The sequence below is a fragment of the Ruegeria sp. AI2 genome, from assembly GCF_056541275.1.
The window spans coordinates 1-56,803 of record NZ_JBQFYB010000008.1; the positions used below are offsets into that span (position 1 = coordinate 1).

The window sequence follows — 56,803 nt, forward strand, 5'->3', positions numbered from 1 at the left end:
CAATCTCTTCGGGCTTCGGTCGCTTGTTTGCCATTCTTGGTCCTCCGTTTCCTAAACATAGCGGTGGACCAGTTCAGTTGGGGAGGCTCACTCAGCCATACGCACGGCCTTCGCCACAATTCTTCTGTCAATTTCGCATGCTTCTGTCGGCATGTTGTTTGCCTCAAATTTTGTACCATTTCTGTACCATCCTCAAAAATGTTGACGCAGTCCCAGAAGGTCGTTTGTTTCTGCGGCGAACATCACAGAAAAGCGGAGCTCTGTTGTTAAAAACTCTTTAAAGAGCAGTGCGATAGCGGTTTGGGCGCCATATATCCAAGCGCCCAACAGGTTTCCCTGAAAGAAGTAGAGGAAAGCATGAAGCGGAATCATAATCCGCGTGTCGGGGGTTCAAGTCCCTCCTCCGCTACCAATATCCCCAAAGCATCAAACCGAAACACCACTTTTGGTTTTCCTTATGATTTCAGCGCTCATCGATCCGGCGGAAGATCGAGATATGGTGCCGCGCGTGTGATGTCGAACGCGCCCTGTGCCCCGCCCGTTTTCAACTGGATGTTCAGCTGGTCGGTCCCACTGAACTGCGTGAAATAGGTGAACTCGATTATGTTCAGCGCACTCATATCGTGACACTGAATGACATAGTCCGCCTGAAACTCCGAGTGACTCTCCGCCGTCGTGGAGCCTGTGACTGCGTTCGCCTCACCACTCTGCTGTGTGATGCCATATGTCAGAACCACATGGGCGGCCACCGTAGAGCACCCAGCTCCGGGCGGGGTTACGAACAGGTTTAGCGGGTCGGAAAGTTTTGACATTGCTATGGCCACACGTGTGCGGCTGTCATCGTTTTCAACCGGGGTTTCAAACCCGACGATGTCCATGCTTGGCACCCTCAGCGCCAAGGCGAACCCGGTGTCAGAAAACACGATATCGATCTGGGCCGAACCATGGTGATGAGGCGTGGAAACCTGCGTTGCTTGCGCCGCAAGTGCCGCAGGAAACAGGAACAAGGCCAGAACCACGCGCTTCATGAACAACAAACCACCTACAAAGAATCACTTGGCTGATTTTAGCCCGAAACATGTACCGCACAATGTGATCCGCCGGGCCGAACCCCCGCCAGATATGGGGATAGTGGCAACCGAGTCAGTGGTTTCATTATCCGACAAAAAAACTCAGATTGACAATGTTGACTTTTTAACTCAGTTATTTCAACGAAAGCCGCCGCAGGAACAAACCCGCCTGATCTGACAGTTCTGAAAAGAGAGTATCGACCCCTATGACCAAGTTGTTTGCAACAGCCAGCGCTTTGACATTTGCGACAGCCACTTTTGCTTTTGCCGGTGATGTGCCGACAAAAGCGGATATTCTGGAAACCTATGCCGATATTGCCGAAGCCAAGTATGACGACAGCCTGACTGCGGCAAAGGTTTTGCGGGACGCAGTCGGTGCGCTGATTGCCGAACCCTCGGACGCGACCCTGACTGCGGCACGGGCAGCATGGGTTGCAGCGCGTGTGCCTTATCAACAGACCGAAGTTTATCGTTTTGGCAACGCAATCGTTGATGACTGGGAGGGCAAAGTAAACGGTTGGCCACTGGATGAAGGTCTGATTGATTATGTCGACGCGGCCTATGGTGGCGCGACGGATGAGAACGAATTTGCGGTTCTGAATGTCATCGCCAACCCCAGCTTCGAACTGTCGGGCGAAACCATTGACGCCAGCGAGATTACTCCGGAACTGCTGAGTGAAACCCTGCACGAAGCTGATGGTATCGAAGCCAATGTCGCGACCGGCTACCACGCTATCGAGTTCCTGCTGTGGGGTCAGGACGTGAATGGCCACGGGGCCGGTGCAGGCAACCGTCCAGCCACTGATTATGCAAACGGCGATACCTGCACTGGTGGATATTGTGACCGTCGTGCCCAGTATCTGAGCGCCGCAACCGACCTGCTGGTCAGCGATCTGACCTGGATGGCCGATCAGTGGAAACAAGGCGGCGCGGCGCGCACGGCGCTGATGGAAAATGAAACGGCGGGTGTCAGTGCGATCCTGACCGGTATGGGTTCACTGTCTTACGGTGAACAAGCGGGTGAGCGGATGCGTCTGGGCCTGATGCTGAACGACCCGGAAGAAGAACATGATTGCTTTTCGGACAACACCCACAACAGCCATTACTACGATGGACTGGGCGTTCTGAACGTCTATCTGGGCAGCTATACCCGCATCGATGGCACACCTGTATCAGGCGCATCGCTGGCCGATCTGGTAATCGCAACTGATCCGGCACTGGACGCCGAGATGAAGGCGAAACTGGCCGTCACGATGCAAGCCCTTGGCAGGATCAAATCGACCGCGGAAGCAGGGTTTGCCTATGACCAAATGCTGGAACGCGGCAACGAAGGCGGTGAAACCCTAATCATGGCCGGCGTCAACGGCCTGATCGACCAGACCAAAACAATCGAGCGCATCGTGACCACACTGGAACTGGACCAGATTGAATTTGAAGGATCAGACAGTCTGGATAACCCCGACGCGGTATTCCACTAAACAAGAACGCGTGCCGGGGGCTTGCCTGCCCCCGGTACACTCAGCACGCTAACCCGCCAGCCCTTTGAACCACACAAACCCAAGCCAACATTCATGATTGTCTGCCACTGCACCAACATCTCGGACCACGACATCCGCGCCGCCATCGACTGGATGCGGACAGCCGATCCCCAAACCATCATCACCCCCGGCAAGGTTTACCGTGCTCTTGGAAAATCGGCGGATTGCGGCGGATGCATGCCTCTGTTTCTGGACACGATGCGGTCAAGCGATAATCTCGAAGTACCCATGCAACTCCGCGCCCTGCGCGCGGCAGTATCACAGGAGAGTGCAGATGAAGGGCGATCCAAAAGTCATCGAATATCTCAACAAATCTCTGCGGCATGAACTGACTGCAGTCAGCCAATACTGGCTGCACTACCGGTTGCAGGAAGACTGGGGGCTTGGCCACATGGCCAAGAAAAGCCGCGAGGAAAGCATCGAAGAGATGGGCCACGCGGACAAGCTGATCGAACGGATCATCTTTCTGGAAGGCCACCCCAACCTTCAGAAGCTGGACCCGCTTCGGATCGGTCAAACACCAAAGGAAACGCTGGAATGTGACCTTGCGGCCGAGATCGATGCACGGGCCTTGTACAAGGAAGCGCGCGAATATTGTCGGGATGCCGGCGACTATGTCTCGATGTCGCTGTTCGAGCAGTTGATGTCCGATGAAGAGGGCCATATCGACTTTCTCGAAACGCAGCTCGACCTCTATGAAAGGATCGGCGAAGCCAATTATGCGCAACTCAACGCATCGAAAATGGACGAAGGCGAATAGCCTTGTCGCCCTGTCGGTGGTCGCCTTTGCGGCCACCCCTTCCCTGTCAGCCGAGCTACAGGACCTGCATCTGAACTTCACCCCCCGCACTGACGATGAACGCGCCCGAATTGCCGTTGTCACAGCACCGCCCCAGGATTTCAGCGCACCGCAGCAGTTTGAAGAACTGCCCGCCGGGGCTGCGACTGTTCGGGTCCGTACTGACGCGGATGCGTTCTCGCAACCGTCAGACAACCTGAGCTTTGAACAGGAGCTGAATTTCAAAGTCGGAAACGGGCTGTTCAAGAAGGTCTGGGTTTCGTCGCCCTCATCGACGCTCGCCTCTGACGGGTTGGGGCCGCTCTATAACGCGCGGTCGTGCCAGCGCTGCCACATCAAGGATGGGCGCGGACACACGCCAAACGGGCCCGATGACAACGCGGTTTCGATGTTCCTGCGGGTCTCGATCCCCGGCACGTCGGAAGATGGCTATGCAGCGATAGAAGATTACATCGCCACTCTGCCCGAGCCTACCTATGGTGGGCAGATGCAGGATTTCGCACTGGCAGGTCATCCAGCGGAATACCGGCTGGACATCTCGTACGAAGAGATCCCGGTGGAGCTTTCTGACGGTGAAACCGCCTCACTGCGCCGCCCGACTTATCAGGCAGCCGATCTGGGTTATGGCCCGCTGCACCCCGACGCGATGCTAAGCCCCCGGGTCGCGCCGCAGATGATCGGGCTTGGCCTGTTGGAAGCGATCCCGGTCGAAGACCTGCTTGCCAAGGCCGACCCTAACGATTTGGATGGGGACGGCATATCAGGTCGCCCGAATGTCGTCTGGTCGGTCGAGTTTGACACGCCGATGATGGGCCGGTTCGGTCACAAGGCGGGGATGCCGACAGTTATGGAACAATCGGCAGCTGCTTTTGCCGGGGATATCGGCATTTCGAACCCACTCTACCCTGCTCCGCACGGGGATTGCACCAATGTGCAGGTGAACTGCATCAAAGCCCCGCACGGCGACAATGATGAGCGCGGCTTTGAGATCGATCATCAGGGTATGGACCTGGTCGCTTTCTACAGCCGCAATCTGGGCGTGCCGGGTCGCCGCGACATGGACAACCCCAGGGTCCTTCGCGGGAAAGAGGTGTTCCATGCAACCGGCTGCGCGTCATGCCACACACCGTCACATGTCACTCATCGGATGGAAGACCGGCCCGAGCACAGTTTTCAGCTGATATGGCCCTACACCGACCTGTTGCTTCATGACCTGGGCGAAGGTCTGGCCGACAATCGCCCCGAGGCCCGCGCAACGGTCCGGGAATGGCGCACGCCGCCTTTGTGGGGCATTGGCCTGACCGAACGCGTCTCGGGCCACACAGAGTTTCTGCATGACGGGCGGGCGCGCACCTTGCTAGAGGCGATCCTGTGGCATGGAGGTGAAGCGCAGGCTGCCCGTGATACCGTAGTCTCGATACCCAAAGCCGACCGTGACGCCCTGATCCAATTTCTGGAGAGCCTCTGACCCATGCGAGTTCTTACCCTTGTTGCAGCGTTGATCATGCCACTTGCCGCGCAGGCACAGGATCGCGGGCCGATCCTGATGGATGTAACAGAAACCCATATCCTGCCCCGGTTCGACACGCTCCCGGAAACGACGGGCGCGCTAGTCAGCGCATCACTGGTTGAGTGCGATCCGACCTCACCGGCGCTGCGCGCGGCCTACGATGCGGCTTTCGATAGCTGGATATCCGCCAGCCACCTGCGGTTTGGTCCGACCGAGGTCGATGACCGCGCTTTCGCCATGGCGTTCTGGCCGGACACGAAAGGGTTCACCACCAAAGCCCTGTCCCAGCATATCGCAACCGAGGATGACGCCGTGCAAAGCCCGGAGGCCTATGCCGAAACGTCCATAGCAGGGCGCGGGTTCTTCGCGCTCGAACGGATGTTGTTCGATCCCAATTACGCGGAACAGGGTAGTGCCGAATATCGCTGCGCGCTGATCAGGGCGATCACGGCGGATATCGATGCCAATGCCCGGGCGATGGCGCAGGACTGGCACAGCTATGCCCCTAGCCTTACCCAACCCCAAGAGAACAGACGCTACCGGACGCAGGACGAAGCAATGCAGGAGCTGTTCAAGGCCTTGGCTACCGGTCTTGAGTTCACGGCTGACACTCGGCTGGGTCGCCCCATGGGGACATTTGACCGCCCCCGTCCGAACCGGGCCGAAGCGTGGCGGTCCGGGCGGTCTTTACGCCATGTAGAACTGTCGCTGATATCCTTGCGAGATTTAGCCGCACGGCTGTCTTTTGATCACCCCGAAATCGCGTCGGAACTGGACGCTGCGTTTGCACGTGCCATCCAGAACGCTCAATCCATTGACGATCCCTCGCTTGCCGGGGTTTCATATCCCCAGGCCCGATTCCGGATCGAGGCGCTTCAACAGTCGATCCACGATATCCGCACCATCGCCGTGACCGAGCTGGGTCCGACATTGGGGATCAGCACAGGATTCAACTCGCTGGACGGAGACTAACCCATGACGTCACGCCGTCATTTTCTTGCCGGTCTTGCCGCAGCCGCGATTTCCCCGGTCCGCGGGTGGGCCTCGGCCGGTTCGCCTGATTTTCTGGCCGCAGGGCTGTTTCCCGACGGGTCCTTTCGACTTGCCGGGTTGAGCACATTGGGGAAAATCGTGTTCTCCGTGCCTCTTCCCGGACGCGGACATGCGGCCGCAGCCCATCCGCACAAGGCCTTTGCGGTCGCGTTTGCCAGACGTCCGGGCACCTTTGCCATCGTCATCGATTGCGCAACCGGCGCGCAGATTGCGCAGCTAAAGGCCCCTGAAAGCCGACACTTCTATGGCCACGGCACATTCTCGGCGGATGGCGCGTATTTTTATGCCACCGAGAACGACTACGAAGCCGGGACAGGTATTATCAGTGTCTGGGACGCTGAAAGCTTTTCGCGTCTGGGTGAGTTGTCATCTGGCGGAATAGGCCCGCATGACATGCGCCTGATGCCCGACGGGGAAACGCTGGTGATTGCCAATGGCGGGATCGAAACCCACCCCGAAACCGGGCGCACAAAGCTGAACCTGCCGACGATGGCACCCAACCTGAGCTATCTCACCCTGTCGGGTAGGATCCAAGAGCAGGTGTCGTTACCTGACGAGCTTCACAAGAACTCGATCCGCCATCTGGCGGTGCGGAGCGACGGTCTTGTTGGCTTTGCCATGCAATGGCAGGGCAGCAAGTCCGAACACCCGCCCCTGTTGGGCCTGCATCGTCAGGGTGAAGCCCCACGCCTGCTGGCGGCACCGGATCACGAACAAAGCATGTTGCAAGGATACGCTGGCAGCGTCGCGTTTTCAGCCGACGCCGATATGATCGCAATAACCTGTCCGCGCGGCAATGCGCTGCACCAGTTCGACACAACCAGCGGCACATTCAACGGCGCCTTCGCGCTTGAGGATGTCTGCGGGCTTGGGGCCGGGGCGACCGGGTTGGTCTTTACTACGGGAACAGGCGCCTTCGGGACATTGATGGGCGCGCGCCCAACTGTTCGAACCCGCGCCGAATGCCAATGGGACAATCATCTGATCCCGATCCACCCGTCCGCGTAACATTCGGAATCCCCAATCAGATAGTTTACACTTGGAAGAATCAAACTGCTGCCGTATTGGCGGGCGCGAAACTGGCACCCTACGTTAAGGACCGACTTGATTGAAACAGACGCCCGACGCACCGCATTCCATCTACGGAGTTGAGAAATGGGGCAAAGGCCTCATCGAGGTGACCGAACAGGGCGAGATCGGTCTGCGCAATCCCATGGCCCCCGAGGCAGCGGCGATCAGCCTGCCCGGTATCCTCAGCGATCTGGACGACCGTGGCATCAAAGCACCGATGGTCCTGCGCGTCGCGTCTTATCTGGAACACGAAATTGCCCATCTGAACGAGAGCTTTCGTGATGCGATAGCGCGCGTGGGCTACACAGGCAGCTATCGCGGCGTATTCCCGATCAAGGTGAACCAGCAGGCGCAGGTTGTTGACCGGATCGTCGAGTTTGGAAAGAAATACAACTATGGGCTCGAGGCCGGCTCCAAACCCGAACTGGTGATTGCGCTGGCGCATCGCCTGGCCCCCGAAGCGCTGATCGTGTGTAACGGTGTCAAAGATGCCGAATTCATCCAACTGGCTATTCTAAGCCGCAAGATCGGGTTCAACACGGTCATCGTTTTGGAAAGCCCGAAAGAGGCCGACACGGTAATCGAAGTTTACAACGAACTGGGCATCGAGCCCCTGATCGGTGTTCGGGTGAAACTGACCAACCAGATCAGCGGCAAATGGGAAGAAAGCTCGGGCGACCGCTCGGCCTTTGGGATGAACACCGATCAGCTTATCGCCACCGTAGACAAGCTGAAAGACGCAGGGTTGCTGCACTGCCTCAAGCTGCAGCATTCACATCTGGGCAGCCAGGTTCAGGATGTCAACGATGTGCGCCGTGCTGTGGGCGAAGCCTGTCGCTATTACACCGAGCTTACGCGCGAAGGCGTGCCATTGACCCACCTGGATCTGGGTGGCGGCATGGGGGTCGATTACACCGGCGAAAAGAAAGCCGCCGAAAACTCGATCAACTACACGGTCGAAGAATACTGTGCCAATGTCGTCGAAACCGTGGCCTACGCCATGGACGAAGCAGAGGTGGACCACCCGACACTGGTCACGGAAAGTGGGCGTGCCGTGGTGGCGACGTCCTCGATGCTGGTCTTCAACGTGCTCGAAAGCACGCTTTACGATGCGCCCAATGGCCCCGAGGTTGATCCAGATGACCACCACTTGGTCTCGGACCTCGCCGCGGTGCACGGATACCTCTCTCGCGACCGCCTGCAGGAATGCTGGAACGACGCCACCTTCTATCGTAACGAGCTGCGCGCCCTGTTTCGTCGCGGCTATGTCGACCTGCGTCAGATGGCCCGGGCCGAACGGATATACCTGTCGCTGATGGCGCGGCTCAAGGCATTGGCCGCGTCAGAGGATCTGGAAACGGACCTGAATGACCAGCTTGAAAAAGTTGCGGATATCTACCACTGCAACTTCTCGCTGTTCCAATCGCTGCCAGATGTCTGGGCCATCGACCAGCTGCACCCGATCGTGCCGCTGCAAAATCTGAACCAGACCCCCGACCGTCGCGCAGTACTGTCCGACATCACCTGCGACAGCGACGGCAAGATCGACCGGTTCATTCTGGCCGACGGTGTGTCCCCCAGCCTGCCGGTGCATTCCCTGCCCGAAGAAGACGAATATTTCATGGGCGTCTTCTTCGTTGGCGCCTATCAGGAAACGCTGGGAGATCTACACAATCTCTTTGGTGACACCAACGTGGTCACCATCGACCTGCGCCCGGATGGCGGCTTTGACCTGCTGCACGAACAAGAGGGCGACACGATCAGCCAGGTTCTGTCATATGTCGAGTTCGACCCGCAGGATTGCGTCGCCGCCTTCCGCAAAATGGTGGATGAGGCGATTTCGACCGGCACCCTGAAAGCCAAGGACCGCAAAACCCTGATGAGCGCTTACCGCGACTCGATCAACGGTTACACCTATTACGAATAACCCCTGAGAGGAGATCACCCCCATGGGCACTTTGAGTGGCAAAACACTGGTTGTCGGCGCGGGCGGCGTATCCCACGCTGCCGTGCACAAGATGGCAATGAATTCGGATATCTTCACCGAAATCACACTGGCCAGCCGCACGAAATCGAAATGCGACGCGATCGCCAAGTCGGTGAAAGACCGTGTGGGCGTTGATATCGCGACCGCCGAACTGGACGCCTACAAGGTCGAAGACACCGTAAAGCTGATCAAGGAAACTGGTGCTGAAATCCTCGTGAACCTTGCCCTGCCCTATCAGGATCTGGTGCTGATGGACGCATGCCTTGAGGCCGGTATTCATTATGTGGATACGGCAAACTATGAACCCGAGGATGAGGCCAAGTTCGAATACCACTGGCAATGGGCCTATCAGGAACGGTTCAAAGCGGCCGGTTTGACCGCCATCCTTGGTTCGGGCTTCGATCCCGGTGTTACGTCCGTCTTCGCCAAATGGCTCAAGAAACACAAGCTGGACACCATCCGCCAGATCGACGTGCTTGATGCCAATGGTGGTTCGAACGATCAGGAATTTGCCACCAACTTCAACCCCGAAATCAACCTGCGCGAAGTGCTAGCCGAAGTGCGACATTGGGAAAACGGCGAATGGAAGCATTCTCCCGCCATGACCCACAAGGTCGAGTTCGATTTCCCCGCCATCGGCCCCAAAAACATGTACCTGATGTATCACGAGGAACTGGAATCGCTCTCGACCCACTTCCCCGAGATCGAGCGCGCCCGTTTCTGGATGACCTTCGGTGACGCCTATATCATGCATGCCAAGGTCTTGGAAAACGTGGGCATGACCCGCATCGACCCTGTGATGCATGACGGCAAGGAAATCATTCCGATCCAGTTCCTGAAAACCCTTTTGCCCAATCCCGGTGATCTGGGCGCGGAAACCAAGGGCAAAGCCTGCATTGGCGACATCGCCACAGGTCAGGCCAAGGATGGCTCGGGAGAGAAAACCTATTACATCTACAACATCTGCGATCATCAGGAATGCTATGCGGAAGTCGGCAGTCAGGCCGTCAGCTACACCACCGGTGTCCCCGCCATGATCGGCGCGGCGCAGGTGCTGAAAGGCAACTGGTCTAATCCCGGCGTATGGAACATGGAACAGCTTGACCCGGACGACTTCATGGACATGCTGAACGAACATGGCCTGCCATGGCAGGTCCATGAACTCGACGGCCCGGTCACCTTCTGATCCGCTTTAGCTTCATCTGGCCCTAAATATCCCGGGGGTCCGGGGGCAGCGCCCCCGGCCTCTCCACCAAACGGAGACGCCGGTTATGTCCGACATGATGACCACACAGGCCGGTGACGCCGGCGCCTTCCGCAATTTCGACCTCTCCCGTGTACCCAGCCCCTGCTTTGTGGTCGACGAAAAGGCGGTTGAACGGAACCTGAAGATCCTCGCTGATGTCGGAACCCGCTCCGGCGCGCATGTTCTCAGCGCGCTCAAGGCGTTTTCGATGTTTTCGCTGGCCCCGTTGGTGCGCCGGCACCTTGTCGGAACCTGCGCCTCGGGTATCTATGAAGCCCGGTTGGGACGCGAGAAATATGGCGGTGAGGTCGCAACCTTCTGCGCCGGGTACAAAGACGCGGATATCGACGAAATCCTGTCGCTGTCCGATCACGTCATCTTCAACTCCGCTGCCCAAAAGGACCGGTTTCTCGCCAAAGCCCAAACCGCCAAAGTGCAGGTTGGCCTGCGCATCAATCCGGAACATTCCGAAGGCGAGGTTCCGAAATACGATCCCTGCGCCCCGTGCTCGCGCCTTGGCACACCAGTCAGCCAACTGACCGCCGACACGTTGCGCGGCGTTGACGGCTTGCATATGCACACTCTCTGCGAACAGGGGTTCGAACCGCTGCAACGCACGTGGACCGCCATCGAACCGAAGATCAAACCCTACCTTGATCAGCTCAAGTGGCTGAACTTCGGCGGTGGCCACCACATCACCCGCGACGATTATGACCGCGACGGGCTGGTGGCCTTCCTCAAGGACATTCGCGAAACCTATGGCATTGATGTTTACCTCGAACCCGGCGAAGCAGTGGCACTAGACGCAGGTATTCTGATCGGTGAAATCCTCGACCTGCCGACCAACGGCATGAACCTCGCGATCACTGATATCTCGGCCACATGTCACATGCCCGACGTGATCGAGGCCCCCTATCGCCCTGCCCTGATGGATGAGGTCGAAACAGGCCATACCTATCGCCTTGGCGGCCCGTCCTGTCTGGCGGGTGACGTTATTGGCGACTACACTTGGGACAAGCCGCTGGAGATCGGACAGCGTTTTGCCTTCCTCGATCAGGCACATTACTCGATGGTCAAGACAAACACCTTCAATGGCGTCCCCCTGCCCACAATCGCCCTGTGGAACAGCGAAACGGACGAGCTGAAGATCATCCGGCAGTTCGGATATGACGACTTCAAGGACAGACTCTCATGAGCATTTTTCTCGACAGCGAATTGACCGCATCCGAACGCACCGAAGATGCCCGCTTTCGCGTGATCCCGGTGCCTTTGGAGCGCACGGTCTCTTACGGGTCCGGCACGGCCAAAGGCCCCGAAGCAATTATCGCGGCCAGTAATGAACTGGAACGCATCACCGGTCACGCGGAGCCCTGTGTCGAAGGGATTTTCACCGAAGAACCGCTAAATTGTGACGGCCCGTTGCCCGAGGTAATGGAACGCCTTGCGCAACGCACCGAGGCTGCAATTCGGGCCGGAAAGGTACCGGTCACTTTGGGCGGCGAGCATTCCCTCAGCTACGGCGCAGTGATGGGTGTGGCCCGTGCGCTAAACCAACCCATCGGCATCGTCCAGATCGACGCCCATGCCGACCTGCGCAACGCTTATCAGGGCGAAAAACACTCTCACGCCTCAGTGATGCACCTGCTTGCCGAAGAAGGCGTTCGGCTCGCCCAGTTCGGTGTTCGCGCTTTTTCAACTGAAGAGGCCCAAAGCCGACTGAGAAACCACGTCTTTCACGTGGATGCCGAGGAACTGGTGACAGGTAACATCCATTCGGTCGACCTGCCTGCAGACTTCCCCGAGCTGGTCTATGTCAGTTTCGACGTCGACGGGCTGGATCCATCGCTGATGCCCGCCACCGGAACACCGGTGCCCGGAGGGTTGGGCTATTACCAGGCACTGCGGCTGGTCGAGCACGCGCTCAAGGGGCGCAGATGCGTGGGCTTCGATGTGGTTGAGCTGGCCCCAGACGGCAATTCCGCCTGGGACTTCACCACAGCTCAGATTGTCTATCGCCTGATGGCCGCCTGTTAATCCTCGGCTGTTTCGTTCAGCTCCATATGGCCTTCGACCTTGCTCAGGATGCGGCGCAGCATGGGTTCAAAAAACTCCAGCGGTTTCGTCGGATAGTCTGGGTCAAACGCCTTCTGATCGTATTCATGGCAGAAATAGCGGCAGTCCTCCCAATGGGGGCTGTCGCGATACTTGTCGCGAGCGTTGCGGTCTCCTCCAAGGTGGTGGTTGTAGTAGTAACCCTGAAACACGCAATGGTGTTTGAGTATCCAATAGGTTTTCTCGCTGACATAGGGCTTCATCATCGCCGCTGACAGCTCTCCATGGTTGTAGGGTGACAGAATATCGCCGGTATCGTGGATCAGGGCAGCGACCACCAACTCCTCTTCCGCGCCATCCTCATAAGCCCGGGTCGCGGCCTGAAGGCTGTGCTGATACCGGTTGACCGGATAGGGTGTCCATTCCTCGTCCAGTGACCGAATGGCGTCCAGAATGCGATCCGGCAAGGCAGCATTATACGCCTCTTCATAATCCATAACGGCGTCCCAGTCGGCCTTGGTGGCATTCTCAAAACTGGTCCAGGTCGGTTTGTGGCTTTTGTCCAGCATGGCTGATCCTTTGGCGTGTTTCCCGAAGCCGACAATATTACGAGTCGCAACTTCAAAAAAATGAATTGATTTTATCACAATGATCAAAAAATACTCTCAACATGCGGACCAAAGCCTTGGAAACTTTTCTATGTGTGGCTGAAACAGGTGGTTTTCATGCCGCTGCCCGTAAGCTGAATGTGACTCAAACGGCCGTCAGCGCGCGCATTCATCTGATCGAAGAAGAAACCGGCAGACCACTATTCACCCGCGGAGCCGGTGGCACTTCGCTGACCGAGTTTGGCCAACAATTCAAACCGTATGCAGAACAAATACTATCCCTTTGGGCCTTCGCGTCGCGCGATTTACCGTTGCAGACACAAAACCGCCCGGCACTTCGGTTGGGTGGTCAGCTTAGTATCTGGGACCCTCTGCTTGTGGATCTGGCTGTTCGGTTCGAACAGCGCTTTGACAAACTGCTGCTGACACTGAATTACGACCACGATCTGAACATGGTTGAAGCTGTGGCGACCCATGTGCTGGACGTGGCGATCACGCATGAAACGCCATCAGACCGACGTGTCACCTATCACGAGCTGGAACCGGAGCTTCTAACCCTCGTCAAAACCCCGCAAACAGCAACAGCAGAAAAAGATCTAGTCTTCGTCAACCTTGAACTTGGTGAGATCTACCAGGATCACGTCAGATCGGCTGTGCGACGCGCCTCGGGGCAGACCTTGTTTCTTGGCAATTGCATGATGGCACTACGTTATGTCCTGCAAAGAGGCGGGTGCGGCTACTTCCCCGATTACGTCATTTCCCAGCATCTGGCTTCGGGGGCACTCGAACCGGTCGAAGACAGTGTAAGCCTGCCGCTGCCGATGTATCTGGTCGCCCGCGGTGATCACAAGGAATTTGACGACATTCGGTGTTGTCTGGAAGAACTTCGAGCCTGAAATCAAGCGGGTGTTGGGATGACCTCGGACCCGCGCGCACGTTTCCGTAAAAGCGGGCGACCTGCGACAAGCAGAAAGCAACACGAAATCAGCACACCCATTATGGCGGGAAGGTAAAGCAGCGCCCAAAGCCTCGGGTCATCAATCACAACTGGGGACACAAACCCGCGAACGCCTTCGAGCAGTACAAGTATGGTAAATGCGCCCAAAATCTGAGGCCACAATCCAAACCGTGAAAAGCTGCCCAGCATCAGGGTCGAATACCCCGCCAGCGACACCGCAATGCAAATAGCTATCCAGGAAAAACGCTGGTGCAATTCTTCGATCAACTTACCCTGGCTGAACCCTTCGGTTTTTGAGATCGCATCGCGGTCGAAGATCAAATCAGAGGTCGGAATGGCTTCGAGGCTGCGATCCGCCATTGGGCTTGTGTTCGTCAGCTCAGAGATGTCGTATGATGCGTCCTGAAACAGGGTCGAGGACAGAACCCTGCCCGCTTTGTTCAGGCGCAGCGCTACCCCATCGACCATCACCAGATGAATTCCCGCGTCGTTATTGACCAGATAGGCTGTCACGCTGGAATAGCTGACTGCGTTTTCCGGGTCGCGGCGATCCGATACGAACACCTCGTGCAACGTACCGTCTAGATCGATGCCACCGATGTAAACCGTAACATCTTCGGCAGGGTGCAGAAATTCACCTTCATTCAACAACTGCGCTGTCACATCTCCTGCAACTTCGGCTTGCCGGAATTCCAGTTGTTGGACCGAGGCCGGGCGCAGGAACACGCTGATGGTGGCCATCATCAAACCGGTGATCACACCGAACAAAACTACCGCACGCGCCAGTCGCCACGGGCTTGACCCGGTTGCCAGCATCACTGTCATCTCGCTTTCGCGACTCAATCTGTTGGTCGCATAAACGGCAGCCGCAAATACCGCCATCGGCATAACTGTACGAACCAGCGTCGGCAGGGTAAGCGCGGTGAATTCAAGAAACACCATAGCGGACTGGCCACCGCTGATGACCTTGTCAAACAGGCTGACGGAACGGGTGATCCAGAACACACCCACCAGGACAAGGGTGAAGAAGCCGAATAAAACCAGCAATTGCCGCAGGAAATATCCATCAAAACGCGACATGTATCCTCATCCGGCTGATTGCGTCGTGGCCGGACAATAAGTCAATCGCTCTACCAAGGAAACCTCGATTACCGCCTCAGAACTGGCATCGGCGGTAACCTAGTTATTCGGACATGGGAAGGGCGCGCTCAACCACAAGCGCGCGCCAGCCACAGGTGGGAAAAACAAAACAGCGTCATGTACCGAACGTGAGCGCCAACTCGTAACAATTGTAAGTAAAGCGGAACTCAAGTGATTGGTCTGTGACTTAGTTCACCTTTGGACCGTTCGCATGAACACTCTTGTAGACATCTGCCCCAGCAAAAAGTTAATGACACGTTAACGTCTTGTTTCCAGCCCATTCACTGTTCTACCCACATAATGAAATCTGTTGGTTTTGGTGAGTGTCCGGGGCAGGACGATTGCGAGTAACAGTATCAGTTGGCACAAGGGGTCCGATGGCAATGCATAAACCTTCGACATCAGAAGCCGCTGCACTTAATGCGCAATTACTGAAAAAGAGCGACTCGGATTACGATGTCGCTATGTGGGCCGCGTGCGCATTGATGGCGCTCCACTCAAACAAGCCGGCGGTGTTTCAAGAATATCAGCATATGTGGGCTGAAAAGCTGGATGCCGTAGGTCCGCACGAAAATACAGGTGCCAACAAAAGATAATAACAGGGCACGATGGCCTCGCACCATTGTAGCAGTGTTGCCGAAGCCAATTCTGCGACCAGTAATGACCCAAGCGCGAAATGGCTGAAGACAGGCAAAGCGAACTCAAAGGATGAAACCCATTCACCCTTGGATATCACAACTTAGTATTCGGACGATTTCAATGGCAGGGGCAGCAGGGTTCGAACCCGCGACCTACGGTTTTGGAGACCGTCGCTCTACCAACTGAGCTATACCCCTGTAGTGAGCCCCAGATATGCCAGCCGCGCGGCGGACTCAAGAGGCTTTTTCAGATTCCGAGCCACGAAATGCCCGGACAAACAAGTTGCGCAAACCGCGTGGTGCGCTAAGACAAGGACCGGTTAGCAGAAGGAACCCGGCGTGAACCTCCGAAAGAAGATTGTAGACAGCGAAGCTGTGCTAAACTGGGTGGCGCGTCGGGTTGCAAACTATATTCGGCTGGTACACCGCAACACACGCTGGCAGCGCATCGGTTATGAAAAGCTGGACCAGTTGGCCGAACAGGGCGAGCCGGTCATCGTTGTTCTCTGGCATCAACGGCTGGCGCAGTCGCCCTATTTCTTCCCACTGGACAAGGGGCGCATCTGTTCGATTACATCGTCTGCGCGGGCTGGCAGCATGGTGGGTCGCGTGCAAAAGCTGTTCGGAATGGACACGATTGCCATGTCCAGTCATCAGCGCCACGTGGCGTTATCACGCGAAGTGCTTGGCAAAATGAAACAGGGAATATCCATTGGCATAGCGGCGGACGGACCCCGTGGACCAGAGCGGGTTTTGTCAACGGTTCCGCTGGTTTGGGCGCGCACATCAGGCAAACGTGTGTTTGGTATTACCTTTTCGGCGAAACATGGGCGCGAAGCGGGAACATGGGATCATCTTCTAATGCCCCGCCCATGGGGGAACGAGGGCGTGTTTCTGTGCCGGGAATGGACAGAAACAGTTCCGCGCAAAGCCAGTGAAGACGAAATCGAAACCCTGCGCCAGAGCCTTGAGCAGCATATGAACGATATCACGGCCGAGGCAGACCGATTGGTCGGGCGCGAACCTTGGTCGCCTGACGCTTAACCGCCCCTCAGCCTTTGCATCAGATAGACTTCACTGCCTTCGGGAATCGGTTCGGTCAGCCCGGTCGCAATCACGCGCCCGTCGACAGCGATAGACACGCCAGCGTCGATTGGCGCCTGAAGCTGCGGATGCGCACGCACGAGCGCGCGCAGCAACTCGCCAGTGGTTTTGGCCTCGACCTCAACCACCTGCTGGCCCCCGGTCAGTGACCGGAGGCCGGACCAGAGGTGAACCTCAACCATTGTCCTTGAGAGCGGCCAAAATGCGTGGCGGCGACATCGGCAACCGCTTCATGCGCACGCCAGCCGCGTTGGACACAGCGTTGGCAATGGCGGCCAGTGGCGGCACGATACCCGTTTCGCCCACACCGCGAACGCCAAACGGATGGCCCGGATTCGGAACCTCGACGATTACGGTGTCGATCATCGGCAGGTCACTGGCAACCGGGATGCGGTAGTCGAGAAAGATCGAATTCTGCAAGCGACCGTCTTCGCCGTAGATATATTCCTCGTTCAGGGCCCAGCCGATACCTTGCGCGGCACCGCCCTGATACTGGCCTTCGACATAGGTCGGATGGATCGCCTTGCCCGCGTCCTGAATGACCGTGTAGCGGGTCACACTGGTCTTACCGGTTTCCGGGTCAACCTCGGCATCGACGATATGGGTGCCAAAAGACACGCCGGCACCTTCGGGGGTTGCCTCGAAATGGCCCGAGATCGGACCACCGGTGCGGCCCATATCAGCGGTGATATCGGCCAGCGGCATCGGATCGAAATCACCTGCATTCGGGCCTGAGGGCACCGCACAGCCGTTTTCCCATTTCACCGCATCAACCGGAATGCCCCATTTGGCCGCGGCCCGTTCGCACAGTTTCTCAACCGCATGTCTCGCAGCTTTGATCGTCGCCAGCCCTGACGCGTAGGTCACGCGAGAGCCATGGCTTACGTCATTGTAGCCCAGCGTGGCCGTATCGGCGATGGTCACCCGGATGTTTTCATACGGAATGCCCAGAACCTCGGCCGCCATCAGGGCCATTGACGCGCGCGAGCCACCGATATCAGGCGTTCCGACCATCACCTGAGCCGAGCCATCCTCGGACAAGGCAAGCGAAACGCTGGTCTCGCCACCATGGTTAAACCAGAAGCCACAGGAAATACCGCGCCCCTGCCCCGGCTTCAGCGGAGCCGAATAATGAGGATGTGCCTTGGCTGCTTCCAACGTTTCGACAAGACCGATGCGCTCGTAGGTAGGTCCATAGCTGGCTTTCGTGCCCTCATGCGCGGCGTTCTTCAGACGTACCTCAACGGGGTCGAGTCCCAGCTTGTTGCACAACTCATCGATCACCGACTCGACCGCAAAGGCACCCATTGGTGCACCCGGCGCGCGATACGCTGCCTGCTTTGGGCGGTTGGACATAACGTCATAGCCGATCTGCTTGACGTTGGTCAGGTTGTACGGCGCAAAGGCACACATGGCTGTCATGTCGCCCGGCGCACCGGGAAAGGCCCCGCCCTGCAAGCGGAAAACACCCTGGGCCGCCGAGATCGTGCCGTCTTTCTTCATGCCGATCTTGACGTCCATCGAGGCAGACGAAGTCGGACCAGTGGCCCGGAACACCTCGGACCGGGTCATCACAAGCTTGACCGGGCGATTAGCCTTACGGCTGAGCGCTAGTGCGACGGGTTCGATGAAAACGGTTGTCTTACCGCCAAACCCTCCGCCAATCTCAGACGCAGTGACGCGCAACTGCGAAGTTTCAATTCCCAGAAGCGCGGCACAGGTTTTCTGCGCAATCCAATGCCCTTGTGTCGTGCACCATAACTCACCCTTGCCGTCATTACCCAATATGGCCAGACAGGCGTGTGGTTCGATATAACCCTGATGCGTCGCTTCGGTGACGAAACTGTCTTCAATGACCAGATCCGCTTCGGCAAATCCGGCCTCGACATCGCCGTGACCACTTTCATGATAGCGGACAACATTCGGGTGCATTCCTTCCGGCACGGAATAATCCGCTGCCCCTTCGCGGATCACAGGCGCATCCGGTGCCATCGCCTTATCCACATCGGTGACGTGGGGCAGAACTTCGTACTCGACCTCGATCAGCTTGAGCGCGTCACGCGCCGCCAATGCCGAAGTCGCAGCGACCGCTGCAACCGCGTGCCCGTCATATAGCGCTTTCTCACCGGCCATAACGTTTTCCAGAACGTTGTAGAATTCACCTTCCAGACCGGGCTTGAACGGCACTTCAGCAAAGTCGGCGCGCGTCACAACAGCTTTGACATCCTTGTGCGCCTCGGCTTTCGACGCGTCGATCTTCACGATCCGCGCATGCGCATGAGGTGAGCGCAGGATCGCGCCATGCAGCATTCCCGGGGCGTAGGCATCCGCTCCGAATTTGGCGCGGCCGGTCACCTTGTCCAGACCGTCGGGACGGTTGGGGCGGGTGCCGACAAAAGTGAAGTCTGGTTTACGATCGTCCAGAGCCATTACGACGCCTCCCGCATCTCAGCCGCCGTATCCATCACGGCGCGAATGATCTTGTCATATCCAGTACAACGGCAGAGGTTGCCTGCCAGCCAATACCGCGTCTCTTCCTCGGTCGGGTTCGGGTTTTTCTCCAGCAACGACTTGGCCGCCACCAGAATGCCCGGCGTGCAGATGCCGCATTGCAGGGCGGCGTATTCGATCATCTTCTTTTGCAGCGGGTGCAGAATATCACCGTCGGCGATGCCTTCGACGGTTTCGATCTGCTTACCTTCAGCCTCGACACCCAGCATCAGACATGAACAGACCAGACGGCCATCAACGGTGACCGAGCACGCGCCGCAATCGCCGGTGCCACAGCCCTCTTTCGCGCCTGTCAGGTTCAGCTTGTCGCGCAGACAATCCAGCAGAGTTTCACGCGGATCACACAGGTATTCGACCGCATCGCCATTCACGGTGGTGGTTACGTGGAGCTTTTTCATGCGTTTTCTCCCTTCGCGCGGGCATAGGCAATTTTTGCAGCGCGCTTTGCCAGAACGCCTGCGACCTCGGTACGGAACGCGATCGTGCCGCGCTTGTCGTCAATCGGGTTACAAGCGGCAGAGGCGGCGGCGGCCAGCGCACCCAGGGCCGCATCATCCAGCGCGCTCCCGATAATGGCCTTGGCACAGTCTTCGACCAGCAGAACGGTCGGGGCCACGGCGCCCAGTGATACACGGGCCTCAGTGATGGTGTCGCCGTCAAGACGCAGGTTCACACCAACGCCAACCACAGCGATGTCCATTTCGGTGCGGGGGATGAACCGCAGATAGGCATCGCCGCCGTTTTCGCCACGTGCCGGGATATTGACCGCCGAGATCAGCTCGCCTTTGGCCAGCGAGGTTTTACCGGGGCCGGTCGGAATATCCTCGACCGCGACTTCGCGAGTGCCGTCCGGGCCGGTCACGGTAACAGTCACACCAGCTGCGACCATGGCGGGCACGGAATCAGCCGCAGGTGAGCCGTTACACAGGTTACCGGTCGGTGTTGCGCGCCCCTGCACCTGGGTTGATCCGATCAGGTCCATCGCCTCGACCACACCGGGCCAGTCACGACCCAACTCGGGATGCTCGCTCATTTCGGCACCGGTTGCGGCAATTCCCAATGTCCAGCTTCCATCAGCATTACGGGTAATGTCGTGTACACCGTTGATTTTCTTGATGTCGATCAGCGTATCGGGCGTCACCAACTCCGAGCGCAGCTGCACCAAAACGTCGGTGCCGCCCGCCAGAAAGCGCGTGATGCCCGTCGCATTTGCGGCCAGAGCCGAAGCCTCGGCAAAGCTGGCGGGGCTGTGATAATCCATAATGCTACCTCGCACCTGTTGGTCAGGGATATCTGGGTTCGGGGCGACGTTAATTCACCACCCACCTGACGTCCATGGGCCGAGCGACCAAATTTAACCGTCCAAAGGTCGCTTTCTGACCATGCTTACAGATCGAGCTCGATCACACCATCCGGCTCCGCAGCGCGGCTTTGGCACAGAATCATCGCCCCTTGGCGCTGCTTTTTGGACAGTACGAAATCCCGATGCTCGACCTCGCCCGAAAGGACACCGCATTTGCACACACCACAGATACCATCGGCGCATTTCACATCCACGCGAAAACCCGCCTCGTTCAGAACCTGAGCGGCATCCTTGTCTGCGGGCACAGGCAACGTTTTACCTGAACGCGCGAGTTTCAGGGTAAATGGGTGGTTTTCGTTGTCCGGGGTTTCCGGGACCGAGAAATATTCAAGATGTCGGGCCTCTTCGGGGAAACCCTGATGTTCCGCGGCCTGCATGACCCCTTCCATGTACCGATCAGGCCCGCATGTATAGACGTGCCATCCCTGCTGATACCCCGACAGGATCGCATCCAGATCAGCGCGCGTGCCTTCATCCGAGAAATGGTAGTGAACGCGGTTCGCCCAGGGCATCCCCGCCAGATCATCCAGATACCCCGCACCGCCCCGCGTGCTGGCCGAGTAGTGCAACTCGAAATCCATGCCCGTTGCGTGCAGGCGATGAGCAAATGCGATCATCGGAGTGATTCCGATACCTCCCCCCATCAAAAAGGTTTTGGACGCCCCTTCGTTCAGTTCGAAATGGTTGATGGGTTTCGAGATGAAAACCTTGCGCCCTTCGTTGAAAATTCGGTGCAGCAAGGCCGAGCCACCCCGCCCTTCATCCTCGCGCAGAACACCGATCTGATAAGACCCCCGTTCCGACGGGTCGCCAGACATGGAGTATTGGCGCAGGAACTCTGGCGCGACAAGCACATCCAGATGCGCACCTGCGGACCATTCAGGAAGCGGCGCACCGTCTAGGGAGGAAAACTCATACTTGGTGACATCCGAGGTCATCTTGTCGACCTTGGTCACAGCGACCCGCATCACCGGCGCGTCACCTGCGACCTGATAACGATGAATGATCGACATATCCCCCGCAGCTTTACGCGCCTTGTACTCTTCGGCTGTCACCAAGGCCTCATAGGCGGCAATTCCTGCCTCGCGATCCATTGCAAACGGATAGGGCCAGGGGTGCGGGGCCAGATAGGCCGGGTAGACCGCCAATGTCTGATCTTCGTATCTAAGGTACAGATCCTTTTGCAGATCGCGCCGGTTCAAAGGGTGTGTTGTTGGCCGATACGCCCCGTCGGGCTGCAACTCGATATCCCACCACCATTTCTTGGTGTCGTTCAAACCGCCATTGCCAACCGCATCATCCAGCTTGGCCAATGCAGGCGCCGCCGAGGGGATGTTCATCGCGGCCCAGCGGAACGGGCGCTCCTTGAAGATACCCTCAAGGTTCCAGGGGCAGGTCTTCATGCACCGCCCGCACATCGCGCCTCCCAGAGTGGTCACGCGGTAGGTCGCGCATTTCTGGCTGTCGGATTTCCAGATTTCATAGCCGTTGAACATCAGCTTTGGCCCAGCCGTGATCGCGCCCGATGGGCATTCGCGCGCGCATTTGTTGCAAGACTCGCAAAAGCTTTGCAGACCGAAATCGATGGGCCTGTCATGCACGATCGGCATATCCGTGGTCACCACGCCTGATTTCAGTCGCGGCCCAAGATAGGGGTTCAGGATCACTTCGCCGATCCGGCTGACTTCGCCCAGACCGGACAGCAACAAAAGCGGAGGTTGCAGAACTTCGCCATCCATCACCGTATGCGCCTTGGCCTTGTAGCCAAGATTGCGGATCTGCTGTGCAATCACGCCACCCAGCAGGGAAAATCGCAGATAGGCGCGCATCGATTGGGCGACGCTGATCCAGTCGTCGCCGCTGGCACCCTCCATCGTTTCATAACCCTGATCGATAATCATGCTGACGGCCTGATCATGGGGCGGCACGATTTCTTCGCCCGTCGCGTCATGGGAATACCAGGCCCATTCCGGGCAGCGGCTGAGACCCACCGCATCGACCCCCAGAAAATAGGTCGCAGCCTTGATGTTTGCTGCGTTGCGTTGTGCGTCAGACGGCTTGGGCGCGTCAGCGCTTTCACCGTCCTGCAACAGTACAAACGCACCCAAAGCACGGCGTTGGGCAAAACTCGGCGCTGCCTTGCGGACATAATACCCGCCTTTGGCCGCATCCTGTAGCGACTTGCCCATATCTCCGAACTGCGCCCGGGCAAACATATCTGCACGCTTGGGCACACGAGCGACATTCTCGTCGTCAATAAAGGTCGTTGGTGTCTCGACCCGTTTGAGTTTCTCAAACGGATGTGCCCCGTCCACATAGCGCCGTTTGGCATATGGGTCACGGTTGAGGGCGTTCTTGGCAAAGCCCGTTCCCAACCACCATGCCGGCCCCTGCGTCCGGAACCAGGGCTGATCGGCCATAGGCTTCAGCGGTTTGTCATGGGCGATCGGCATGTCAGTCGTCACAGCGGCCAAACTAAAGCGCTTGCCCAGCCAGGGCACGACAACCTCTCCATCCTCGACCGAAGCCAACCCGGCGGCGACCGCCAGCTTGCCCAAATCAACGTCGGTCGACATCATGCTGTGCGCCCGTGCGTCAAAGCCCAAAAGGCGAATGTAATTGGCAATGACCACCGCATTCTCGGTCGCCAGCAGACAGGCGCGATGGTCCTGCGCGTCGACTATCCAATCAGCGCCGGGTTCGGACGGGTCGGGATCGCGGTTGTGTTCATAAAGAAAGACAATGCTGTGCCGATGGCTGTCGATCGGCTTGGGCGCGGCCTCCATACTGTCTTTCAGATCAGCCATGATGACGTCGATCCCGGATGCCAGCGTTTTGGTCTGACGGGTGCGCAACGCGTGGGCAAGCCGGTCAATATCGGGATTGCGGCGGGCCTCAAGCAACAGGGCGTCAGATGGCAGTGGACCGCACCCCATCATCGACGCATCGTTGAAGTAGCCGAACGCTTTTATGTGGTTGGCCCGTTCCTGCGGGTCCGATGGAATCTCGGACGCAACCGGGTTCACCATTCCGTCGCGGATGGCGTCCATCATCGCCTGAAACTCACCCATCGCATTGACGATGCTGTCAGGGTGTTCCGGTCGGTGGAAATTCAGCTCGGCCAAAGCGGGCACAAGCGACAGATCCGGCATGTCATCTTGCCGGGCCAAACGCTCCAGCGGGTAGCCGCCCATATGAACGGGCCGGTTTCTGTCCGAGAATAAACGGATCCCCATCGAATATCTCCTGTTGATGCCCGTCCCGTACCCCGCCATGGACAGCAAAACCATTCATGATTAATCATAAATGGTATGAGCAAATTCGATTTCATTGACCTCGACGGCAAGGTTCTACGCACTTTTTTGACGATACTCGAGGAAAACTCGGTCTCGAAAGCCGCAGATCGGCTGGGGGTTACGCAATCTGCGATCAGTCATACTCTGGCCAAACTGCGGCAGGTCCTGGGCGACCCGCTGTTTGTTCGCTCAGGTCAGGGTCTGACGCCAACCGAACGCGCCCTGTCCCTGAAAGAGCCTGCGCAAAAGGTACTGGACGGGATGCGCACGCTGACCGACGGCCGGCCGTTCGATCCTTTGTCGGAACAGATCAACATCCGCATCGCCACCAATGACATGCCACGAGAGCTGATCTTTCCACGGTTGCTGCGTGACACACGCGCCGAAGGCGCGCGCCTGCGGTTGGAATTCATCCCCTCGGGCGTGCCCGACCCCGAATTGTTGCGCAGCGACCGGTGCCAGTTGATGCTGACCCCGCTGCCGCCCGACGGACCGGATATTTTCCAGAAAAGACTGATCGAAAGCCCGATGATGGTGTTCTACGACGCAGCGCAACGCCGACCACCGGGCAACTGGCAGGACTATTGCAACAGCGACCATGTCGAAGTGCGGTTTGCCGATGGCCGAAACGCCCGTGCCGTCATGCGCGGCGTTGATCAAAGCCAGATCAATCCTGCGGTTGTGACCCTGCCGCATTTCAACGCGATCCCGGCCTTTGTGCAGGGCAGCGACCTGATCTCGACAGATACGGCACTGATGAAACAGGGTCCGTTGGCCGCGCTGGATTGCGCACCTTTACCCTTCGCCTGTCCCCCTGTGTCCATCTATATGGTCTGGCATCAAAGATCGGCCAATGACCCCGCCCACCGCTGGTTACGCGGCCGGATAGAAGCCATCGCAGCGTCCCTTCAGACCTGAGACAGCCGTCAGCTGCGCATAACAAAGGCCAGGTTCGGCTGCGGGACACGGTCACGAGTACTCAACAAAACTGATTGGTCAAACCGCAATTCATTCGCCATCCTGAAACCAAATCAAAACGGAGATCTCAGATGGAGAAAGTAGCACTTATCACAGCAGGCGGCAGCGGCATGGGCGCGGATTCCGCGAGGCGGCTGGCCGCGGACGGTTTCAAGGTCGGGATTCTGTCATCCTCGGGCAAAGGCGAAGCGCTGGCGCATGAGTTGGGAGGCGTCGGTGTAACCGGCTCGAACCAGTCCACGGAGGATCTGCAAAAGCTTGTTGATGCGGCCATGGCCCATTGGGGGCGTATTGACGTTCTGGTCAATTCCGCTGGTCACGGCCCCCGTGCCCCGATCCTTGAGTTGACGGACGAAGATTGGCACACCGGTATGGATGTCTATTTCATGAATGCCGTCCGCCCTTCGCGGCTTGTGACGCCGATCATGCAAGCGCAGGGCGGTGGATCGATCATCAATATCTCAACCTTCGCCGCGTTCGAACCTGACCCGGTTTTCCCGACCTCGGGCGTGTTTCGCGCCGGGCTGGCCGCCTTCACCAAACTGTTCTCGGACAAATACGCTGCCGAAAACATCCGCATGAACAACATCCTGCCCGGTTTCATCGACAGCCTGCCCGAAAAAGAAGAATTCCGCGCACGCATTCCCATGGGGCGCTATGGGCGCAGTTATGACGAGGTCGCTTCGGTCGTGGCCCTGCTGGCATCCGAAGGAGGTGGCTACATCACCGGGCAGAATATCCGGGTTGATGGTGGCATCACCCGCTCGGTCTGAATTTCAGAACCGCGCCTTTATCAGATGCGTCAGTGCCGCACCGGATTCAAAAAAGGCGCGGCGCACGCGCGTCCAGCTTTCGCGATGCTCACGCACCGCAGGAACGGGCAAAAGCGAGGGGTCACCTGCAAGAAGACTTTCGGCCATCATTCGACCGAACACCGTGCCGGGGCCGATACCACGGCCGGAATATCCGTGCGCGGCCAGAGCGTTGGGGCCAATCTGCGTGATTTTCGGGATATGGTCCGAGGTCATGGCAATCCGCCCGTGCCAACCCTGTTCAAACGGCTGATCTGCAAGCTGAGGATAAAGGTTGGCCAGTTTGCGTCGGACCCAGCTGACATGCACACTGCGACCTGCATTCCCCAGATCGCCCATGCCGCCAATGATCATCCGCCCCGCCTGATCCAGCCGGAACGACGTCATGATCAGCCCGGTATCCCAACACCCTTCTGCCTGCGGCAGGATGCTGGCGCGCAGATTATGCGACAGCGGGGTCGTTGCGTATTGAAAATAATAAACGGGAACATAGGCGGGCGCAGTATCTGGCAAGCCAAGGTGATAGGCGTTGGTTGCCTGAATGACGGACCTCGCCCTCACGTTCCCGCCCGGTGTCGTCAAAACCCATTGCCCACCTTCGTGCCGAAGGGTCTGCACCGGGCTTTGTTCATGGATCTGCGCCCCGGCCTGAGACGCGGCACGCGCCAATCCCATGACATAAGCCAAGGGTTGTATGGTTCCTGCGCGAGGATCGAACAACGCCCCATGGAAAGCATCGCTGCCGGTCCGGTCACGGGCCTGATCCGCCGACAGCAGATCTACCGGCGCGCCGGACCCGCTTAGCTGCGCGTGGCGCGTTTGCAGGTTCTTCAGCCCCGAGGCGGAATGCGCGCAATGCAGGGTTCCATTGCGAAGGGGTTCGCATGTGATGCCGTGTTCGTCAATCAGGGAAAAAACGTCTGATGGTGCTTTGCCCAGCAGATCGATCAGGCGATCGCCAGCCTCTGCACCGATATGCGCGCGGATGTCATCCGGTGGCAACCACAGCCCGGCATTGACCAGACCGACATTGCGCCCCGACCCGCCAAATCCGATCTTCTGCGCTTCCAGCAAACAGACCGAAGCGCCGGAACGGGCTGCCGTCAAGGCAGCTGAACACCCGGTATATCCGCCACCTATGATGGCCAGATCAACGGTTGTGTCACTGTTCAGCGGCAGAGCTGTGACTGCTTCGGTACATGTAGTCCGCCACAGGGCTTGTTCGGGATCGTTCACGTCAGACCTCTGAGTCTTTTCGGCGGATCATCATACCGCTGCACGTCCTTTGCAAGTGGGCAACTGCGGTCGGGTCAGCAACGAAAAAACCCCGCAAGCACGGGCCTGCGAGGTCCAACAGAAGCGAACATTCCGTCAGGAATGATGACATCCGGCAAGAGGCTGCCTGGATACCTTCAGACGTCGAGCGACCTTGCAATCACCTCTTTCATGACCTCGTTCGTGCCGCCGTAAATCATCTGCACGCGCGCGTCTGCGTAGAGGCGGGCAATCGGATACTCCATCATAAAACCGTAACCGCCGAACAGCTGCAGGCATTCGTGCATGATTTCGTTCTGCACCTCCGAGCCCCAGTATTTGGCCATCGAGGCGGTTGCCGCGTCCAGTTCGCCTGCCTCGAGCTTGCCGATACAGTCATTGACGAAACTGCGCAGCACCTCGGCCTTGGTCTTGCATTCTGCAAGCTTGAAACGCGTGTTCTGGAAATCCATCACCCGCTGACCGAACGCTTTGCGCTCCTGCACGTACTTTACCGTTTCGGCAATGGCAAAATCGATCGAACCCAGCGCCATGATCGCGATGTTCAGCCGTTCCCACGGCAGTTGCTTCATCAGCTGGTAAAACCCCTGCCCTTCCTCGGGGCCCAACAGGTTTGTCATCGGCACTTTGACATCTTCGAAGAACAGCTCGGCCGTGTCGTTGCCCTTCATCCCCAGTTTCTTGAGGTTGCGCCCCCTGCGAAACCTCTCGGCCCCTTCGGTTTCGACCACGATCAATGACACACCCCGCGCGCCCTCGGACTTGTCAGTCTTGGCGGCCACGATGATCAGATCCGCCGTCTGGCCATTCGTGATGAAGATTTTCGAGCCATTCAGCCGGTAGGAGTTTCCGTCCTTCTCGGCCGTTGTGCGCACAGCCTGAACATCCGAGCCGGTGCTGGGTTCCGTCATGGCAAGTGCGCCGACCATCTCACCCGAAGCCAGTTTGGGCAGCCATTTCCGTTTCTGATCTTCGCTGCCATAGGCGATAAGATAATGGGTCACGATCGACTGAATACCATAGCCCCAGCCAGCGTCGCCCCGTGCGCCCTGTTCGTACGCGGTGATTGCGTCAAAGCCCATACCGCCGCCGACGCCGCCATATTCTTCGGGGATTGCACCAGCCATCAGGCCGGTTTCACCAGCCTTGCGCCAGAAGTCGCGATCAACGGCCCCGTTTTCAACCCAGGTTTCAATATTCGGTGACAGTTCATCATCCATGAATCGGCCAGCCATATCCGCAAACATGCGGTGTTCGTCAGTGATCCATGCCGCGGTCGAAGTGAAAAGTGACATCAAAGGCTCTCCAATCTGTCTTTCGCGAAAGCCTAGCGTTCAGCCCGATTCCCGCCAATCCACGTGACGTGGCGTTCCGACTTCGAACAACGCAACGTTTCTTTGCTAGGTAACTTTGAGAACCTGCTTGTTTTAAAGGAAATTAACTCAGCGCCAATGCCAGCAATTGCTGTGCCGCATCTCTGGCGTCTTCCGCAGGATCACAATTCTTGAGCAAAACCGCAGACACGATTGCCCCTTCCTGCAACAACACGATCTGGCTGGCGAGTTTCTGAGGATCACGCGCACCAGCCTGTTCGGCGACGGACGTGAAATGCTCCAGCAACAGCTGTTTATGTTCGGCTGCCTGCACATGGATCGGATGGTCTGTTTCCTGATATTCAGCCCCGGCCTTGATGAACATGCAGCCCCGGAACCCATCTTCCTCGAACCATTCCTTCAAGGCATCAAAACTGACGATGAGTTGCTCGGCCGGTGTATCCGACATCTCATCAATGCGCTGATAGAACCACTCGCGAAAATTCTCATCCCGCAGGCGCAGAGCGGCTACAATCAGGTCTTCTTTAGTACGGAAATGTTTGTACATCGACGTTTTCGACACGCCCGTTTCCGCCACCAGCTTATCCATGCCGGTCGCGTGAAACCCGTCGCGGTAAAAAACCTTCAGGGCTTTGCGGACAAGTTCATCCCGTTTGTTTGGACGCATGATTCGGCTCCATGGTGTACCGCTCTGTACATATTACCCCGAAACATGAAGTACAACCGGCCCCGCCCAAAGCATTGTTTTCATTATAATTCATGACTCACCTTAAACTGCGAGGAAAATTTTCAGCTTTTCCTCTTGCAAAAGTTAACAGATCGGTACACTTTATTGCTAAGTTTACCGATCAGTACACCAGAGGATTTGACCGATGAAACGTCGCGCCAGCATTTTCCCCCCTCAGTACGTTCCATTTCTTCTGACACTGGCCATTCTTGCCGCTTCTCTGACCTGAAAGCCCCCTGCACCATGTCTCGACCCCCTCTTCCCCCGTTCACATTGGAAACTGCCACGCAAAAAGTGCGCATGGCAGAGAATGCCTGGAACAGCCGCGATCCCGACCGCGTCACCCCCGCATACACAGATGACAGTCAGTGGCGAAACCGGGCGGAATTTCTGTCAGGGCATGACGAAATTCACGCCTTCCTAAGCCGTAAATGGCACAAGGAGCTGGACTATCGGCTGATCAAGGAACTCTGGGCCTTTACCGGTAATCGCATCGCAGTGCGTTACGCTTACGAGTGGCACGACGATAGCGGTCAGTGGTTCCGGTCATATGGCAACGAGAATTGGGAATTTGCCGAAGACGGACGCATGTCGCATCGGCATGCCTCACTGAATGATCACCCCATAGCCGAAAGGGACCGCTTGTTTCATTGGCCATTGGGTGAACGCCCCGATGACCATCCCGAGCTGTCTGATCTGGGTCTTTGAAAGGACATACTGTGCCGCGTGCGTTTTCAGAACTGACCTTCACCCCAACCGTCCGCGCCCATCAGGAGCGGATGGGATCGGCAAAAACCTATGCCAAATTCATTGAAGGTGGCCCGCAACAGGGCCATCTGATCGGCGAACCCGAAAAACAGTTCATTCAGGCACGCGACGGGTTTTATCAATCCTCGGTGTCTGAAACAGGCTGGCCTTATGTGCAGTATCGCGGCGGGCCGGTCGGGTTTCTGAAAGTACTGGGTCCGCAAACTATCGGATATGCCGATTTTTCAGGCAACAAACAGTATATCTCGCGTGGGAATCTGGATGGCAACGATCGGGTCGCGATGATCCTGATGGATTATGCCAATCAACACCGTTTGAAGATCCTGGGGCGTGTCGAATTCACGGAAGGTCAAGCAGCGGCAGCCAGCTTGTATCCGGAAGGGGCCGAAGCCCCCGCAGAGCGGGCCGCGATCATTCGAGTTGAGGCGCTTGACTGGAACTGCCCGCGCCACATCACGCCGCGTTTCACCGAAGCCGAACTGCGCCCGCATCTAAACAGTTTAGGCCAGCAACTGGCCCAGTTGCAGGCCGAAAATGAAAGGCTGAGACAAGAGCTGTCAAAGCTCTCGTGATGCGCAAGACACCGCAAATTTTGTTGAGTTTTTACAGGGAATAATCCAATGGTTCGTTCGGTCTTTCAGCTTTCTGCGGCGTGCCTTGCCGGAGCAGCCCTGATCCTTATGATCATGATGTTTGGTTTTTTTGTCTCACCCAGCGCCGTCCGGACATCACCACCTTCTGTGTTCAGCACCATCCTGTTCAACCATTTGCAGCAATAGCAATGCTGCGCGTTCAACCGCGACAGGCCTGAACCATCGCTTCGATACCGGCTGCACAAAAAGCGATCAGGCGTTCCACCTCTGACACTCCGCCGCCTTGCGACAAAGCCCCGACCCGCCAGCCACTGTTGAGATGCGCCAGCATTGCCGACACGGAATAGATCTGGCCGCTGGCCAGCAGCGCAGGGTCAACATCCGGATAAAGCGCAGCGATTTCGTCGATAAAATGCCGGGCGGTCGGGTCGAAACACTCAGCCGCGATATCGCGCCAGCGGGGATCGACCGAGACATGCGCCACAAGGCGCCCATACGCCATCCATCCCGAACCGCCTGTTTCTGCCAGTTCCACATAAGGCCGGATAAAACTGTCCAGAATGCTGCGCAATGTTAGCGGGCCTGCTTTTCTTGCCTTGGCCAGCGCATCGGTTCTGATTTGTGCCAGCTTGCCCGCACGGCGTTCGATCGCTCGAAAAAACAGCTCCTCCTTGCCGCCACCATGGTGATGAACAAGGCCAACCTGAACGCCTGCAAGCGCAGCGATATCGCGGATCGACGCGCCTTCGAATCCGCGTTCGGCAAAGACTGTTTCGGCCGCATCCATGATCCGCGCTTTGGTTTTCAAAGACCGCTTGGACGGTGCCCTTTGTCTTGGTTTTTCTACGTTTTTCAGCGCCATGAAATTCATCTTGCCTTATTTTGGTCGTTCGTTCAATTTAAACCTCACGAACTTTGGGAGGGTTCATGACAGAAACGCGCGACACATTCGCCCTGATTGGGGCGGGGCCAATGGGTTTGGCCGCGGCCAAGGTGCTGAAAGAACAGGGAATCGCATTTCAGGGGTTTGAGTTGCATTCGGATGTGGGCGGTCTATGGGACATCGATGCCCCACGATCAACCATGTACGAGTCGGCGCACCTGATCTCATCCAAGCGTATGACCGAATTTGCGGATTTCCCCATGGATGACGCGGTTGCCGAGTACCCCTCGCACCGGGCGATGCGCGACTATTTCCGCGCATTTGCGGACCGTTTCGGGTTGCGAGAGGGTTACAAATTCAATGCGGAAGTCACTCAGGTCGCTCCGCTGGGCAATCCGGGTGACGGTTGGCGCGTGTGCTGGCGGGATCAGGATGGCGCCCATCGGGCCGAATTCGCCGGCGTACTCATTGCGAACGGCACCCTGTCGGAACCGAATGTACCCAGCTTTCCGGGTACATTTGACGGCGAGTTGGTCCATGCCTCGCAATATCGGTACCCAAGCCAATTCGACGGCAAGCGTGTGCTGGTCGTGGGCGCAGGCAACTCCGGCTGTGACATCGCAGTCGACGCCATCCACCACGCGAAACGCTGCGATCTGTCGATGCGGCGCGGGTATTATTTCGTCCCGAAATACGTCTTTGGCAAACCCGCTGACACAATGGGCGGAAAGATCCGTCTGCCGATGTGGCTAAAGCGTAAGGTCGACAGCCTGATCCTTGGCTGGTTTGTCGGTGATCCGCAGAAATACGGCTTTCCCAAACCGGATTACAAGCTGTACGAAAGCCACCCCGTGGTGAATTCGCTGGTTCTGTATCACGCAGGCCATGGCGATCTGAGCATCCGCCCGGATATTAAACGGCTGGAAGGTCACACCGTGCATTTCAAGGACGGCTCCTGCGACGACTATGACATGATCCTCGCCGCGACCGGATACAAACTGCATTACCCGTTCATCGACAAAGGCCTGCTGAACTGGCAGGGCGACGCCCCGCATCTGTATCTGAACACGATACATCCCGAACGGGACGATCTGTTCGTGCTGGGCATGGTCGAAGCCACGGGCCTGGGCTGGCAGGGCAGGCACGAGCAGGCCGAGATGGTGGCGCGCTACATCAAGGGGCTTCGACACGGCTGCCACGTGGCGGCCGATCTGCACGCAGAAAAGCAAAAAGGTTATGCGCGCGCCACCGGAGGCATGAACTACATCGACCTGCCCCGCATGGCCTATTACGTGGACAAGAATACCTACAGAAAGGCTGTCACCGGCTGGATCGACCGGCTGCGGAAGGCCGCCGCGTGAGTGGTATTGACCAGATCACACTGAATTTCAGTCCGGCGTCTCTGACGCTGTTGAATGCTATTCTGGCAATCGTGATGTTCTCGATTGCCATCGACCTTACGCCTCGGGATTTTGACCGTTTAAGGCGCGCACCCAAACCAGTGGTTGTCGGATTGTTTTCACAACTCGTCGTCCTACCTGCGCTGACCTTTGTGATGGTGTGGATTGCAGCACCGCAACCGTCAATTGCGCTTGGCCTGATCCTTGTCGCGGCCTGCCCAGGGGGCAATATCTCGAACTTCATCACCCACCGCGCGGGCGGGAATGCAGCGCTTTCGGTGTCGATGACAGCCTTCGCCACCATCTGTGCGATCTTCATGACACCTTTCAATATTGCGCTTTGGGGTGGGCTTTACCCTCCGACCCGCGCAATCCTGCAACAGACCCAGATCGACCCAATGCTGATCGCAATCCTGGTCGGTTTGATGCTGATCCTGCCGCTGGTTTTGGGAATTACGCTGAATCAACGCCTCCCCGCCTTGACGGCACGGTTGCGCGCACCGCTGCAACTTCTGTCGATGGGTATCTTTGCTGGGTTTATCGTACTTGCTCTGGCTGCCAACTGGGGGTTTTTCCTTGGGTTTGCCTGGGCTGTTGCCGGGCTTGTAATCCTTCACAATGCCCTGGCGCTGGGGGGGGGTTGGGTTGTGGCCACTCTGACCGGGCTGTCCCCCTTCGATCGCCGCGCCATCACCATTGAGACCGGCATTCAAAACTCCGGACTTGGGCTCGTCCTGATCTTTGCGTTCTTCAACGGTCTTGGCGGCATGGCCGTAGTCGCTGCATTCTGGGGAGTATGGCACGCTATCTCGGGCCTGGCTTTGGCTTCGTTCATGGCACGAACCGAGGCCGCGCGATGACCCGCATCCTGATTACCGGCGCTGCCGGGATGGTCGGGCAAGCGCTGTTGCCCGAACTTGTTGGGCACGAGGTCTTTGCAACCGATCTGAAACGCCCGGTTAACCTGCCGGAAGACGCCTCATTTTTGTCCATGGATGTTACAACCGACGCTCCTGCACGTGTGATTGCCAAGGTGAATCCGGATGTGATTGTGCATTTGGCTTCAGTCGTGACGCCGCCGCCAAAGATGGGGCGCGCCGCAGCCTATGCTGTCGATGTCGAAGGCACGCGAAATGTGGTGAATGCCGCCATCGCAAACGGGGTGCGCAGATTGGTCGTTACGTCTTCCGGTGCCGCTTATGGCTATCATTCAGACAATCCTGTGCCGTTGCGCGAAGGCGATCCATTGCGCGGCAACCCCGAGTTTCCTTATTCAGATCACAAGCGTCAGGTCGAAGAGATTTTGGCCGAAGCCCGCAGAACCGCCCCCGATCTTGAGCAGGTTGTTCTGCGTGTGGGTACGGTTCTGGGGGCTGGAACCGAGAACCAGATCACCGCCCTGTTTCGAAAGCCCCGGTTGCTGGCGGTGTCCGGCAGCGAAAGCCCGTTTGTCTTTATCTGGACCCGGGACCTGGTACGCATCCTTCAGCGCGCAGCAACCGACGGGCCAGCCGGGATTTACAACGTCGCCGGTGACGGCACGATGGGTGTGAACGACTTGGCGCGCGCCATGGGAAAACCGGTTCTGCGTCTGCCCGCATGGGTGCTGAAAGCGGCCTTGGTCGTGGCGCGCCCACTGGGATTATCTCGCTATGGGCCGGAACAGGTAAGGTTCCTTCAATATCGGCCAGTTCTGGATAATTCTGCCCTGAAATCTGAATTCGGCTATGTGCCCGAAAAGTCCAGCGCCGAGGTTTTTGCGCTCTGGCAACGGCAGGCCGGATTATGAAGACCGCGGTCATCTCTGGCGGTGCGGGCGGTTTGGGACTGGCTTTAAGCCGTGCATTGCAAGCCCGTGGGTGGCGGGTGGTGCTGTTGGATCTTGATGTGTCCGGCCTGCAAACAGAACAGAACCAACTGCCAATTGCCTGTGATCTGACTGACCCCGAACAGCTTGCCAACGCAGCTCAAAGGGCGATCACGTCAAGCGGCAGCATTGATCTGGTCATCTACAACGCCGGGGTTACGCAAATTCGGGGGTTTGACCGGTCTGACACGGCCAGTCACCGTGCACTGTTTGATATCAACTATTTTGCAGCCGTTGAAATGGCCCGCGTATTCTTGCAGCCTCTCCGCGCGTCAAAGGGAACACATCTGGCGATCTCGTCGGTGGCTGGTTTCGCTCCGCTCTGCCATCGCACGGCTTATGCAGCCTCAAAACACGCGCTTGAGGGTTTTTTCAAATCGCTTCGATCCGAAGAAAAGCCACATGGCGTTCAGGTTCAGATTGCAGCGCCGTCTTTTGTGGCCACCAACCCCGGCAACGCAATGGAGCAACCCGATGGAACCGCGCGCCCCGGATCGGCCAAGGACGGAATGGACGAAATGAGCCCCGAGAGTGCTGCCATGGCAATCCTGCGCGGACTGGACAAATCGCAGCCCATGATCCCGGTCGGACGCGTTGCACACCTATCGTGGTGGCTCAACCGTCTGTCCCCACGCCTGTATCAGTGCTTAATGGAGCACAACATGCGCGGGCCGGGATCGTAGAATTTTGCCGTGACCCCCTTGACCTTCCTGTCACTGGAACCCCCATCTGGAGGGCAGACAACCACGTGGGATGAGTCGCATGGCGCAAAAAGCACTGACAGAACTGAAAATCACCGGCATGGGATGCGCATCCTGTGTGGGCCGTGTCGAGGCTGCACTGCGTGATGTGTCTGGTGTTGATGCGGCCTCGGTCAATTTCGCGACCAAAACGGCGCAGGTGGCATTTGACGGGCCGGTTTCGGCCCTGACAGCGGCGCTGGATGCAGCTGGCTATCCGGCTGAAACAAGCCATTCAGATCTGAGCATCGAGGGCATGAACTGCGCATCCTGCGTTGGCAAGATCGAGCGCGCGTTGGCTTCCACCGCTGGCGTGATCGAAGCGCAGGTCAATCTGGCAACTCGGACAGCTACGGTGACTTACGCCACAGCTGCAACTACGCCCGAGGCGCTGGCTCAGGTTGTTACCGGAATTGGATACCCCGCGCGTATCCAAGGCGTTGCGGAACCAGAAAGCCGGGAAGACGATGAAATTCAGCGGCTGGTCCGTTCCACAATACTGGCAGCGGCACTAGCCCTGCCCGTATTCATTCTTGAGATGGGCGGGCACATGATCCCCGCCTTCCACCATTGGATACAGGCGACCATTGGAACGCAGACGAGCCATTTGATTCAATTTGCCCTGACCTCGGCTTTGCTTATCGGACCGGGCCGTGTGTTTTACCGCAAAGGTATCCCGTCGCTGTTGCAGGGCACGCCGGACATGAACGCGTTGGTAGCGCTTGGGACCGGCGCGGCTTATCTGTATTCGGTCACGGCCACATTCGCGCCCGGCCTGCTGCCGCAAGGTACCGCCAATGTCTATTTCGAAGCGGCCGCGGTGATCGTGGTTCTGATCCTTCTCGGCCGGTTGATGGAGGCGCGTGCCAAAGGCAAAACAGGTGCTGCGATCCGAAAACTGGTGGGTTTGCAACCAAAAACCGCGCGGGTCGAACTGGATGGACAGATACAGGACCGGCCAATCGCCGAAATTGTTGTCGGAGATATCCTGCACATCCGCCCCGGCGAGCGTGTACCGGTGGATGCCGAAGTGCTTGAAGGCACCTCTTACGTCGATGAAAGCATGATCACGGGCGAACCAGTGCCTGTTGGCAAGTCGGCAGGCGCGCCTGTTGTCGGCGGCACCGTGAATGGCACCGGCGCTTTACGGGTAAGCGCTACCCGCGTCGGCGGCGACACGGCTCTGGCACAGATCATTCGTATGGTGCAGCAGGCGCAGGGCGCGAAGCTGCCGATCCAGGGGTTGGTGGATCGGATCACCTATCGCTTTGTTCCTGCGGTCATCGCTGTTGCGGTGATCACTGTCGCGCTCTGGCTGATCTTCGGCCCCAGCCCGGCCCTTCCCCTGGCGCTTGTCGCAGGTGTTTCAGTTCTGATCATCGCCTGCCCCTGCGCTATGGGGTTGGCGACCCCAACCTCGATCATGGTGGGCACCGGGCGTGCGGCAGAACTCGGGGTTTTGTTCCGCAAGGGGGATGCGTTGCAACAGCTTCAGCAGGCGCGCGTCATTGCGTTGGACAAGACCGGAACCCTGACGCTGGGGCGCCCCGAACTGGACAGCGTGACAACGGCGAAAGGATTTGACCGGGAGGAGGTTCTGCGGCTGACTGCAGCCCTTGAGGCACGGTCGGAACACCCTATCGCATCCGCCATCACCCGCGCGGGGCCCGCGACACTGCCAGAGGTATCGGATGTCCGTTCGCTTACCGGGCTTGGCCTGCAAGGGTTGGTTGAAGGCCGCGACGTGTTGATCGGGTCGCACCGGTTGATGCAGCAGCGTGGGATCACCCTTGGAGCCCTAGCGGATGAGGCAGAAGCCCGTGCCGCACAGGGGGCAACCCCTCTGTTCGTCGCTCTGGATGGGCAGGCAGCGGCCACTTTGTCCGTTTCCGACCCGATCAAGCCCGGCACAGTGGAAGCGCTGGAACGGTTGCACCAGATGGGTTTGACCGTGGCCATGATCACGGGTGACAACGCACGCACGGCGCGGGCTCTGGCCGACCGGCTGGGGATTGATCATGTCACTGCCGAGGTACTGCCTGATGGCAAGGTAGACGCAATCACGGCCTTACGGGACCGGTTCGGAGTGCTGGCCTTTGTCGGTGACGGGATCAACGACGCCCCCGCTCTGGCGGCGGCTGATATCGGCATCGCCATCGGAACCGGCACGGATGTGGCCATCGAAACAGCCGACGTTGTCCTCATGTCCGGTGATTTGCGGGGCGTCGCGAATGCGACCGAGATCAGCCGCCGGACAATGAGGAATATTCGCCAGAATTTGGGCTGGGCCTTCGGATACAATGTCCTTCTGATACCGGTGGCTGCCGGTGCGCTGTACCCGTTTGGCGGCTATCTGCTGTCCCCAGCGCTGGCAGCTGGTGCAATGGCACTGTCGAGCGTTTTTGTGGTCTCGAATGCGCTGCGCCTGCGCCGTATTCGCGCTAGCGTGCCGGAAGCCTCAGGTACGGCCACCAAAGAGGTGCGCGCATGAATATCGGAGATGTTTCCACGCGCACCGGCCTGCCCGCCAAGACGATCCGGTATTATGAGGACATCAACCTGATCAAACCAATGCGCGACGACAATGGCTACCGCCGGTTTCGCGACCAGGACGTGCACAAGCTGAACTTTCTGGGCCGCGCCCGGGCGCTTGGGTTCACCATCGAGGATTGCCGGACCCTGCTGGCACTCTACGAAGATGAAACCCGTGCCAGTGCCGACGTTAAACAGGTTGCACGCGATCATCTTGTTCAGATCGAAACCAAGATCGCTGACCTGAACGCCATGCGCGATACGCTGAGCCATCTGATCGAGGCCTGCGCTGGGGACGACCGGCCCGATTGCCCAATCCTGCGAGATCTGGGCGGGAAAGGCTGACTTGGGGTTGCCCTTTGGGCGCAGCTTTGATTTGTCTTCGCCAGAGATTTCGGTCAGGCCTGTTTCGCTAAAGCCGACCGAACAGCGGAGAGGATCACAAAATGGCAAAAGTCGCGTTCCTTGGCCTTGGTGTCATGGGCTATCCCATGGCCGGACATCTGCAAGCCGCAGGCCATGACGTCACCGTTTACAACCGTACGACCACCAAGGCCGAAGCCTGGGTCGCGCAGCATGGCGGCGCGACGGCCGCCACTCCGAAAGACGCCGTCAAGGGTGCTGAGTTTGTCATGGCCTGCGTCGGCAATGACGACGACCTTCGCGCGGTTTGCACCGGAGAGGATGGCGCGTTTCAGGGCATGTCCGACGGGGCCATTTTTGTCGACCACACGACAGTTTCAGCAAAGGTCACACGCGAGCTCTACGCTGCTGGCCAATCTCAGGGTATCGCTTTTGTAGACGCCCCTGTTTCGGGTGGTCAGGCAGGTGCTGAAAACGGCGTTCTCTCGATAATGTGTGGCGGTGATCAGGCAGCTTATGATGCGGCTGAGCCGGTGATGAATGTCTATTCCAAAATCTGCCGTCGACTCGGAGCCAGCGGCGCGGGCCAGATGACCAAGATGTGCAACCAGATCGCGATTGCCGGTCTGGTTCAGGGTCTCAGCGAAGCCTTGCACTTTGCCGAAAAAGCGGGCCTGGACGGGAAGGCCGTTGTTGAGGTGATCAGCCAGGGTGCGGCTGGCAGCTGGCAGATGTCAAACCGGTATGAAACCATGCTGAATGATCAGTTCGAACATGGCTTTGCTGTGGACTGGATGCGCAAGGATCTGGGGATTTGTCTGGATACGGCCAATGAAACCGGTGCGTCTCTGCCGGTGACCGCTCTGGTCGATCAGTTCTACAAGGACGTGCAGAAACTGGGCGGCGGGCGATGGGACACGTCATCGCTGTTCAAACGTTTGCGTGCCTTGGATTAAGGGGTCGGGGGGCTGTCTGCCCCCTCTTGTCCCTTTGGGCCAATTCACCCCCGAGGATATTTTCGGCCAGATGAAGAGGATCCCGGATGAGCGGGACGGAGAAAGGCATGAACGATTTGGTGAACTTCTGGGCGGACGCGCTGCGCCAAAACTGGGGGCTGGACGCACGGTTGACCCGGCTGGATGGCGAATATGATCTGAACTTTCTGGCGCAAGCCACAAATGGTCAGGACTATGTGCTGAAAGTCATGCGCGCGGGGTGCGATGCGGGTCTGGTAGATCTTCAGATCGAAGCACTCGCGCATATCGCCTCGGAAGCTCCCGGGTTGCCGTTTCCAAAGGTGTTCCCGGCGTTGAACGGCGCAATGTTGCCGGAAATTTCCGATTCCGAAGGGAAGTCGCGGCTGGTGTGGTTACAGGAACGCCTGCCCGGGCTTTGCTATGCAAAAGCGAACCCGAAATCCGAAGAACTGATCCTGAAATTGGGTCGTGTTCTGGGCGCAACGGATCGCGCTCTGGAGGGGTTTCAGCATGAAGCTTTGCACCGCCCGGATTTCAAATGGGACCTGGCGCAAGCGGGTTGGATCAGTGACAAGCTGGGCGCTATCAGCGATCCCGCGCGTCGGGCGTTGCTTCGGGATATCTGCAACGATTTCACGGCGATCACGGATAGGCTCGAAGGCCTGCCGAAACAGGCCATTCACAACGACGCCAATGACTATAACATTCTGGTTGAAGGTGAATTGGGTGAGCGGAGGCAGGTTTCCGGCCTGATTGATCTGGGTGACATGTGTGCGGCACCGCGCGTCTGTGATCTTGCGATCGCCGGGGCCTATGTGGTGCTAGATCATGCCAGACCCGAGCGGGCATTGACTGCCCTTGTGCGGGGATACCATGCCGCAAACCGGCTGCAAGCCGAGGAGATCGACCTGATCTGGCCGCTGCTGCGGATGCGATTGGCAGTGTCTGTCCTCAACTCGACCCTGATGGCAGTCGAAAACCCGGACGACCCATATGTGACAATCTCTCAGGCACCTGCGTGGCGGTTTCTTGAGAATGCATCCGTCAATGGCGGGCTGATGTCTGCGCGTCTTCGGGCAGCGTGCGGGCTGCCGGTCGTGGACGGCGCAGAACGCATCCATGCGTATCTGCAAGGACATCGCGGCCGGTTTTCCCAGATGTTCGGTCAGGACCTAAGCGATACTCCGATGGGGTCGTTGTCAGTCGAGAATTGCGTGTGGCCCCAGAACCCTTTCCACATGCCATTGGCCGAGGCCGCACGTGTTGGCGAGGAATACGGCGAAGGGCTGTGGCTGGGCTATTACAACGAACCCCGCCTGATTTATGCCGAGCCAGGATTTCGCAAAGGGCCATGGAAAGCCTCGGACCGGCGAACAGTGCATCTGGCGGTGGATGTGTTTGCACCCGCAGGGACGGTGCTGCACGCGCCAATGAGCGGTCGGGTCGAGGTGGTCGAGAACCGAGATCAGCACCTCGATTACGGTGGGGTAATTATCCTGCACCATGAAACGCCCGAGGGCGATCCGTTCTACACACTCTATGGTCATCTTGACCCGGAATGCTGTGACCGGTTGAAACCCGGTGATCCGGTGGCACAGGGGTCGGCGTTTGCCCGATTGGGCGACGCCAGCCAGAATGGCGGATGGGCCCCACATGTGCATTTCCAGCTGGCGTTGACAACCAATGGCATGGAAGCGGATTGGCCCGGTGTCGGCGACCCGGATGAGATGGAGCTATGGCACGCAGTTTGCCCGAACCCGGCGGCCTTGCTGAACCTGCCGGATGACAAGGTGTTCTACCAACCCACCGACAAGCAGGCGATCCTGCAAGGCCGCCGCGATCACTTTGGTGGCAACCTGTCGCTGACTTATGATGACCCTGTCATGCTGGTACGCGGGTGGAAACATCACCTGTTTGACGAATGGGGCCGCCCCTATCTGGACGCCTATAACAACGTCCCTCATGTGGGTCATGCGCATCCCCGTATTCAGGCAGTGGCGGCGGATCAGTTGAAGCGGATGAACTCAAATACCCGCTACCTGCATCCGGCACAGACAGCTTTTGCTGACAAGATCCTGTCCAAACTGCCCGATCACTTCGAGGTCTGCTTCTTCGTCAATTCCGGAACTGAAGCCAACGAACTGGCCCTGCGGCTTGCCCGTGCCCATACCGGGGCCAAGGGGATCGTGACACCAGACCATGGCTATCACGGCAATACGAATGCGGCTGTGGCGATATCGGCTTACAAGTTCAACAAACCGGGCGGCATCGGGAAAGCCGACTGGGTTGAACTGGTTGAAGTTGCAGACGACTATCGCGGTTCGTTCAAGCGTGACGATGCGGATCGGGCGCAGAAATTTGCTGATCTTGTGGACCCGGCCATTGCTGCCTTGCAGGACCGGGGTCAGGGTCTGGCCGGGTTCATCGCCGAAACTTTCCCGTCTGTCGGTGGACAAATCATTCCGCCCAAAGGTTACCTGCCTGCGGTTTATGAAAAAATCCGTGCCGCCGGGGGTGTCTGCATAGCAGATGAGGTACAGACCGGTCTGGGTCGCCTGGGTGAGTATTACTTTGGATTTGAACATCAGGGCGCGCTTCCTGATATCGTGGTGATGGGTAAACCCATTGGTAACGGGCACCCTCTGGGTGTGCTGGTGACGACGCGGGCGATTGCCGACAGCTTCAATAACGGGATCGAATTCTTCTCGACCTTTGGCGGATCGACGCTGTCTTGCCGGATCGGCAAGGAAGTATTGGACATCGTCGATGACGAAGGCCTGCAGGACAATGCGCGTCAGATGGGTGACCGCCTGAAAATCGGGCTGCGCCAGATCGAAGCCGACTTTGGTTGCGTTGGCGATGTACGGGGCATGGGACTGTTTCTGGGTGTTGAGCTGATCAATCCCGACGGAACCGAAGGAACCGAGATTTGCAGCTATGTCAAAAATCGGATGCGTGATCACCGAATTCTGATCGGCAGTGAGGGACCAAAGGACAACATCCTGAAAATCCGCCCACCGCTGACGATTGAGGCCGAGGATGTGGACATGATCCTGTGGGCGCTAAGGGACGTGCTGTCCGAGGTCGGTGACTTCTCTCCTGCTCCGGTTTGCGGTCACGACCATCACCACGCGGGATGCGGGTGCTGCTGAAGGATTGACCCCGGCGCTTTGCCGGGGTTTGACCGTCCTGCAAGCACAGTCAATGCAAAACGGCAGTGCGGGTATCGTGGCCTGTCGTCGGAATCGCATTTCCCGTTGTCATACGCCGGAGCGTCAGGCCCAGTTCCTCCGACAGGGATGCCAGAGCAGGCGCAAAATCCGGGCGCACGATCAGTGACGCCATCATCATCGCGTCTTCGCGTGCCCCTTCGGATGCGGCGGCAACCATTTGGGCAAAACAACTCTCATCCGCGCCCAGACATGCACACCCCATACCGTGCCTGATTAGCGGACGTCGACAATGCGTTGCGCAAAGCGAACACAGACGATCCAGCGTCAGCATGGCGGCACGCCCATAATCTGATCCGAGCGCTATGCAAAAATCGCTCGCGACATCGGCGCGACCACTTTCACCCTGGCTCCACATCCGCAGATACATCACCGCACCTGCTTCGACAGGATCAAGGTCCGCCAGACGGCCGACCGCAGCACCGCCGCGCATTGAATGCGCGCTCATTTCGTCAGGATCAGTTTACCTGCACGGGTGATGCGCAGGGTATACAATTGGTCGCCCAACTCGATATGGGCCAAGTGGCCACCTTTGGTCAAATCCTCGGCCTTGTGCGCAGGCAGCATCGAGACAGCATAACCTTGGGTTGGGGTCGGGTTCTGTACGTTCATCGGGGCATCTCCAGAGCGAGTCGGCATGGTGCCATACCTGTTGCGTTTCGTTTTATCTGGCTGACCCGAGAGGGTTGGCTTTCCGTTCCTGTCATTAAATCTGATTATTTTAGTAAGGAATGTCAAGCGCTGTTTCAAATCAGGCGTCATTGAGCCGATTGCGCCCCTGAAAACGACGGGTTAAAACTTGGGGCGAGTATTGAAAGGCAAGCAAAACGTGACCGCAGCAGTTGTTTTTGATCTGGATGGAACGTTGGTCGACAGCGTCGGGGACCTGGCAGCAGCGGCCAATAAAACGCTGAACGGTTTGGGTCACGATCCTGTGCCCGTTGATGTGATTAGAGGGTTTGTTGGCAATGGCCTTCCCAAACTGGTCGAGCGTCTGATCCGACACTGTGATTTGCCCATGGATCGCCACGCGGAACTGACCCAACAGACACTGAATCATTACAATGCGGCGGTCAGTGCAACGACAGTGCCTTATCCCGGGGTTCTGGAGGCCCTGGAAACACTGAAACAGATGGGTTGCGTTCTTGGTATCTGCACCAACAAACCCGAAGCACCCGCACGTCACGTGCTGGAGGCGCTCAACTTATCCCGGTTCTTCGACGTTGTTTTCGGCGGTGATACATTGCCAATTCGCAAACCGGATCCGGGCCACCTGCTGGAAAGCTTCAAAGCACTTGGGACCTCGGGCACACGCTTGTATGTGGGCGACAGCGAGGTCGACGCAGAAACAGCTGTAAACGCCAAGATACCGTTTCTGCTGTTCACGGAAGGGTACCGCAAAACCCCGGTGGCCAGCATACCGCACACCGTTGCTTACAGTGCGTCGGAAACACTGCCGACACTCGTGACCAAATTGATCCAAAACTAAGTAAGTTCACTCGACACGAGTCATAAAACGAATGACTTGGGTCTTCGCGAACCCCTAAAAGTTAAGAGGGGCCGGCCGAGGGGGTGTGACCAGCCCCTCATCGGGGAAAGTAAATACCGTGTTTGTGTGTGGTAAGTACGGTAAGTCATGTTTACCCCTGATCGGCAGTTTGCGAAATTGGGGGATTCCCGTAGTTCGGCGAAAATAACTGAAAAACTGGAAAAAGCAGCACGTCAGACCACCCAATTTACCTGTGATAATTTGCCTGTAAGATAGCCCGACGGTTCGAACACTCGGTTCGCTGGTTGAATGGGTATAGGGTAACCCATGGAAAAACAGGACAGAAATCAGAGGGCGGCGCGTCTGCAAATCCTGCAGGGCATCCTGCCTATTGACCGCGCGCGCCTTCCGGCGGAAATGCTGGCTGGTCTGAGTTTTGCATGTCTCGCGATCCCCGAAGTCATGGGTTACACCAAAATCGCCGGCACTCCGGTCATGTCCGGGCTGTATACGATCCTGATTCCCATGGCTCTGTTTGCGCTGTTCGGATCGTCCCGACACCTTGTTGTCGGCGCCGACTCGGCGACAGCAGCCATCACCGCCTCGGGACTGGCGGGCTTGGCGATGTCCGGAACGTCTGAGTATCTGGCACTGGCGTCCTTGCTGGCGCTTATGGCTGGCATGCTTTTGATTGCCGCGCGTGTCATCGGGCTGGGGTTTCTGGCCGATTTTCTGTCCAGAACAGTATTGGTCGGCTTTCTGACCGGCGTGGGCATTCAGGTTGCAACGGGTCAAATCCCCGGATTGTTGGGCATCGAATCCGCTGGGCACGGAACACTTGCAAGGTTGAAGGACGTTTACTTCAACATATCCAACGTCAACTGGCCAACCGTGATCGTCTCATCAGCCGTGTTGGGCATTGTCCTGGGATGCACAAGACTGTCGCGCAAAATCCCGGGGCCATTGGTTGCCATTGTCGGGGTGATCCTGTGCAGTTGGGCCTTTTCATTCAACATTTCCGGAATCTCGGTGTTGGGAGAGGTTGCCGGCGGTTTGCCCTCGTTCTCGATCCCGGACGTGCAGTGGAGCTGGACCTTGTTCAAACAACTGCTCCCCACGGCCTTGTCCATCTTCGTTGTTATTCTGGCACAAAGCGCCGCAACATCACGGGCATACGCCTCGAGATATGATGAGACTTTCAACGAAAACACGGACCTGATCGGACTGGGTCTTGCGAATTTCGGAGCCGCATTCACGGGGACATTCGTGGTCAATGGCAGCCCCACAAAGACCGAGATGGTCGCCAGCGCCGGAGGTCGCAGCCAGGTGGCGCAACTGACAACAGTGGTAATAGTCCTGTTGGTTATCCTGTTTCTGACCAAGCCTTTAGCCTATCTTCCCACAGCAGCACTGTCGGCCATCGTTTTCCTGATCGGTCTCAAGCTGATCGACCTGCACGGAATGGCAACAATTTACAGGCAGGCCCGGTCCGAGTTCTGGGTTGCCACGGCAACCGCCACCGTGGTTGTTCTGGTTGGTGTCGAGCAAGGCGTCATTTTTGCCATGGTCCTGTCTCTGGTCGACCACACGCGCCGGGGATACCACCCGAAGAACTCGGTAATTTTGCGTACCGAGTCCGGTGGCTGGCGTTCAAGGGGATTGGAAGCACCAAACCAATTCGAGCCCGGTCTGGTAATCTACCGGTTTTCCCACGGCATGTACTACGCGAACATGCAGATATTCACCGAGGAAGTCACAACAATCGTTCAGAACGCAGACGGAAAACTGACATGGTTCTGCATCGACGCCTCGGCAATTGACGTTGTCGATTTCACAGCCGGGTTCACGTTGCGCAGTATCGCCAATTTCCTGCGATCCAAGGGGATACGGCTGGTTTTCACGCTGGTCGAGCCAGACGTGAAAGCCGAGTTGGATCGCTACGGTGTAACAGAACTGGTTGGCGAAACTGCGTTCTATGCGAACGGCAAAGCTCTGCTGGATGCCTATCACACGCGCCCAAATCCCATCTGACATAGTCACCGGTAGGTTCGCGCCTTGGACATCTTCCCGACCCCCGGATTGAAAGAGTTGGTCGGATCACAGGATTTGTAATGCGCCGCCAAATCGGGTTTGGCTTTGTACAATTGGCCCACATTGTGTTCGGCAGGATATTCAACATTGCCGCCTTCAGCGCCTTCGGCGGCGTGCCCCTATCGGGTGGTCCGGTTTGTTTGTTACTGCACCGTGGGCCTCTGGTCTATCGGGACGATTATTTCGGGCGCAGGCCGGCGGTAGCCCAACGCGCTGTGCGGCCTGACGGTGTGATAGTGGACACGACATTGCTCAATCAGGATTTGCGCCTTTCTTAGGCTGTAGAAGATTTCACCGTTGAGCAGCTCATCCCGGAACCGGGCGTTGAAGCTTATGCAATGGCCGTTCTCCTAGGGTGATCCCGGCTCGATCTAAGCCGTCTTCGCCCCGACAGCTGTGATCCACCCTCGCAGCTTCTGGGCGATAAATCCCGGCCCATTGTCGGATCTTATGTATTCCGGCGGGCCGCGGAGGATGAACAGGTCAGCCAATGCATTCAGCGCATCGGTTGAGTTGAACTTGCGATCGACACGGATCATCAGCGCCTCACTGGTGTATTCGCCAATGATGCTCAGCGTTCGATAGACGCGCCCATCAGCCAGAAGTCATGCCATGTGACAGCCAGTAAACAACTCCGAAGGGGTCCAACACGACCAGTTTGCTTGCAAATAGGTTCGGTTTCCCATTGCGGTTCTTTCGAAAACCCGGCGTCAGATATCTTGACCGGGCGGTTCCAAAAGACCGCCGGGTTCTAATAATGCCCGCTCTGACAGCCATGGGTTAAGTTCTAGCGCTTCGGCAAGGGCAGCACGCGCGTCGTCAAGGCGCTTCAGACCCAACAGTGACAAGGCGCGCCCGCTCAGCGCACCTATATGGTTCGGCGACAACTCGATCGTGACATTCAGATCCTGCAAGGCAGCAGCGAAGTCTTGTCGGAGATAGTTCACAAACGCACGCTGATTGTAGCCTTCGGCGTAGTTCGGGCAGTATTCGACAAGCTGGTCAAGCTCGTCCAACGCGCCCGGTAAATCCCAGGCCTCCCGCCGCGCCATTCCTCGGTCCAGCAAGCCTTGTGCACGCGCATCTGGCGCGTCGGTCCAAAGCTCCCACATCTGGTTGGAAATAGCGCGCGCATCACTTTGCGATTCTGCCTTCTGAACCTGATTGATTAGCGCATCCACACCTTCTGAATGATCCGGAGCATCAGGGCAGGACTGGGCGTGCGCCGCGCAGGACAAGGCAACAACAGCAAGAGCAGCGAGGAAAGCGTGTGTCATGTACCAAGGATGGCTCGTAATCCCGATCCGTCAAGCCTGATGCTCGAACCCACCCAAACTGCCAGTTTCCTTAACCGCCTCCATCGCCACAAAGGTCGAGGTGCTGGCGACATGCGGCAAGGATGAGATCTTTTCGGCCAGAACACGACGATACTCTGACATCGTGGCTGTGCGGACCTTCAGCAAATAGTCGAAATTCGAAGCGATCATATGGGCTTGCTCGACCTCGGCAGTTTTTCGGACAGCCGCGTTGAACTCGGCCAGTGCCTTTTCGCGGGTATCGGTCAAACGCACCTCGACAAAGGCAACGTGGTCCAGCCCCAGTCTGATCGGATCCAGCATCGCCCGGTATCCCTTGATCACCCCGCTTGCTTCAAGCCGTTTCAGGCGCGCCTGTGTCGGTGATTTCGACAGACCGATTACGCGCGCAAGATCGGCGACCGAAATGCGCCCATCCTCGGCCAGAATTCTCAGAATCGACCGGTCAAACCGGTCCAGGTCGGGAAAGTTCATTTGCGCTGCCTTCTGGCGAAAATTCAGGTGTTCCGCCTTCAGTTATCGCAAACTCAGGCGATTGTCCTGAGTTTTCCCAAGTATATTGGCACAAAGACCGGAGGACCCATGTCTCATACCCTGCGTACATTAATCGACACCTCAACCTATGCTGACCAGTCGGCGATCCTTGAAACCCTGATCTCTCAGGCCAGCCTGAGCGCCACGGACCGCGGCGCCATCAGCGCCGCTGCCGCGCAGCTTGTGCGCGACATCCGATCCAGCACGTCTCCGGGGTTGATGGAGGTGTTTTTGGCCGAATACGGCCTGTCCACCGACGAAGGCGTCGCCCTGATGTGCCTGGCCGAGGCGCTGTTGCGCGTGCCGGATGCCGACACGATTGACGCGTTGATTGAAGACAAAATCGCCCCTTCGGATTGGGGTAAGCATCTTGGGCACTCGTCTTCATCCTTGGTGAACGCCTCAACCTGGGCGCTGATGCTGACGGGCAAGGTTCTGGACGAAGGCAAGACCTCGCCTGTTGGCGCCCTGCGCGGGGCCATCAAGCGATTGGGGGAACCCGTGATCCGTACCGCCGTGTCGCGGGCGATGAAGGAAATGGGGCGGCAATTCGTGTTGGGTGAATCCATTCACGCTGCGATGGAACGCGCGCGCGGAATGGAAAGCAAGGGATATACCTACTCTTACGACATGCTGGGAGAGGCCGCGCGAACCGAGGCGGACGCCGCGCGTTATCACCTGTCGTATTCACGCGCCATCTCGGCCATCGCCGAAGCCTGCACCCATGATGATATCCGCGCAAACCCCGGCATTTCGGTCAAGTTGTCGGCCCTGCACCCCCGCTATGAACTGGCACAGGAAAAGCGGGTGATGGATGAACTGGTCCCGCGCCTGCGGGCGCTGGCCCTTTTGGCCAAGGCCGCTGGCATGGGGCTAAACGTCGACGCCGAAGAGGCGGATCGCCTGTCTTTGTCATTGCAGGTGATTGAGGCGGTGATGTCCGATCCGGCTCTGGCCGGCTGGGAGGGGTTCGGCATCGTGGTTCAGGCCTATGGGCCACGCGCTTCGCTGGTTCTGGACACGCTTTATGACATGGCTGAACGCCACGATCGCAAGCTGATGGTGCGTCTGGTCAAAGGCGCCTATTGGGACACCGAGATCAAACGCGCGCAGGTCGAAGGCGTGGATGGCTTTCCCGTCTTCACGCACAAGGCGGTCACGGACGTGTCCTATATCGCCAATGCGCGCAAATTGCTGGGCCTGACAAACCGGATCTATCCGCAATTCGCCACCCACAACGCCCATACAGTCAGCGCCATCCTGCACATGGCCGAAGGTCAGCCTTTTGAGTTCCAGCGCCTGCATGGCATGGGCGAGACATTGCATCAGCTTGTGATGAACAGGCAGAAAACGCGCTGTCGCATCTACGCACCGGTTGGTGCGCATCGTGACTTGCTGGCCTACCTTGTGCGGCGTCTGCTGGAAAACGGGGCAAACTCATCCTTCGTCAACCAGATTGTCGACGAAAACGTCCCGCCGGAAGTGGTTGCCGCAGATCCGTTTGTTACTGTTCAAACGCCCCCACCCCCTTTGCCCACCGGCCCCGAACTGTTCCAGCCGGATCGTCCCAATTCCATGGGATTCGATCTTCACCACACTCCGACGCTGGACAAGGTTGATGCAGCGCGGGACCAGTTCCGTGCGTATCACTGGTATGCACAGCCCTTGCTGGCTGACGCTGCAAAACCCCGGACGGATGAGCCGGTAGTCAACCCGGCAAATCCTGCCGACAAACCAGGTGCGGTCGCCTCGGCAAGTGACGCAGATGTGGAACTGGCGCTGGCTTCGGCAAAGCCATGGCAGGCCCCGGCAGCCGAACGTGCCCGCATCCTGAACTCCGCAGCCGATCTTTATGAAACACACTACGGCGAATTGTTCGCCCTGCTGGCGCGCGAGGCTGGCAAATCGCTGCCTGACGCCGTGGCGGAACTGCGTGAGGCGGTGGATTTCCTGCGCTACTACGCCGCCAACATACCTGATGCCGAGCCCGCGGGCGTATTCACCTGCATCAGCCCTTGGAACTTCCCGCTCGCGATTTTCTCTGGTCAGATATCAGCTGCTTTGGCGACCGGGAACGCCGTTTTGGCCAAGCCTGCGCCGCAAACACCCCTGATTGCGCACCGCGCCATTCAATTGCTGCATGAGGCTGGTGTGCCGCGCGACGCGCTGCAATTGCTGCCGGGTGGCCCTGCCGTAGGTGCGGCGCTGACATCGGATGCGCGCGTCTCGGGCGTGGCCTTCACCGGCTCGACAACGACCGCTCTCAGAATCCGGTCGGCAATGGCTGCGTCCATGCGCCCCGGCACGCCGCTGATCGCAGAAACTGGCGGCCTGAACGCCATGATCGTTGACAGCACCGCACTTCCCGAACAGGCCGTGCAATCGATCATTGAAAGCGCTTTTCAGTCCGCGGGTCAGCGGTGTTCGGCACTGCGATGCCTGTACCTGCAACAGGATATCGCAGATGACGTGCTGACCATGCTCAAAGGGGCAATGGATGCCCTGCGCATCGGTGATCCCTGGCAGATCTCTACCGATTGCGGCCCGGTGATTGACGCGCAGGCCCGGCAGGTCATCGCCGATCACGTCGCTATTGCACGGGCCGAAGGGCGCGTTCTGAAAGAGCTGTCGCTGCCGCCAGAAGGCATCTTTGTTGCCCCCACGCTGATCGAAATCTCGGGCATTGCCGCGCTGGAGCGCGAGATTTTTGGCCCCGTGTTGCACGTGGCACGGTTCAAAGCGCAGGAAATCGACAAGGTCATCGCGGATATCAACGCAACCGGATACGGGCTGACCTTTGGCCTGCAAACCCGGATCGACGACCGGGTGCAGCATGTGACCGAAGCAATCCATGCCGGAAACATCTATGTAAACCGCAATCAGATCGGTGCCATCGTTGGCTCCCAACCTTTTGGCGGTGAAGGGCTGTCAGGCACCGGCCCGAAGGCGGGCGGCCCGAATTACATGGCCCGGTTTTGTGCACCGGATCGGCAAATCACGACAGAATCCTGGGAGCATTTGGCAGACTTACCTGCCCCTCAAGGCCAACCTGCCCCAATCCGGACCCGTTCTCTGCCCGGCCCAACCGGAGAATCGAACCGGCTAAGCGAATATCCCCGCCCGCCTCTTCTGTGCATGGGGCCGGGGGAAGCAGCAGCGCGCGCGCAGGCTGAAGCTGTACAGGCGCTGGGTGGAACGGCTATTCAGGCAACCGGAATGCTTGACCTTCATCGGTTGGAAAACCTGACCGGCATCTCTGGTGTCCTTTGGTGGGGGGATGCTGAAACCGCGCAGCAGATCGAACAGCATCTGGCCCGCCGAGACGGCCCCATTCTGCCCCTGATTCCCGGCAGACCCGACCGCGCGCGTGTGCTGGGTGAACGCCATGTGTGTGTCGATACGACCGCAGCTGGCGGAAACGCTGCGTTGTTGGGAGGTGCGGCGTAAGCTTGCCTTGACGCTGGGCGCGCAAAAGCCCAGCGTCACCTCATGTTTCCGATCCGCGACCATAACCCCTCGGGGCGTACGCCTTATGTTGTCTACGCCTTACTGGCGACCAACATCCTGATCTTCCTCAGCTATGTGGGGATCATGAATGATGCGCCACTTATCAACCGGCTGTTCTTCGATTATGCCATCATCCCGGCGCGGGTCAGCGACGGGGATGGTCTGGAAACCCTTGTGACATCCATGTTCCTGCATGGGGGCTGGATGCATCTGGCCGGGAACATGCTGTTCTTATGGATATTCGGCGACAATCTGGAAGACGAAATGGGCCATCTGCCCTTTTTGCTGTTCTACCTGGTCGCAGGTATCGGCGCAGGTCTGATCCATGTGGTTACAGGGCCGGAGTCTCAGGTGCCTACCGTCGGCGCCTCGGGCGCGATTGCGGGTGTCATGGGGGGATACCTGCTGCTGTTTCCCAAGGCGCGTGTGGATATTCTGCTGATCCTGGTTGTCTATTTCAGGGTATTTACCATCCCCGCATTCATCATGCTGGGCGTATGGTTAGCGATACAGTTCTTTGGCAGCGTCACCAGCAACCCGGACGAAGGCGGTATCGCCTACTGGGCCCATACCGGCGGATTTGCAGTAGGGCTGATCCTATGCGTGCCGCTATGGCTGCGACGCGGTGGCGTGCAATTCTGGAACCGCACGCACGGACACCCGCCCCACCCTGAGGCAAAGTACAAGCTGTCGCAGTCACGTATACCGCGCGTTCCGCGTCGATAAAGCTGAACTGAGGGGCGATCAGCCCCGGATCACTTTGGCGAATTGATCAAAGATTGGTTCATTCGAACAGATCACTTCACCATCTTCCAGCGCGTTACCCTCGGGGTTCAGGGCCTGCACAAAGCCGCCAGCCTCTTTCACGATGATGACACCGGCGGCGACATCCCACGCGTTCAGGCGGCGTTCCCAGAAGCCTTCGTACCGGCCCGCAGCCACATATGCCATGTCAAGCGCCGCAGCACCCCAACGGCGCACACCGGCGCAAGCGGGCATCAGACGCGCCAGATCCTGCAGGGTTGCAGGCAGGTCAGAACGACCCCCAAAGGGCAGGCCGGTTGCAAAGATCGATTCTATCATGCGGTGACGCCCCGACACTCGAATTCGGGTGTCGTTCATCCACGCGCCCTCGCCTTTTTCGGCAAAGAACATCTCATCCTTGGCGGCGTCATAGATCACGCCGGCTACGATCTTGCCTTTGTGCTCCAGCGCGATGGAAATCGCCCAGTGCGGCAGGCCATGCAGAAAATTGGTGGTGCCGTCCAACGGGTCAACGATCCAGCGGCGGGTCGGGTCTTCTCCGTCGATGGAGCCACCCTCTTCAGCCAGCCAGCCATAGGTCGGGCGCGCACCCAGCAACTCGTCCTTCAGGATGGCTTCGGCCGCGATATCGGCCTTGGAGACAAAATCGCCCGCGCCCTTCATCGACACCTGCAGATTCTCGACTTCACGAAAGTCCTTGACCAAAGACCGCCCCGCCTTGCGCGCGGCCTTGATCATGATGTTGAGATTTGCACTGCCAACCATTGTAAAAAGGCTCCTGTCCGGTCAAACCGCGCGTATACTGCTGCAAGGCTTCCTTGCCAAGAGGAATGATGTGCATAACAGACCCGCAGAAAACGCCTCTACCGGGATTGCAGCTTGCGCGCCTCTTCACGGGCCAGTTTTACCAGTTCCTGCACATAGGGCTTGTCCAGATCTTCTGATCGGACTGCTGCATAAAGGCGACGCGTGATCCCCTCTTTGGTCAGGGGGCGGGTCACATAGTCCGAGTTGTATTTGACCTCGCGCACGACCCAATCCGGCAGAACGGAGATGCCTCGGTTTGATGCCACCAGAAGCAGGATGACAGCTGTCAGTTCCACCTGCCTGATCGAGGCGGGTTCGACCCGTGCAGGGATCAACAATTGGCTGAACACATCCAGACGTGTGCGTTCCACCGGGTAGGTGATCAGGGTCTGGCCTCGGAAATCCTCAGCCTCGACATAGGCTTTTTCCGCCAGTGGATGGGCTGATGCAGCGACAAAGACGGGGTTGTAGTCAAACAGCTCCACAAACTCGACACCCGGCAGGTCTTCGGGATCGGATGAGACCACCAGATCAACCTCTTCCTTCTGCAAGGCTGGTAGGGCGTCGAAGGCCAGACCGGGTCGGATATCGACATCCACGTCGCCCCAGGATTTCCTGAAGGATTCAAGAACCGGAAACAGCCATTCGAAACACGCGTGGCATTCGATGGCGATATGCATCCGCCCGGTACGCCCGTCCCGCAGCGATGAAAACTCATTCTGTGCCGCCTCGACCTGCGGCAGGATCTGCTCAGCCAACCGCAGCAGACGCAAACCGGCGGCTGACAGCTTCATCGGCTTTGAACGTCGCAGAAACAGCTCGACGCCGGCCTGATCCTCCAACCCTTTGATCTGATGACTCAATGCGGATTGAGTGATGTTCAACTGGTCGGCAGCGCGCGCCAACCCACCGCATTCATGGATCGCCTTGATGGTACGCAGGTGGCGGAATTCAATGTGCATCTCAAGTATCGTTCATGTTGTTGTTGAATAATATGAGTTTGTCTCACAATGCCCGTCATGGCACAAGATAGTCAGTTGATCCAGTGAGGCAGCCATGTCCAAACCCGAAATTTCATTCGAGTTCTTTCCGCCCAAAACTCTGGAGGCTTCTTTCCGCCTTTGGGATACGGTCCAGACATTGGCACCGCTGGAGCCCCGTTTTGTATCCGTCACCTACGGTGCAGGCGGTACGACCCGGGAACTGACGCGCGACGCGGTCGCAACCCTGCATAAATCCTCTGGTTTGAACGTCGCTGCACACCTGACCTGTGTTGACGCTTCGCGGCAGGAAACGCTGGAAATCGCCGACACATTCGCACGTGCGGGCGTGCAGGACATCGTGGCCCTGCGGGGCGACCCGCCAAAAGGGCATGATCGGTTCGTACCGCACCCCGAAGGCTTTAACAGTTCGATTGAGTTGATTGAGGCGCTGGCTGAAACCGAAATGTTCAGCATCCGTGTCGGGGCTTATCCTGACAAGCACCCTGAAGCTGCCGACATGTCAGCAGACGTGGACTGGCTGAAGGCCAAACTTGACGCGGGCGCTGACGAAGCGCTGACGCAATTCTTTTTCGAGGCCGAAACCTTCTTCCGTTTCCGTGATGCCTGCGCCAAGGCAGGTATCGACAAACCGATCGTTCCGGGCATTCTGCCGATAGAAAACTGGGCAGGTGCGCGCAAGTTCGCCAGAAGTTGCGGCACGCATATTCCTGATTGGGTCGAACAAGCCTTTGAAAAGGCCGTGCGCGACGGGCGTGAGGATCTGCTGGCAACTGCGATCTGCACCGAGTTGTGCTCGGACCTGATCGAAGGTGGCGTGGACAAGCTGCATTTCTATACCCTCAACCGCCCGGAATTGACGCGCGATGTGTGCTTTGCCCTTGGGATTACGCCACAAGTCGATCTTCAAAACGTCGCCTGACAACTGAAAAATCCAATGATTCGCCCGGGTTACGAATTTTCCCGGGCGGTTTCCTTTTCTTATGCGTGACCTGTTTCACAGTCGTATCCGCGAATTCACACCTTTGCGGAACAATGGAATCTTCGCATCGCGATTGTTGTCAGCTTCCCTCTCAATCAGCCATGAAATTTGACAAAACCATGCCCTCGGTAACACTAGGGGTGTGTAGTTTTTAATGAGTGTTTTGAGTATGGAACCTTTCGATAAGGTCAGGGCACGCACGGATGCCCTGGCAGACCTGGGCCTGAACCCGTCTGCCAATTCCAGTGAAATACGAGAGGCCTGGCGTCACATCGCCTTTCACACGCATCCTGATCACAAGGAAGGCGACAGTTCCGGGTTTTCGCGCGCCAAGGCAGCCTATGATTTTCTGCGCAAAGAAGGGCTGGCGACAAAGGGCGGTGCCGCTGCTGGCCCGCCACAACCACGTCGGGCACGGTTGAAGAAACGTATCATCGAGCTTCCGCAGGAAGATATTGCCGCCTGTGAGGCAATACTGAATCCGGGGCAAGTGCTGTCGCATATGAACAGTCAGCCTGGTATTCAACCCAAATGTGGCAGCGGTGTTGCTGACCATGTTCCCGACGCGGTCGGATGCTTTGGGCGACACCTGACCTACTTCGTCACGACACCGGTTAATCAGGGCGCAAATCGTGTGGCTTTGCCAACGACCGTTCTGACCAGTGCGCGGCACACCACAGCGGAAATCCTGAGCTTTCAATCCAGCGACACGGGCGCTGGGGAAGTCGTCATTCCCGATACGATCCGAGAACGCAAATTTCCGGGTGCCAAGAGCGTCAGGATCCGGTTTGACGCCGACCAGACGATACGGGATCAGTTCTGGCTTGCTGGCTAAACGAAAAAGCCCGGCTGGGTAAGCCGGGCCCTGTGCAATTTTGGCCGGGTCAGTTTTTCACCGGACCTTCCGAGGTAAATTTCGGGATCACGCTGGTCGAGGCGTCAGACGGCTCGATACCCGGCCAGTTGCCTTCAGCAAGGTTGATGTTGCCCGGAATGTCTTCTTCGAAGAACCCGACGACCACATCCGTGATGTTGAGATACAGCTTGTCGTCAACGATCCGCCACAAGTTCGGGTTTGCCGGAACCTTGCCACCGCGCGACACGCCATAGGCGCAGTGCCCATCATATTGCGGCGCATAATAGGCCGGGTTTTCCAGAAATTTGTCGCGGTTTTCCTCGGACGAGAATGCCCAGGTTGCACCATTGTATTCGGCAGTAATGCTGGCATTGCCACGCACGCCTTCGTGCTGTGGCTGACCTACCGGTACCTGATCCAGGTTGCGATAGGCGACAACATCATACCCCGAGACGGCAAACCCTGTGCCGTCAATATATTGCGGCCCGGCAAATGCCGGAACGGCCAGGGCCATGGCCGCAGCAAAGGTCAAAGCAAAGCGTTTCATGTAGTTTATCCTTTTCGTTCCAGCGGTATCGGTGACGCCGTGATGGCAGGTCTGGCAAAACAATATGCGATTCCCATTCTGTTCGTAGCCCTCCTCGCGCCGCTGTGACCCCTCTCGAGCAAACGTGAGAGTTTGGTCGCGGATTATTACAAATTATGCCGGAAAAGCTGGGTTGGACTCGGCGGATTGCAACACTACCTGTAAGACTGCATCGAACGCGGCCCGGACAAAGGCATGAAAGGCAAGACATGAGCGACCAATCTTCGTATACCCCACCAGCAGTCTGGACATGGGACAGTGAAAGTGGCGGACAGTTCGCCAACATTAACCGACCTATTGCCGGCGCAACCCATGACAAGGACTTGCCGGTTGGACGCCACCCATTGCAGTTGTATTCCCTTGCCACGCCCAACGGTGTCAAAGTCACCGTTATGCTGGAAGAGTTGCTGGCATTGGGTCACGAAGGCGCTGAATACAACGCCTGG

General features: G+C 57.9%; 52 protein-coding genes, 2 tRNA genes and 3 pseudogenes (1 of these 57 cut by a window edge). 34 read left to right on the top strand and 23 right to left on the bottom strand.

The features are described 5' to 3' along the window. Positions 1–192: 192 nt before the first annotated feature. A complete protein-coding gene (locus ACR0LL_RS14055; RefSeq protein ID WP_480587758.1) occupies positions 193–372 on the bottom strand; it encodes a hypothetical protein in 180 nt (59 codons plus the stop codon). On the opposite strand from ACR0LL_RS14055, the gene ACR0LL_RS14060 reads away from it, so the two are divergent. Further along, positions 340–412 (top strand) — tRNA-Leu (locus ACR0LL_RS14060). The two genes, ACR0LL_RS14055 and ACR0LL_RS14060, sit on opposite strands and share 33 nt — an antisense overlap. 58 nt (positions 413–470) lie before the next feature. Here the strand turns inward: ACR0LL_RS14060 and ACR0LL_RS14065 are convergent. Next, positions 471–1,028, bottom strand: coding sequence for a ZrgA family zinc uptake protein (locus ACR0LL_RS14065; protein ID WP_480587760.1), 558 nt, complete (start codon positions 1,026–1,028; stop codon positions 471–473). On the opposite strand from ACR0LL_RS14065, the gene ACR0LL_RS14070 reads away from it, so the two are divergent. From ACR0LL_RS14070 to speB, 11 genes are all read left to right on the top strand, one after another. Next, complete coding sequence (locus ACR0LL_RS14070) at positions 1,027–1,248, top strand: hypothetical protein (protein WP_480587763.1); 222 nt, start codon at positions 1,027–1,029, stop codon at positions 1,246–1,248. The two genes, ACR0LL_RS14065 and ACR0LL_RS14070, sit on opposite strands and share 2 nt — an antisense overlap. Before the next feature lie 28 nt (positions 1,249–1,276). Beyond that, the gene (locus ACR0LL_RS14075; RefSeq protein WP_480587766.1) at positions 1,277–2,548 is read left to right on the top strand and encodes an imelysin family protein; all 1,272 of its coding nucleotides are present in this window, start codon (positions 1,277–1,279) and stop codon (positions 2,546–2,548) included. Between the two features lie 93 nt (positions 2,549–2,641). Beyond that, complete coding sequence (locus tag ACR0LL_RS14080) at positions 2,642–2,935, top strand: (2Fe-2S)-binding protein (protein ID WP_480482354.1); 294 nt, start codon at positions 2,642–2,644, stop codon at positions 2,933–2,935. After that, on the top strand, positions 2,883–3,368 hold the full coding sequence (bfr, locus tag ACR0LL_RS14085) for a bacterioferritin (protein ID WP_267365109.1): 486 nt from the start codon (positions 2,883–2,885) through the stop codon (positions 3,366–3,368). The genes ACR0LL_RS14080 and bfr overlap by 53 nt, the downstream gene beginning before the upstream one ends. Then, the gene (locus tag ACR0LL_RS14090) at positions 3,328–4,875 is read left to right on the top strand and encodes a di-heme oxidoreductase family protein (protein ID WP_480587768.1); all 1,548 of its coding nucleotides are present in this window, start codon (positions 3,328–3,330) and stop codon (positions 4,873–4,875) included. The genes bfr and ACR0LL_RS14090 overlap by 41 nt, the downstream gene beginning before the upstream one ends. 3 nt (positions 4,876–4,878) lie before the next feature. Continuing rightward, on the top strand, positions 4,879–5,889 hold the full coding sequence (locus tag ACR0LL_RS14095; RefSeq protein WP_480587771.1) for an imelysin family protein: 1,011 nt from the start codon (positions 4,879–4,881) through the stop codon (positions 5,887–5,889). A gap of 3 nt (positions 5,890–5,892) precedes the next feature. Then, positions 5,893–6,978, top strand: a complete 1,086-nt coding sequence (locus tag ACR0LL_RS14100) for a DUF1513 domain-containing protein (RefSeq protein ID WP_480587773.1) — start codon at positions 5,893–5,895, stop codon at positions 6,976–6,978. Positions 6,979–7,078: 100 nt separating this feature from the next. Beyond that, entirely contained in the window at positions 7,079–8,968 is a 1,890-nt protein-coding gene (gene speA / locus ACR0LL_RS14105; protein ID WP_480587776.1) for a biosynthetic arginine decarboxylase, read from the top strand. Between the two features lie 22 nt (positions 8,969–8,990). Beyond that, entirely contained in the window at positions 8,991–10,214 is a 1,224-nt protein-coding gene (locus tag ACR0LL_RS14110; RefSeq protein ID WP_480587779.1) for a saccharopine dehydrogenase family protein, read from the top strand. Positions 10,215–10,299: 85 nt separating this feature from the next. After that, complete coding sequence (gene nspC, locus ACR0LL_RS14115; protein ID WP_480587781.1) at positions 10,300–11,469, top strand: carboxynorspermidine decarboxylase; 1,170 nt, start codon at positions 10,300–10,302, stop codon at positions 11,467–11,469. After that, positions 11,466–12,308: an agmatinase gene (gene speB, locus ACR0LL_RS14120; protein WP_480587783.1), complete on the top strand. Its 843-nt coding sequence runs from the start codon at positions 11,466–11,468 to the stop codon at positions 12,306–12,308. The genes nspC and speB overlap by 4 nt, the downstream gene beginning before the upstream one ends. Here the strand turns inward: speB and ACR0LL_RS14125 are convergent. Then, positions 12,305–12,895, bottom strand: a complete 591-nt coding sequence (locus ACR0LL_RS14125; protein WP_480587785.1) for an HD domain-containing protein — start codon at positions 12,893–12,895, stop codon at positions 12,305–12,307. The genes speB and ACR0LL_RS14125 overlap by 4 nt on opposite strands. A 101-nt stretch (positions 12,896–12,996) precedes the next feature. Here ACR0LL_RS14125 and ACR0LL_RS14130 point away from each other — a divergent pair, with 101 nt between their 5' ends. Further along, positions 12,997–13,830 (top strand): LysR family transcriptional regulator, encoded by an 834-nt coding sequence (locus tag ACR0LL_RS14130; RefSeq protein WP_480587787.1) that lies wholly within the window; start codon positions 12,997–12,999, stop codon positions 13,828–13,830. A gap of 2 nt (positions 13,831–13,832) precedes the next feature. Here the strand turns inward: ACR0LL_RS14130 and lptF are convergent, their stop codons facing one another. Next, positions 13,833–14,972 (bottom strand): LPS export ABC transporter permease LptF, encoded by a 1,140-nt coding sequence (lptF, locus tag ACR0LL_RS14135; RefSeq protein WP_480587790.1) that lies wholly within the window; start codon positions 14,970–14,972, stop codon positions 13,833–13,835. Positions 14,973–15,409: 437 nt separating this feature from the next. On the opposite strand from lptF, the gene ACR0LL_RS14140 reads away from it, so the two are divergent. Next, positions 15,410–15,628 carry a hypothetical protein gene (locus ACR0LL_RS14140; protein WP_480587793.1) on the top strand — a complete coding sequence of 73 codons (219 nt, stop codon included), beginning with the start codon at positions 15,410–15,412 and terminating at the stop codon, positions 15,626–15,628. A gap of 164 nt (positions 15,629–15,792) precedes the next feature. Here the strand turns inward: ACR0LL_RS14140 and ACR0LL_RS14145 are convergent. Further along, positions 15,793–15,868: transfer RNA gene (locus ACR0LL_RS14145), tRNA-Trp, on the bottom strand. Between the two features lie 141 nt (positions 15,869–16,009). Between ACR0LL_RS14145 and ACR0LL_RS14150 the strand changes: the two genes are divergently transcribed. Continuing rightward, positions 16,010–16,714, top strand: coding sequence for a lysophospholipid acyltransferase family protein (locus ACR0LL_RS14150; protein ID WP_480587796.1), 705 nt, complete (start codon positions 16,010–16,012; stop codon positions 16,712–16,714). Here the strand turns inward: ACR0LL_RS14150 and ACR0LL_RS14155 are convergent. From ACR0LL_RS14155 to ACR0LL_RS14175, 5 genes are all read right to left on the bottom strand, one after another. Then, positions 16,711–16,956: a MoaD/ThiS family protein gene (locus ACR0LL_RS14155; RefSeq protein WP_170346142.1), complete on the bottom strand. Its 246-nt coding sequence runs from the start codon at positions 16,954–16,956 to the stop codon at positions 16,711–16,713. The genes ACR0LL_RS14150 and ACR0LL_RS14155 overlap by 4 nt on opposite strands. Beyond that, entirely contained in the window at positions 16,949–19,204 is a 2,256-nt protein-coding gene (locus ACR0LL_RS14160) for a xanthine dehydrogenase family protein molybdopterin-binding subunit (protein ID WP_480587799.1), read from the bottom strand. The genes ACR0LL_RS14155 and ACR0LL_RS14160 overlap by 8 nt, the downstream gene beginning before the upstream one ends. Then, the gene (locus ACR0LL_RS14165; protein ID WP_209597982.1) at positions 19,204–19,683 is read right to left on the bottom strand and encodes a (2Fe-2S)-binding protein; all 480 of its coding nucleotides are present in this window, start codon (positions 19,681–19,683) and stop codon (positions 19,204–19,206) included. The genes ACR0LL_RS14160 and ACR0LL_RS14165 overlap by 1 nt, the downstream gene beginning before the upstream one ends. Next, positions 19,680–20,546, bottom strand: a complete 867-nt coding sequence (locus ACR0LL_RS14170; protein ID WP_480587802.1) for an FAD binding domain-containing protein — start codon at positions 20,544–20,546, stop codon at positions 19,680–19,682. The genes ACR0LL_RS14165 and ACR0LL_RS14170 overlap by 4 nt, the downstream gene beginning before the upstream one ends. A 125-nt stretch (positions 20,547–20,671) precedes the next feature. Next, a complete protein-coding gene (locus tag ACR0LL_RS14175) occupies positions 20,672–23,884 on the bottom strand; it encodes a reductive dehalogenase (protein WP_480587805.1) in 3,213 nt (1,070 codons plus the stop codon). A 75-nt stretch (positions 23,885–23,959) separates the two neighbouring features. On the opposite strand from ACR0LL_RS14175, the gene ACR0LL_RS14180 reads away from it, so the two are divergent. Further along, a complete protein-coding gene (locus ACR0LL_RS14180) occupies positions 23,960–24,862 on the top strand; it encodes a LysR family transcriptional regulator (RefSeq protein WP_480587808.1) in 903 nt (300 codons plus the stop codon). A gap of 131 nt (positions 24,863–24,993) precedes the next feature. Next, positions 24,994–25,695 carry an SDR family oxidoreductase gene (locus ACR0LL_RS14185; RefSeq protein ID WP_480482134.1) on the top strand — a complete coding sequence of 234 codons (702 nt, stop codon included), beginning with the start codon at positions 24,994–24,996 and terminating at the stop codon, positions 25,693–25,695. 3 nt (positions 25,696–25,698) lie between these two features. Here ACR0LL_RS14185 and ACR0LL_RS14190 read toward each other — a convergent pair whose 3' ends face one another. From ACR0LL_RS14190 to ACR0LL_RS14200, 3 genes are all read right to left on the bottom strand, one after another. Beyond that, positions 25,699–26,970, bottom strand: a complete 1,272-nt coding sequence (locus tag ACR0LL_RS14190; protein ID WP_480587811.1) for an NAD(P)/FAD-dependent oxidoreductase — start codon at positions 26,968–26,970, stop codon at positions 25,699–25,701. Between the two features lie 176 nt (positions 26,971–27,146). Beyond that, entirely contained in the window at positions 27,147–28,304 is a 1,158-nt protein-coding gene (locus ACR0LL_RS14195; protein ID WP_480587814.1) for an acyl-CoA dehydrogenase family protein, read from the bottom strand. Between the two features lie 142 nt (positions 28,305–28,446). After that, complete coding sequence (locus tag ACR0LL_RS14200) at positions 28,447–29,010, bottom strand: TetR/AcrR family transcriptional regulator (RefSeq protein ID WP_480587817.1); 564 nt, start codon at positions 29,008–29,010, stop codon at positions 28,447–28,449. A gap of 303 nt (positions 29,011–29,313) precedes the next feature. Between ACR0LL_RS14200 and ACR0LL_RS14205 the strand changes: the two genes are divergently transcribed. Beyond that, positions 29,314–29,778 carry a nuclear transport factor 2 family protein gene (locus ACR0LL_RS14205; RefSeq protein ID WP_480587820.1) on the top strand — a complete coding sequence of 155 codons (465 nt, stop codon included), beginning with the start codon at positions 29,314–29,316 and terminating at the stop codon, positions 29,776–29,778. Positions 29,779–29,789: 11 nt separating this feature from the next. After that, positions 29,790–30,410, top strand: coding sequence for a pyridoxamine 5'-phosphate oxidase family protein (locus tag ACR0LL_RS14210; RefSeq protein WP_480587823.1), 621 nt, complete (start codon positions 29,790–29,792; stop codon positions 30,408–30,410). A gap of 220 nt (positions 30,411–30,630) precedes the next feature. Here ACR0LL_RS14210 and ACR0LL_RS14215 read toward each other — a convergent pair whose 3' ends face one another. Next, positions 30,631–31,293 (bottom strand): TetR/AcrR family transcriptional regulator, encoded by a 663-nt coding sequence (locus tag ACR0LL_RS14215; RefSeq protein ID WP_480587827.1) that lies wholly within the window; start codon positions 31,291–31,293, stop codon positions 30,631–30,633. A gap of 65 nt (positions 31,294–31,358) precedes the next feature. Here ACR0LL_RS14215 and ACR0LL_RS14220 point away from each other — a divergent pair, with 65 nt between their 5' ends. The 8 genes and pseudogenes from ACR0LL_RS14220 to ACR0LL_RS14255 all read left to right on the top strand — a co-directional run bounded on the left by ACR0LL_RS14220 (position 31,359) and on the right by ACR0LL_RS14255 (position 42,345). After that, positions 31,359–32,675, top strand: a complete 1,317-nt coding sequence (locus ACR0LL_RS14220; protein WP_480587830.1) for a flavin-containing monooxygenase — start codon at positions 31,359–31,361, stop codon at positions 32,673–32,675. Beyond that, on the top strand, positions 32,672–33,574 hold the full coding sequence (locus ACR0LL_RS14225; RefSeq protein WP_480587833.1) for a bile acid:sodium symporter family protein: 903 nt from the start codon (positions 32,672–32,674) through the stop codon (positions 33,572–33,574). Before ACR0LL_RS14220 ends, ACR0LL_RS14225 begins: the two co-directional genes overlap by 4 nt. Continuing rightward, positions 33,511–34,503 carry an SDR family oxidoreductase gene (locus ACR0LL_RS14230; RefSeq protein WP_480587836.1) on the top strand — a complete coding sequence of 331 codons (993 nt, stop codon included), beginning with the start codon at positions 33,511–33,513 and terminating at the stop codon, positions 34,501–34,503. Before ACR0LL_RS14225 ends, ACR0LL_RS14230 begins: the two co-directional genes overlap by 64 nt. Further along, complete coding sequence (locus ACR0LL_RS14235; RefSeq protein WP_480587838.1) at positions 34,500–35,264, top strand: SDR family NAD(P)-dependent oxidoreductase; 765 nt, start codon at positions 34,500–34,502, stop codon at positions 35,262–35,264. The genes ACR0LL_RS14230 and ACR0LL_RS14235 overlap by 4 nt, the downstream gene beginning before the upstream one ends. A gap of 79 nt (positions 35,265–35,343) precedes the next feature. Beyond that, positions 35,344–37,812: a heavy metal translocating P-type ATPase gene (locus tag ACR0LL_RS14240; protein WP_480587841.1), complete on the top strand. Its 2,469-nt coding sequence runs from the start codon at positions 35,344–35,346 to the stop codon at positions 37,810–37,812. Next, positions 37,809–38,198: a Cu(I)-responsive transcriptional regulator gene (gene cueR / locus ACR0LL_RS14245; protein WP_480557736.1), complete on the top strand. Its 390-nt coding sequence runs from the start codon at positions 37,809–37,811 to the stop codon at positions 38,196–38,198. The genes ACR0LL_RS14240 and cueR overlap by 4 nt, the downstream gene beginning before the upstream one ends. A 95-nt stretch (positions 38,199–38,293) precedes the next feature. Continuing rightward, positions 38,294–39,172, top strand: a pseudogene (locus tag ACR0LL_RS14250) (NAD(P)-dependent oxidoreductase); the annotation flags it as partial. 107 nt (positions 39,173–39,279) lie between these two features. Beyond that, positions 39,280–42,345 carry an aminotransferase class III-fold pyridoxal phosphate-dependent enzyme gene (locus tag ACR0LL_RS14255; RefSeq protein ID WP_480587989.1) on the top strand — a complete coding sequence of 1,022 codons (3,066 nt, stop codon included), beginning with the start codon at positions 39,280–39,282 and terminating at the stop codon, positions 42,343–42,345. A gap of 49 nt (positions 42,346–42,394) precedes the next feature. Here ACR0LL_RS14255 and ACR0LL_RS14260 read toward each other — a convergent pair whose 3' ends face one another. Further along, complete coding sequence (locus ACR0LL_RS14260) at positions 42,395–42,871, bottom strand: hypothetical protein (protein WP_480587844.1); 477 nt, start codon at positions 42,869–42,871, stop codon at positions 42,395–42,397. Next, entirely contained in the window at positions 42,868–43,035 is a 168-nt protein-coding gene (gene hemP / locus ACR0LL_RS14265; protein ID WP_209504713.1) for a hemin uptake protein HemP, read from the bottom strand. Before hemP ends, ACR0LL_RS14260 begins: the two co-directional genes overlap by 4 nt. A gap of 217 nt (positions 43,036–43,252) precedes the next feature. Here hemP and gph point away from each other — a divergent pair, with 217 nt between their 5' ends. Both gph and ACR0LL_RS14275 read left to right on the top strand, forming a co-directional pair. Next, on the top strand, positions 43,253–43,912 hold the full coding sequence (gene gph / locus ACR0LL_RS14270) for a phosphoglycolate phosphatase (protein ID WP_480587846.1): 660 nt from the start codon (positions 43,253–43,255) through the stop codon (positions 43,910–43,912). Between the two features lie 327 nt (positions 43,913–44,239). Then, the gene (locus ACR0LL_RS14275) at positions 44,240–45,943 is read left to right on the top strand and encodes a SulP family inorganic anion transporter (protein WP_480587849.1); all 1,704 of its coding nucleotides are present in this window, start codon (positions 44,240–44,242) and stop codon (positions 45,941–45,943) included. Positions 45,944–45,948: 5 nt separating this feature from the next. Here the strand turns inward: ACR0LL_RS14275 and ACR0LL_RS14280 are convergent. From ACR0LL_RS14280 to ACR0LL_RS14295, 4 genes and pseudogenes are all read right to left on the bottom strand, one after another. Next, positions 45,949–46,086: pseudogene (locus ACR0LL_RS14280) on the bottom strand (hypothetical protein); the annotation flags it as partial. A gap of 60 nt (positions 46,087–46,146) precedes the next feature. After that, positions 46,147–46,599, bottom strand: a pseudogene (locus tag ACR0LL_RS14285) (integrase core domain-containing protein); the annotation flags it as partial. 114 nt (positions 46,600–46,713) lie between these two features. After that, entirely contained in the window at positions 46,714–47,280 is a 567-nt protein-coding gene (locus ACR0LL_RS14290) for a tetratricopeptide repeat protein (protein ID WP_480587852.1), read from the bottom strand. Between the two features lie 30 nt (positions 47,281–47,310). After that, positions 47,311–47,793: an Lrp/AsnC family transcriptional regulator gene (locus ACR0LL_RS14295; RefSeq protein WP_480587855.1), complete on the bottom strand. Its 483-nt coding sequence runs from the start codon at positions 47,791–47,793 to the stop codon at positions 47,311–47,313. Between the two features lie 108 nt (positions 47,794–47,901). Here ACR0LL_RS14295 and putA point away from each other — a divergent pair, with 108 nt between their 5' ends. Together putA and ACR0LL_RS14305 are read left to right on the top strand one after the other, a co-directional pair. Further along, on the top strand, positions 47,902–51,300 hold the full coding sequence (putA, locus tag ACR0LL_RS14300) for a bifunctional proline dehydrogenase/L-glutamate gamma-semialdehyde dehydrogenase PutA (protein ID WP_480587858.1): 3,399 nt from the start codon (positions 47,902–47,904) through the stop codon (positions 51,298–51,300). A gap of 42 nt (positions 51,301–51,342) precedes the next feature. Beyond that, positions 51,343–52,086, top strand: a complete 744-nt coding sequence (locus tag ACR0LL_RS14305) for a rhomboid family intramembrane serine protease (protein ID WP_480587861.1) — start codon at positions 51,343–51,345, stop codon at positions 52,084–52,086. An 18-nt stretch (positions 52,087–52,104) separates the two neighbouring features. On the opposite strand, the gene ACR0LL_RS14310 is transcribed toward ACR0LL_RS14305, so the two are convergent. Next, positions 52,105–52,890 carry an inositol monophosphatase family protein gene (locus ACR0LL_RS14310; RefSeq protein WP_480587863.1) on the bottom strand — a complete coding sequence of 262 codons (786 nt, stop codon included), beginning with the start codon at positions 52,888–52,890 and terminating at the stop codon, positions 52,105–52,107. A gap of 98 nt (positions 52,891–52,988) precedes the next feature. Then, positions 52,989–53,894 carry a LysR family transcriptional regulator gene (locus ACR0LL_RS14315; protein WP_480482174.1) on the bottom strand — a complete coding sequence of 302 codons (906 nt, stop codon included), beginning with the start codon at positions 53,892–53,894 and terminating at the stop codon, positions 52,989–52,991. A 94-nt stretch (positions 53,895–53,988) separates the two neighbouring features. Between ACR0LL_RS14315 and metF the strand changes: the two genes are divergently transcribed. Together metF and ACR0LL_RS14325 are read left to right on the top strand one after the other, a co-directional pair. After that, on the top strand, positions 53,989–54,855 hold the full coding sequence (gene metF, locus ACR0LL_RS14320; protein WP_480557760.1) for a methylenetetrahydrofolate reductase [NAD(P)H]: 867 nt from the start codon (positions 53,989–53,991) through the stop codon (positions 54,853–54,855). Between the two features lie 229 nt (positions 54,856–55,084). Further along, a complete protein-coding gene (locus ACR0LL_RS14325) occupies positions 55,085–55,750 on the top strand; it encodes a DnaJ domain-containing protein (RefSeq protein WP_480587866.1) in 666 nt (221 codons plus the stop codon). Between the two features lie 49 nt (positions 55,751–55,799). Here the strand turns inward: ACR0LL_RS14325 and ACR0LL_RS14330 are convergent, their stop codons facing one another. Beyond that, positions 55,800–56,318 carry a YHS domain-containing (seleno)protein gene (locus ACR0LL_RS14330; RefSeq protein WP_480475567.1) on the bottom strand — a complete coding sequence of 173 codons (519 nt, stop codon included), beginning with the start codon at positions 56,316–56,318 and terminating at the stop codon, positions 55,800–55,802. A gap of 248 nt (positions 56,319–56,566) precedes the next feature. Between ACR0LL_RS14330 and yghU the strand changes: the two genes are divergently transcribed. Further along, positions 56,567–56,803, top strand: partial view of a glutathione-dependent disulfide-bond oxidoreductase gene (gene yghU, locus ACR0LL_RS14335; RefSeq protein ID WP_480587869.1) — the start only. 642 nt of this gene lie beyond the right edge of the window; the window shows 237 of its 879 coding nt (coding positions 1–237); its start codon is at positions 56,567–56,569; the stop codon falls past the right edge of the window.

What these genes read in the sequence shown, in the direction of transcription:
- ACR0LL_RS14055 (WP_480587758.1), bottom strand. Translation starts at nt 372, where the DNA reads ATGATTCCGCTTCATGCTTTCCTCTACTTCTTTCAGGGAAACCTGTTG.
- ACR0LL_RS14070 (WP_480587763.1), top strand. Translation starts at nt 1,027, where the DNA reads ATGAACAACAAACCACCTACAAAGAATCACTTGGCTGATTTTAGCCCG.
- ACR0LL_RS14065 (WP_480587760.1), bottom strand. Translation starts at nt 1,028, where the DNA reads ATGAAGCGCGTGGTTCTGGCCTTGTTCCTGTTTCCTGCGGCACTTGCG.
- ACR0LL_RS14075 (WP_480587766.1), top strand. Translation starts at nt 1,277, where the DNA reads ATGACCAAGTTGTTTGCAACAGCCAGCGCTTTGACATTTGCGACAGCC.
- ACR0LL_RS14080 (WP_480482354.1), top strand. Translation starts at nt 2,642, where the DNA reads ATGATTGTCTGCCACTGCACCAACATCTCGGACCACGACATCCGCGCC.
- bfr (WP_267365109.1), top strand. Translation starts at nt 2,883, where the DNA reads ATGAAGGGCGATCCAAAAGTCATCGAATATCTCAACAAATCTCTGCGG.
- ACR0LL_RS14090 (WP_480587768.1), top strand. Translation starts at nt 3,328, where the DNA reads ATGCGCAACTCAACGCATCGAAAATGGACGAAGGCGAATAGCCTTGTC.
- ACR0LL_RS14095 (WP_480587771.1), top strand. Translation starts at nt 4,879, where the DNA reads ATGCGAGTTCTTACCCTTGTTGCAGCGTTGATCATGCCACTTGCCGCG.
- ACR0LL_RS14100 (WP_480587773.1), top strand. Translation starts at nt 5,893, where the DNA reads ATGACGTCACGCCGTCATTTTCTTGCCGGTCTTGCCGCAGCCGCGATT.
- ACR0LL_RS14110 (WP_480587779.1), top strand. Translation starts at nt 8,991, where the DNA reads ATGGGCACTTTGAGTGGCAAAACACTGGTTGTCGGCGCGGGCGGCGTA.
- nspC (WP_480587781.1), top strand. Translation starts at nt 10,300, where the DNA reads ATGTCCGACATGATGACCACACAGGCCGGTGACGCCGGCGCCTTCCGC.
- speB (WP_480587783.1), top strand. Translation starts at nt 11,466, where the DNA reads ATGAGCATTTTTCTCGACAGCGAATTGACCGCATCCGAACGCACCGAA.
- ACR0LL_RS14125 (WP_480587785.1), bottom strand. Translation starts at nt 12,895, where the DNA reads ATGCTGGACAAAAGCCACAAACCGACCTGGACCAGTTTTGAGAATGCC.
- ACR0LL_RS14130 (WP_480587787.1), top strand. Translation starts at nt 12,997, where the DNA reads ATGCGGACCAAAGCCTTGGAAACTTTTCTATGTGTGGCTGAAACAGGT.
- lptF (WP_480587790.1), bottom strand. Translation starts at nt 14,972, where the DNA reads ATGTCGCGTTTTGATGGATATTTCCTGCGGCAATTGCTGGTTTTATTC.
- ACR0LL_RS14140 (WP_480587793.1), top strand. Translation starts at nt 15,410, where the DNA reads ATGGCAATGCATAAACCTTCGACATCAGAAGCCGCTGCACTTAATGCG.
- ACR0LL_RS14155 (WP_170346142.1), bottom strand. Translation starts at nt 16,956, where the DNA reads ATGGTTGAGGTTCACCTCTGGTCCGGCCTCCGGTCACTGACCGGGGGC.
- ACR0LL_RS14160 (WP_480587799.1), bottom strand. Translation starts at nt 19,204, where the DNA reads ATGGCTCTGGACGATCGTAAACCAGACTTCACTTTTGTCGGCACCCGC.
- ACR0LL_RS14165 (WP_209597982.1), bottom strand. Translation starts at nt 19,683, where the DNA reads ATGAAAAAGCTCCACGTAACCACCACCGTGAATGGCGATGCGGTCGAA.
- ACR0LL_RS14170 (WP_480587802.1), bottom strand. Translation starts at nt 20,546, where the DNA reads ATGGATTATCACAGCCCCGCCAGCTTTGCCGAGGCTTCGGCTCTGGCC.
- ACR0LL_RS14175 (WP_480587805.1), bottom strand. Translation starts at nt 23,884, where the DNA reads ATGGGGATCCGTTTATTCTCGGACAGAAACCGGCCCGTTCATATGGGC.
- ACR0LL_RS14180 (WP_480587808.1), top strand. Translation starts at nt 23,960, where the DNA reads ATGAGCAAATTCGATTTCATTGACCTCGACGGCAAGGTTCTACGCACT.
- ACR0LL_RS14185 (WP_480482134.1), top strand. Translation starts at nt 24,994, where the DNA reads ATGGAGAAAGTAGCACTTATCACAGCAGGCGGCAGCGGCATGGGCGCG.
- ACR0LL_RS14195 (WP_480587814.1), bottom strand. Translation starts at nt 28,304, where the DNA reads ATGTCACTTTTCACTTCGACCGCGGCATGGATCACTGACGAACACCGC.
- ACR0LL_RS14200 (WP_480587817.1), bottom strand. Translation starts at nt 29,010, where the DNA reads ATGCGTCCAAACAAACGGGATGAACTTGTCCGCAAAGCCCTGAAGGTT.
- ACR0LL_RS14205 (WP_480587820.1), top strand. Translation starts at nt 29,314, where the DNA reads ATGTCTCGACCCCCTCTTCCCCCGTTCACATTGGAAACTGCCACGCAA.
- ACR0LL_RS14215 (WP_480587827.1), bottom strand. Translation starts at nt 31,293, where the DNA reads ATGGCGCTGAAAAACGTAGAAAAACCAAGACAAAGGGCACCGTCCAAG.
- ACR0LL_RS14220 (WP_480587830.1), top strand. Translation starts at nt 31,359, where the DNA reads ATGACAGAAACGCGCGACACATTCGCCCTGATTGGGGCGGGGCCAATG.
- ACR0LL_RS14230 (WP_480587836.1), top strand. Translation starts at nt 33,511, where the DNA reads ATGGCACGCTATCTCGGGCCTGGCTTTGGCTTCGTTCATGGCACGAAC.
- ACR0LL_RS14235 (WP_480587838.1), top strand. Translation starts at nt 34,500, where the DNA reads ATGAAGACCGCGGTCATCTCTGGCGGTGCGGGCGGTTTGGGACTGGCT.
- ACR0LL_RS14240 (WP_480587841.1), top strand. Translation starts at nt 35,344, where the DNA reads ATGGCGCAAAAAGCACTGACAGAACTGAAAATCACCGGCATGGGATGC.
- cueR (WP_480557736.1), top strand. Translation starts at nt 37,809, where the DNA reads ATGAATATCGGAGATGTTTCCACGCGCACCGGCCTGCCCGCCAAGACG.
- ACR0LL_RS14255 (WP_480587989.1), top strand. Translation starts at nt 39,280, where the DNA reads ATGAACGATTTGGTGAACTTCTGGGCGGACGCGCTGCGCCAAAACTGG.
- ACR0LL_RS14260 (WP_480587844.1), bottom strand. Translation starts at nt 42,871, where the DNA reads ATGAGCGCGCATTCAATGCGCGGCGGTGCTGCGGTCGGCCGTCTGGCG.
- hemP (WP_209504713.1), bottom strand. Translation starts at nt 43,035, where the DNA reads ATGAACGTACAGAACCCGACCCCAACCCAAGGTTATGCTGTCTCGATG.
- ACR0LL_RS14275 (WP_480587849.1), top strand. Translation starts at nt 44,240, where the DNA reads ATGGAAAAACAGGACAGAAATCAGAGGGCGGCGCGTCTGCAAATCCTG.
- ACR0LL_RS14290 (WP_480587852.1), bottom strand. Translation starts at nt 47,280, where the DNA reads ATGACACACGCTTTCCTCGCTGCTCTTGCTGTTGTTGCCTTGTCCTGC.
- ACR0LL_RS14295 (WP_480587855.1), bottom strand. Translation starts at nt 47,793, where the DNA reads ATGAACTTTCCCGACCTGGACCGGTTTGACCGGTCGATTCTGAGAATT.
- putA (WP_480587858.1), top strand. Translation starts at nt 47,902, where the DNA reads ATGTCTCATACCCTGCGTACATTAATCGACACCTCAACCTATGCTGAC.
- ACR0LL_RS14305 (WP_480587861.1), top strand. Translation starts at nt 51,343, where the DNA reads ATGTTTCCGATCCGCGACCATAACCCCTCGGGGCGTACGCCTTATGTT.
- ACR0LL_RS14310 (WP_480587863.1), bottom strand. Translation starts at nt 52,890, where the DNA reads ATGGTTGGCAGTGCAAATCTCAACATCATGATCAAGGCCGCGCGCAAG.
- ACR0LL_RS14315 (WP_480482174.1), bottom strand. Translation starts at nt 53,894, where the DNA reads ATGCACATTGAATTCCGCCACCTGCGTACCATCAAGGCGATCCATGAA.
- metF (WP_480557760.1), top strand. Translation starts at nt 53,989, where the DNA reads ATGTCCAAACCCGAAATTTCATTCGAGTTCTTTCCGCCCAAAACTCTG.
- ACR0LL_RS14325 (WP_480587866.1), top strand. Translation starts at nt 55,085, where the DNA reads ATGGAACCTTTCGATAAGGTCAGGGCACGCACGGATGCCCTGGCAGAC.
- ACR0LL_RS14330 (WP_480475567.1), bottom strand. Translation starts at nt 56,318, where the DNA reads ATGAAACGCTTTGCTTTGACCTTTGCTGCGGCCATGGCCCTGGCCGTT.